The 57,671-nt window shown below is 44.7% G+C and carries 42 protein-coding genes and 3 pseudogenes; 22 read left to right on the top strand and 23 right to left on the bottom strand.

Features of this window, described 5'->3' with window-relative positions:
- A partial coding sequence (locus ACM0OZ_RS11920; RefSeq protein ID WP_414583049.1) for a PAS domain S-box protein occupies positions 1–1,782 on the top strand: 1,782 nt, incomplete at its 5' end.
- Positions 1,783–2,035: 253 nt separating this feature from the next.
- On the opposite strand, the gene ACM0OZ_RS11925 is transcribed toward ACM0OZ_RS11920, so the two are convergent.
- The 6 genes from ACM0OZ_RS11925 to ACM0OZ_RS11950 form a co-directional block, all read right to left on the bottom strand.
- A complete protein-coding gene (locus ACM0OZ_RS11925; RefSeq protein ID WP_414583050.1) occupies positions 2,036–2,782 on the bottom strand; it encodes an alpha/beta fold hydrolase in 747 nt (248 codons plus the stop codon).
- Entirely contained in the window at positions 2,779–3,810 is a 1,032-nt protein-coding gene (locus tag ACM0OZ_RS11930; RefSeq protein WP_414583051.1) for an NAD-dependent epimerase/dehydratase family protein, read from the bottom strand. The genes ACM0OZ_RS11925 and ACM0OZ_RS11930 overlap by 4 nt, the downstream gene beginning before the upstream one ends.
- A 133-nt stretch (positions 3,811–3,943) precedes the next feature.
- Positions 3,944–4,597 (bottom strand): ATP-dependent Clp endopeptidase proteolytic subunit ClpP, encoded by a 654-nt coding sequence (clpP, locus tag ACM0OZ_RS11935; protein WP_414583052.1) that lies wholly within the window; start codon positions 4,595–4,597, stop codon positions 3,944–3,946.
- Positions 4,598–4,699: 102 nt separating this feature from the next.
- Entirely contained in the window at positions 4,700–5,032 is a 333-nt protein-coding gene (locus tag ACM0OZ_RS11940) for a cupin domain-containing protein (protein ID WP_414583053.1), read from the bottom strand.
- 158 nt (positions 5,033–5,190) lie between these two features.
- Positions 5,191–5,790, bottom strand: coding sequence for an SRPBCC family protein (locus ACM0OZ_RS11945; protein ID WP_414583054.1), 600 nt, complete (start codon positions 5,788–5,790; stop codon positions 5,191–5,193).
- A complete protein-coding gene (locus ACM0OZ_RS11950) occupies positions 5,775–6,110 on the bottom strand; it encodes an ArsR/SmtB family transcription factor (protein ID WP_041033416.1) in 336 nt (111 codons plus the stop codon). The genes ACM0OZ_RS11945 and ACM0OZ_RS11950 overlap by 16 nt, the downstream gene beginning before the upstream one ends.
- 523 nt (positions 6,111–6,633) lie before the next feature.
- Here ACM0OZ_RS11950 and ACM0OZ_RS11955 point away from each other — a divergent pair.
- Positions 6,634–7,452 (top strand): helix-turn-helix domain-containing protein, encoded by an 819-nt coding sequence (locus ACM0OZ_RS11955; RefSeq protein ID WP_414583135.1) that lies wholly within the window; start codon positions 6,634–6,636, stop codon positions 7,450–7,452.
- 978 nt (positions 7,453–8,430) lie between these two features.
- On the opposite strand, the gene ACM0OZ_RS11960 is transcribed toward ACM0OZ_RS11955, so the two are convergent.
- The 3 genes from ACM0OZ_RS11960 to ACM0OZ_RS11970 all read right to left on the bottom strand — a co-directional run bounded on the left by ACM0OZ_RS11960 (position 8,431) and on the right by ACM0OZ_RS11970 (position 16,476).
- Positions 8,431–13,410 carry an eIF2A-related protein gene (locus ACM0OZ_RS11960; protein WP_414583055.1) on the bottom strand — a complete coding sequence of 1,660 codons (4,980 nt, stop codon included), beginning with the start codon at positions 13,408–13,410 and terminating at the stop codon, positions 8,431–8,433.
- Positions 13,411–13,582: 172 nt separating this feature from the next.
- Positions 13,583–14,812 carry a DUF1822 family protein gene (locus ACM0OZ_RS11965; RefSeq protein ID WP_414583056.1) on the bottom strand — a complete coding sequence of 410 codons (1,230 nt, stop codon included), beginning with the start codon at positions 14,810–14,812 and terminating at the stop codon, positions 13,583–13,585.
- A gap of 23 nt (positions 14,813–14,835) precedes the next feature.
- Entirely contained in the window at positions 14,836–16,476 is a 1,641-nt protein-coding gene (locus tag ACM0OZ_RS11970; protein ID WP_414583057.1) for a sigma-70 family RNA polymerase sigma factor, read from the bottom strand.
- A 1,091-nt stretch (positions 16,477–17,567) separates the two neighbouring features.
- On the opposite strand from ACM0OZ_RS11970, the gene ACM0OZ_RS11975 reads away from it, so the two are divergent.
- The 7 genes from ACM0OZ_RS11975 (at position 17,568) to ACM0OZ_RS12005 (ending at position 25,104) form a co-directional block, all read left to right on the top strand.
- Positions 17,568–17,657, top strand: a complete 90-nt coding sequence (locus ACM0OZ_RS11975) for a hypothetical protein (protein ID WP_414583058.1) — start codon at positions 17,568–17,570, stop codon at positions 17,655–17,657.
- A 17-nt stretch (positions 17,658–17,674) separates the two neighbouring features.
- Entirely contained in the window at positions 17,675–17,974 is a 300-nt protein-coding gene (locus ACM0OZ_RS11980) for a hypothetical protein (RefSeq protein ID WP_414583059.1), read from the top strand.
- Between the two features lie 431 nt (positions 17,975–18,405).
- The gene (locus ACM0OZ_RS11985) at positions 18,406–19,293 is read left to right on the top strand and encodes a helix-turn-helix domain-containing protein (RefSeq protein WP_414583060.1); all 888 of its coding nucleotides are present in this window, start codon (positions 18,406–18,408) and stop codon (positions 19,291–19,293) included.
- 160 nt (positions 19,294–19,453) lie between these two features.
- The gene (aroF, locus tag ACM0OZ_RS11990) at positions 19,454–20,554 is read left to right on the top strand and encodes a 3-deoxy-7-phosphoheptulonate synthase (protein WP_414583061.1); all 1,101 of its coding nucleotides are present in this window, start codon (positions 19,454–19,456) and stop codon (positions 20,552–20,554) included.
- A gap of 251 nt (positions 20,555–20,805) precedes the next feature.
- On the top strand, positions 20,806–22,518 hold the full coding sequence (locus ACM0OZ_RS11995; protein WP_414583136.1) for a ScyA-related TPP-binding enzyme: 1,713 nt from the start codon (positions 20,806–20,808) through the stop codon (positions 22,516–22,518).
- Between the two features lie 76 nt (positions 22,519–22,594).
- Positions 22,595–23,650 (top strand): tryptophan dehydrogenase ScyB, encoded by a 1,056-nt coding sequence (scyB, locus tag ACM0OZ_RS12000; RefSeq protein ID WP_414583062.1) that lies wholly within the window; start codon positions 22,595–22,597, stop codon positions 23,648–23,650.
- 224 nt (positions 23,651–23,874) lie between these two features.
- Positions 23,875–25,104 (top strand): cytochrome P450, encoded by a 1,230-nt coding sequence (locus ACM0OZ_RS12005; protein ID WP_414583063.1) that lies wholly within the window; start codon positions 23,875–23,877, stop codon positions 25,102–25,104.
- An 8-nt stretch (positions 25,105–25,112) separates the two neighbouring features.
- Here the strand turns inward: ACM0OZ_RS12005 and ACM0OZ_RS12010 are convergent.
- Positions 25,113–25,205, bottom strand: a pseudogene (locus ACM0OZ_RS12010) (IS1 family transposase); the annotation flags it as partial.
- A 15-nt stretch (positions 25,206–25,220) separates the two neighbouring features.
- On the opposite strand from ACM0OZ_RS12010, the gene ACM0OZ_RS12015 reads away from it, so the two are divergent.
- The 5 genes and pseudogenes from ACM0OZ_RS12015 to ACM0OZ_RS12035 all read left to right on the top strand — a co-directional run bounded on the left by ACM0OZ_RS12015 (position 25,221) and on the right by ACM0OZ_RS12035 (position 31,552).
- On the top strand, positions 25,221–26,270 hold the full coding sequence (locus ACM0OZ_RS12015) for a methyltransferase (protein ID WP_414583064.1): 1,050 nt from the start codon (positions 25,221–25,223) through the stop codon (positions 26,268–26,270).
- A gap of 91 nt (positions 26,271–26,361) precedes the next feature.
- Entirely contained in the window at positions 26,362–27,309 is a 948-nt protein-coding gene (scyC, locus tag ACM0OZ_RS12020; RefSeq protein WP_414583065.1) for a scytonemin biosynthesis cyclase/decarboxylase ScyC, read from the top strand.
- A gap of 639 nt (positions 27,310–27,948) precedes the next feature.
- On the top strand, positions 27,949–28,800 hold the full coding sequence (locus ACM0OZ_RS12025) for a PEP-CTERM sorting domain-containing protein (RefSeq protein ID WP_414583066.1): 852 nt from the start codon (positions 27,949–27,951) through the stop codon (positions 28,798–28,800).
- Positions 28,801–29,051: 251 nt separating this feature from the next.
- A pseudogene (locus tag ACM0OZ_RS12030) lies at positions 29,052–30,143 on the top strand (glycosyltransferase family 4 protein); the annotation flags it as partial.
- Positions 30,144–30,403: 260 nt separating this feature from the next.
- Complete coding sequence (locus ACM0OZ_RS12035; protein WP_414583067.1) at positions 30,404–31,552, top strand: FAD-dependent oxidoreductase; 1,149 nt, start codon at positions 30,404–30,406, stop codon at positions 31,550–31,552.
- Positions 31,553–31,639: 87 nt separating this feature from the next.
- On the opposite strand, the gene ACM0OZ_RS12040 is transcribed toward ACM0OZ_RS12035, so the two are convergent.
- On the bottom strand, positions 31,640–31,813 hold the full coding sequence (locus tag ACM0OZ_RS12040) for a hypothetical protein (RefSeq protein WP_414583068.1): 174 nt from the start codon (positions 31,811–31,813) through the stop codon (positions 31,640–31,642).
- Between the two features lie 68 nt (positions 31,814–31,881).
- Between ACM0OZ_RS12040 and ACM0OZ_RS12045 the strand changes: the two genes are divergently transcribed.
- The 4 genes from ACM0OZ_RS12045 to ACM0OZ_RS12060 all read left to right on the top strand — a co-directional run bounded on the left by ACM0OZ_RS12045 (position 31,882) and on the right by ACM0OZ_RS12060 (position 36,402).
- Positions 31,882–33,276, top strand: coding sequence for an RNA-guided endonuclease InsQ/TnpB family protein (locus tag ACM0OZ_RS12045; RefSeq protein WP_414583069.1), 1,395 nt, complete (start codon positions 31,882–31,884; stop codon positions 33,274–33,276).
- Positions 33,258–33,821 carry a flavin monoamine oxidase family protein gene (locus ACM0OZ_RS12050; RefSeq protein WP_414583137.1) on the top strand — a complete coding sequence of 188 codons (564 nt, stop codon included), beginning with the start codon at positions 33,258–33,260 and terminating at the stop codon, positions 33,819–33,821. Before ACM0OZ_RS12045 ends, ACM0OZ_RS12050 begins: the two co-directional genes overlap by 19 nt.
- A 1,063-nt stretch (positions 33,822–34,884) precedes the next feature.
- Positions 34,885–35,370: a hypothetical protein gene (locus tag ACM0OZ_RS12055; protein ID WP_414583070.1), complete on the top strand. Its 486-nt coding sequence runs from the start codon at positions 34,885–34,887 to the stop codon at positions 35,368–35,370.
- Positions 35,371–36,402 (top strand): lipase/acyltransferase domain-containing protein, encoded by a 1,032-nt coding sequence (locus ACM0OZ_RS12060; RefSeq protein ID WP_414583138.1) that lies wholly within the window; start codon positions 35,371–35,373, stop codon positions 36,400–36,402.
- A gap of 587 nt (positions 36,403–36,989) precedes the next feature.
- On the opposite strand, the gene ACM0OZ_RS12065 is transcribed toward ACM0OZ_RS12060, so the two are convergent.
- The gene (locus ACM0OZ_RS12065; protein ID WP_414583071.1) at positions 36,990–37,574 is read right to left on the bottom strand and encodes a CIA30 family protein; all 585 of its coding nucleotides are present in this window, start codon (positions 37,572–37,574) and stop codon (positions 36,990–36,992) included.
- 459 nt (positions 37,575–38,033) lie between these two features.
- Between ACM0OZ_RS12065 and ACM0OZ_RS12070 the strand changes: the two genes are divergently transcribed.
- The gene (locus ACM0OZ_RS12070; RefSeq protein WP_414583072.1) at positions 38,034–39,353 is read left to right on the top strand and encodes a tyrosinase family protein; all 1,320 of its coding nucleotides are present in this window, start codon (positions 38,034–38,036) and stop codon (positions 39,351–39,353) included.
- A gap of 140 nt (positions 39,354–39,493) precedes the next feature.
- Here the strand turns inward: ACM0OZ_RS12070 and ACM0OZ_RS12075 are convergent, their stop codons facing one another.
- Positions 39,494–40,423 carry a glycerol acyltransferase gene (locus ACM0OZ_RS12075; RefSeq protein ID WP_414583073.1) on the bottom strand — a complete coding sequence of 310 codons (930 nt, stop codon included), beginning with the start codon at positions 40,421–40,423 and terminating at the stop codon, positions 39,494–39,496.
- 295 nt (positions 40,424–40,718) lie between these two features.
- Positions 40,719–40,901, bottom strand: coding sequence for a hypothetical protein (locus ACM0OZ_RS12080; RefSeq protein WP_414583074.1), 183 nt, complete (start codon positions 40,899–40,901; stop codon positions 40,719–40,721).
- Positions 40,902–40,959: 58 nt separating this feature from the next.
- Here ACM0OZ_RS12080 and ACM0OZ_RS12085 point away from each other — a divergent pair.
- Positions 40,960–42,349, top strand: a pseudogene (locus ACM0OZ_RS12085) (RNA-guided endonuclease InsQ/TnpB family protein).
- Positions 42,350–42,437: 88 nt separating this feature from the next.
- Entirely contained in the window at positions 42,438–44,945 is a 2,508-nt protein-coding gene (locus ACM0OZ_RS12090; protein WP_414583075.1) for a molybdopterin-containing oxidoreductase family protein, read from the top strand.
- 565 nt (positions 44,946–45,510) lie between these two features.
- On the opposite strand, the gene ACM0OZ_RS12095 is transcribed toward ACM0OZ_RS12090, so the two are convergent.
- Entirely contained in the window at positions 45,511–46,737 is a 1,227-nt protein-coding gene (locus tag ACM0OZ_RS12095; protein ID WP_414583076.1) for a hypothetical protein, read from the bottom strand.
- A 332-nt stretch (positions 46,738–47,069) separates the two neighbouring features.
- Here ACM0OZ_RS12095 and ACM0OZ_RS12100 point away from each other — a divergent pair, with 332 nt between their 5' ends.
- On the top strand, positions 47,070–47,219 hold the full coding sequence (locus ACM0OZ_RS12100; protein ID WP_414583077.1) for a hypothetical protein: 150 nt from the start codon (positions 47,070–47,072) through the stop codon (positions 47,217–47,219).
- 698 nt (positions 47,220–47,917) lie between these two features.
- Here ACM0OZ_RS12100 and ACM0OZ_RS12105 read toward each other — a convergent pair.
- The 8 genes from ACM0OZ_RS12105 to ACM0OZ_RS12140 form a co-directional block, all read right to left on the bottom strand.
- Positions 47,918–48,634 carry an SDR family oxidoreductase gene (locus ACM0OZ_RS12105; protein WP_414583078.1) on the bottom strand — a complete coding sequence of 239 codons (717 nt, stop codon included), beginning with the start codon at positions 48,632–48,634 and terminating at the stop codon, positions 47,918–47,920.
- 16 nt (positions 48,635–48,650) lie between these two features.
- On the bottom strand, positions 48,651–49,832 hold the full coding sequence (locus ACM0OZ_RS12110) for an ABC transporter permease (RefSeq protein ID WP_414583079.1): 1,182 nt from the start codon (positions 49,830–49,832) through the stop codon (positions 48,651–48,653).
- Positions 49,833–50,079: 247 nt separating this feature from the next.
- Positions 50,080–51,339, bottom strand: coding sequence for an efflux RND transporter periplasmic adaptor subunit (locus ACM0OZ_RS12115; RefSeq protein WP_414583080.1), 1,260 nt, complete (start codon positions 51,337–51,339; stop codon positions 50,080–50,082).
- Positions 51,340–51,421: 82 nt separating this feature from the next.
- Positions 51,422–52,636 (bottom strand): glycosyltransferase family 2 protein, encoded by a 1,215-nt coding sequence (locus tag ACM0OZ_RS12120; protein ID WP_414583081.1) that lies wholly within the window; start codon positions 52,634–52,636, stop codon positions 51,422–51,424.
- A 43-nt stretch (positions 52,637–52,679) separates the two neighbouring features.
- On the bottom strand, positions 52,680–53,810 hold the full coding sequence (locus ACM0OZ_RS12125; protein WP_414583082.1) for a glycosyltransferase family 2 protein: 1,131 nt from the start codon (positions 53,808–53,810) through the stop codon (positions 52,680–52,682).
- Positions 53,810–54,979, bottom strand: coding sequence for a glycosyltransferase (locus tag ACM0OZ_RS12130; RefSeq protein ID WP_414583083.1), 1,170 nt, complete (start codon positions 54,977–54,979; stop codon positions 53,810–53,812). The genes ACM0OZ_RS12125 and ACM0OZ_RS12130 overlap by 1 nt, the downstream gene beginning before the upstream one ends.
- A 31-nt stretch (positions 54,980–55,010) precedes the next feature.
- The gene (locus ACM0OZ_RS12135; protein ID WP_414583084.1) at positions 55,011–56,183 is read right to left on the bottom strand and encodes a glycosyltransferase; all 1,173 of its coding nucleotides are present in this window, start codon (positions 56,181–56,183) and stop codon (positions 55,011–55,013) included.
- A gap of 69 nt (positions 56,184–56,252) precedes the next feature.
- Positions 56,253–57,605 (bottom strand): glycosyltransferase family 2 protein, encoded by a 1,353-nt coding sequence (locus ACM0OZ_RS12140; RefSeq protein WP_414583085.1) that lies wholly within the window; start codon positions 57,603–57,605, stop codon positions 56,253–56,255.
- Positions 57,606–57,671: the final 66 nt, after the last annotated feature.

Here is a 57,671-nt window from a genome sequence, read left to right on the forward strand (position 1 = left end):
GCCCAAAGCGCAGTGCCAGAGGCGATCGCCCAAAGCGCAGTGCCAGAGGCGATTGCCCAAAGCGCAGTGCCAGAGGCGATTGCCCAAAGCGCAGTGCCAGAGGCGATCGCACAACTCATCAATTCTGGAGTGTGTACTCCCTTCGAGAAGGAATACATTCGCAAAGATAGTCGTCGTGTTCCTGTACTTATTGGTATTGCCCTTCTAGAAAAATCTCAACAAAGCATAGTTGGTTTTGTCTTGAACCTTACACAACGCAAGCAAGCAGAACAGAAAATCCGCGAACAAGCTGCTTTGCTCGATATTACGACAGATGCGATTCTTGTACGAGACTTAGATAACCAAATCCAATTTTGGAACAAAGGAGCTGAAGATCTCTACGGATGGAAGACAGAAGAAGTAATTGGTAAAAATGCCAATGAACTTCTCTATCGACAGGAAACTTTATCTCAACTTCAAGATATCCAAACAAGCTTGATTGAACATGGTTCATGGCAGGGTGAATTGAGCCAGGTACACAAAGACGGCAAGGAAATTATCGTTGCCAGCCGGTGGACACTCATGCAAGATAATCAGGGACAACCTAAATCTATCCTGACAGTCAACACCGACATTACAGAGAAAAAACAACTCGAAGCGCAATTTCTCCAAGCACAGCGCATGGAAAGCCTTGGCACCTTGGCAAGCGGTATTGCTCACGACTTAAATAACGCGTTGACACCGATGATGATGACGGTTCAACTTTTACAGACACAACTGTTCGATAAGCAGGGTAAGCAGTGGCTTTCTATACTGGAAAATAACGTTAGACGTGCCGCAGATTTGGTAAAACAAGTGCTGTGGTTTTCACGAGGTCATGAAGTTAACTTCACGACTTTGCAGGTGAGAGACTTAATTTTAGAAGTTGAACAGATTGTTAGACAGACATTTCCTAAAGCAATTGATATCTGCGTAGATATTCCCACGCCAAACCTCTGGACAATCTCTGGTGATGCTACCCAGCTACACCAAGCGCTCATGAATCTCTGCATTAATGCTCGTGATGCCATGCCAGAAGGTGGTGTTTTGCGGATTTTCGCTAAAAATATTTGGGTTGATACACAATTTTTACGTAAAAATATTGATGCTCAGGTTGGTCCTTATGTTGCTATTACCATATCTGATACCGGAACAGGGATTCCCAAGGAAATAATAGATAGAATCTTTGAACCATTTTTTACAACAAAAGAATTGGGTCAAGGTACAGGTCTTGGTCTTTCTACAGTCATGGGTATCGTTAAAAGCCACGGCGGTTTTGTGAACGTAGTCAGTGAAATCAGAAAGGGAACAGAGTTTCAGGTGTGTTTACCAGTTAAGCACACAGTAGAAACAGATGAGATATTAACAGGACACAACGAGTTACTGGTAGGACATGGAGAATTAGTTCTCCTTGTTGACGATGACGACTCAATTCGTGAAATTACTAAAAACTTGTTGGAAAGAAATGCCTACAAAGTTGTCGTTGCTCGTGACGGCATCGAGGCTGTGGCATTGTATACACAACATCAGCATGAAATTAGTGTCGTGTTGCTTGATATGATGATGCCCTCTATGGATGGTTCAACGACTATCCGCATCTTGAAAAGAATGAACCCAAAAGTCAAAATTATTGGCGTTAGCGGGTTAGTATCAAACCATGAAATAATTAAAATTGTTGGTGATAGCATCACAACCTTTTTGTCAAAGCCTTTTACCTCAGATGAATTGTTAAAAAATTTACAGCTAACTCTCAACACAAACTAGTACAAAAAGGCAGAAGGCTTTCAAAAGCATAAACTACAAACTACATGGTAGGGGCACAGCATTGCTGTGCCCTCCAGAGCCAACCTGTATCCTAATTACAGCGCTTCTTCTATGATTAGACCACAATATCGTAGGGTGGGCATTGCTCCGAAAAGCTTATGTGATACACATTTGAGATATTGGTGAGCAATGCCCACAAAGAAAGAAAACCGCTGTAATAGAAAACTGCTGTAAAAAAACCAGATTTCTAAATTTACTCAGCACTCAGTACCGAAGCAAGGTGGGTAGGGCGAGACAGATAGGGGCAGTGTCCTCCAGGCAGTTCTATAGCATCAACTCCCAGGCGTTTACGTGCAGCATACCGCGACCATACAGGAGAAATTGTCCGGTCATCAGTGCAGGCAATATACGTGTACTCTACATCCGGGAAAGCTTGCAGGGGAGTAACCTCGAAAATGTGTGCCATTGATTGTTGATTCCGCTGTTTGGAGATTGCCCAACGCGCCACATCAGGTTCACAGTCGTGAAACAAAAGTTCCATTGCTAGTGCTTCGCTCCCTGAAGGGTCTTTGCTAAGCGCAGCCGGGTTGTACATATCAGGCTCATCACGGAACTGCTCGAACTGACTCGCCTCTGGTGGTTTGTAGCCTGCTGCTTTGAGGGTATCAGGATCTACCTCGTCATAGAACTGGTCAAGCACACTCGTTCCTACATGCGGGATGAGGGCTGCAAGAAACACCAGCCGACGAACTGGGCGCTGGCTAGCAACAAGGGGAATGACAGTACCAGCCATCGAGTGACCGACCAGCACCACATCGTCGTCTGCGCCTGCAAGCGCTTGAAGCACCACATCTGCAAAGCGGGACAAACTGGCGGAGGGGTCATCAATTGGCAGATCCATTGCCACTGCTTTGTGACCTCGTGCTTCTAGTTCGGGAATCAACAAATCCCAACACCACGCACCTTGCCAAGCGCCGTGAACTAAACAGAAAAGACTCATAAAACCTCCTTCGCCAAAATTGCATCTTCAGTTACGTAGTCCAGCAACCAAGGTTCCCCCAACTTCTCAGGTTCCTTTGGTGGATGAGTCCGCTCCCAGTCTATAGTTTGTTGCAGTGCTTCCTCTGGGGGTACAACTTCCTTGTATCCCAACTCTTGGCGGATGCGAGTTGAGTCTACAAACCAGTGTTGCTCTGTGTTCACCGGCAGTTTCCACTCTGTTGGCAACTTTTCTTTAGGTACAGAAACTACCTTTCCCTGCCATCGTGCGACCTTGCCAACTCTAGTTATCCGTTCAGCCTCGGAAAACACCTCTGCGTCGGCGACATGATAAATGCGACCCTTTGCCTGTTCATGACACACTGCTAGAGCGATCGCATACCCCACATTCTCCACATATCCATACGAGCCTCGCCATCGAGCAAGGCTTTCTTCCAACACAATAGCAGGGCGGTTATCATCTATGCGTTGTAAGTAGGGAAACAAGCGGTGTCGAATATCTCCTGGACCATAAACCATTGGCAAGCGTACAATTGTTCCTGGTAAGTCAGGGTCTGACATAACCACCCGTTCAACTAGAATTTTCTCGTAATCAACTGGCGCGTCTAGAGGTCTATTAGGCATCTCCCGAAAAGGATAAAGTGAAGAGCGCAGAGGCGAATCTTCAGTCAGGGGTACTGGAACAGCTTCAGATTCCCTACCCAAAATCACGCCATAGGCACGATACACATCCATACTACTGATAGCGACAACACGCTTGGCAATACCTCTAAACGTGTTCATCAGTATGTGTGCATCCTGTTCAGTGTAGGCAAACATATCCAGGACGACTTCGGGCGAAATCTCCTCAAACTTGTTTTTGAACTCGTCTAGGTGAATGCGTTCACCCAAAATGCGATGCACACCTGATGGTAATTCAGCTATGCTTTTTCCTCGATGGAACACAGTCACCTCATGACCCATAACACAGAGGTGACGAACGACAGGAGAACCAATAAAGTTAGTGCCACCAATGACTAGAATTTTCATGTTTGAATCCTGTTCATCAATCAGTTTTTGATCAAACCGCCAAGCCTGTCCTCGAGCGAAGCGAAGGGACGCCAAGGACACCAAGAACTTTTGTGTCTTTACATCTTTGCATCAGGTAAATTCAAAACAAATATCAGTTTCCATTCAACTGATGTTTGTCAATGTGCGAGTTAGTTGAAGATTGAACAGACGTAGGCGTTCTCAGAATAACACCGTCAATTAAGCCGTAAGCTTTTGCCTCTTCAGCACTCATGAAAAAGTCTCGGTCTGAATCACGTTGAATTTTCTCTAATGGTTGACCTGTATTAGCAGCTAATATCTTGTTGATAGTTTCTTTGGTACGCAAAAGTTCTCTAGCTGCAACCTCAATATCACTAGCCACTCCCTGAGCGCCTCCTGAAGGTTGATGAATCATAATCCGAGCATTTGGCAAAGCATATCTTTTGCCTTGAGTACCTGAAGAAAGCAAGAATGCTCCCATTGAAGCGGCAAAACCGACACAGACAGTACAAACATCACAACGAATTTGATTCATGGCATCGTAAACAGCCATTCCTGCTGTTACTGAACCTCCAGGGCTGTTAATGTATAATGTAATGTCTCGTTCTGAGTCATCAGCATCCAGAAACAACAATTGCGCAACTATCAAATTAGCCGTTTCATCTGTGACTTCACTCTTCAAAAATACAATTCGCTCTGCAAGTAAACGCGAATAGATATCAAAGGCTTTGTCTCCTTTCTCTGATGGTTGAATAACCATTGGAATGCTGACTTGAGGATTGTTCATAGCATGTTTCTCCAAATAGTAGACAAGTTGAAATTAACCTAACTGCCCAAATAGCTAGGATATTTACAAAATAATTTTGCTGACAAAATCTCAAGTAGGAAGCTACTGAAAAACTCCCATTTTACCAAGACGAATCGTCAAGATTTCGACAGATGTGATGGCTCTATGAGGACCATTTTTAGTGTTAGCAGGTGTAAACCAAAATGTTCCTGGTGTGCATTTACATCCCCCTGTTTCAATAGTTCCATTAAGAACATAAATATACTCGTCACAAGGATGAAAATGAACTGGAATTACAGTGCCAGCAGCCATTTGTAATTTATGGATTGAACCTTGTGGTACTGGTTCAGCCAATGACAGTATTTTTGTTCCTGGAAGTTGCTCAATTTCCTGCCACTGTCCAGTGTGAGTGTCAACAAAATTTTGTTCAGCCATATTTGATGGATTGCTCAAGTTTAAAACTTATCTCACCAAAGTTTGTAATGCTAGAAGCATCGACTTTTACAGAGATAATTTATCTGTGTTCCATAAGTGTGCAGATGTGGTTCTAAATATTCATTAATCATGCTTTTGTAAGAAGACTATTATTTTCCTCACGAGAGAACTTGTGGCAATGTATGTTCAAGTTTGTACTCCCACCTACCACAGAAATAGGAAGTAAGAATCACGCTCGTCGATGCCTGAAATTCTATACCTCTTGACCAATAATTGGACAATTGATGTTCGCCACTCGTTCTTATAAAAGTTCTTGTTTGCAAGGCAGATGCTGATTTTATCTGTGCAAGTGACTTTTTATATAGAGCAGTTGTTGTCGTTTGCTCATGCATAGACTCACCTTGCCACGGTTCTCGCGATCCAGTCACGGCGGTTTCTAGAATTCTATGTTGCAAGCGCACCTGAGTACCGCCTTCTTGTGGTTCCAAAATCCAGGTGACAATGGAAGGCTGAGGCATGAATTTATCCTGCCAAGTGTAGGAAAGCCGTTTTGGCTCTTCTAGTTCAATGACTTCGCAATCAATACTTTCATCGAGCCCTGGCAGTGTAGACTCCTGAAATCGGAATTTGTGTCCTACACGCGGCTCAAAGTCATTTTCCATCAACCATGCAGCTAAGGCGCGACGGTTGGTGAGTACCTGCCAAACTCGTTGTGGCGGATATGGGTAGAAAACTTCCTTGTTCAAGTTTCGGAGCATGAATCTTCCTCCAGATAGTTGCTTAGGGCATCCAGTTTTTCTTGCCAGAACTGTTCGTAATGTGCAATCCAGTCAGAAATCTGCTTGAGAGGCTCCGGGTTCAGGCGATATAACCGCTGTCGCCCTGCTTTTCGCATTTGTACTAATCCTACTTCACAAAGCACTTGTAAGTGCTGAGAAATCGCTGGCAAGCTCATGGCGAAAGGCTCAGCCAACTGTTTGACTGGTTGCTCTCCAGTACGTAACTGATCCAATATCGCCCGTCGTGTTGGATCTGCGATCGCTGCAAAGACATCCGCACTGGCAGCTAGTCTACTCATAGCGATTTTGGATTGTGGATGTTGCATTTTGGAGCGGGTAAAGCTGGCTAATAGGCATTGTCAGCCTATCGCTCCATCGCTTGAAAAAGCAAAAATCTGATCATTGGCGTCATCCCAATACTTAAGCGAATACTTAACTATTTTCATGATAGATAAGCAATTGCTTAAATGTCAACTGCTAATTTTAAGAAATGTTACAAAAACACGTTATTTAGCGTAATACTAACCTACTGGAACTGAGTAATTACTGAGATGTGGGAGTAAAAGCCCAGAATACCTAACTTTTGTTTGCTGCATAAGTGCCATGAGTAGTTAGCTATAAAGTTATCTTGCTTATGTCAATAAAAGCCACCGCTCGTAATTAACTGCACTATTTCCGGAGGAATTAATAATTGTGATTATAAAATCTGGCACTCACGGGGACGGGAATTGCGCGGTTGAGTCTGCAATGCCGTTGACACATAACACCGCAGAAAAGTATGTGCCAACAGGACGTGGAGATTGTTCCTATACCAGTGTTTGGATGGCACAGAAGACAGTGAAAAAAATTCTGGTGATTGAAAATAGAGCAGAAACCCGAAACCTTTTTCTAAAATGGCTGGAAGCGGAAGGTTTCTACACTATGGGTGCTGAAAACGGTCTTATCGGTGTCCAGCGAGCACAGGAAGAGTTACCCGATTTGGTAATCAGCGAAATCATGCTCCCAAAACTCGATGGTTACGGCGTCCTGACTACGCTGCGCCAAAACCCAGCCACAGCGATTATCCCCTTTATTTTTGTCACTGGCGAAGTGACTCAGGCTGACATTCGCAAAGGTATGGAACTGGGGGCAGATGACTATCTCACTAAACCCTGTACACCAGAGGAATTACTGAGGACGATAAGAACCCGCTTGGAAAGACAAGCCACCCTGCGGCAATGGTACGCTGCAAACTCACAACCAGTCCAAGAACCACCATGTGCTGGCATTATAAGACCGACTGCCCCTCAGTGCATCTTTCCCTCCGACCCTCAGTTGAGTAAGGTCTTCGACTTTATTGAGGCAAATTATCATCAATCGCTTACCCTTAGCGACGTGGCTGTTGCTGTTGGTTACTCTCCAAGTTACCTCACTAACCTGGTGCGACGCCAAACGGGACAAACTGTACAAAACTGGATTATCGAGCGTCGGATGGCAGCAGCACGTTCTTTGCTTTTGGAAACCGATGAGAGAGTGGAGGAGATTGCTGCTAAGGTGGGCTATCAATGTATGGTTCATTTCTTCCGCCAATTTAGAAGACATCACGGGACAACTCCCCAAGCTTGGAGAAAGTTACAGCTAACTCAGCACAAACAACAGTGACAAAAGAGTTAGTTCCATCAACAGATTGTCTATTGTTACCTCATATTACATTTTATATATTTATGTAGAAAAATGCTGCGTTATATTTGTACTCACCATTCACTTTTGCGCTGAAAACTCAGTAATAAGCTTATTTGGATACCTTTTTTTCAACTAAATTACCTCACATCTTGCACCTCACCGAACAAACCCGTAAAAGGCAAATAAAGAGTACAAAAATGTGACGGGAGATTAAGGGTAAATATTAAGTACAAAATAGTAACAAAACAATTAAAATAAGCAGTGATATTACATAGACAGATTCCAAAAATAAAACAAACACATTTTTCTTGTTTGGCTAAAAACCCTGCTCTATAAAGGTTTTAAAATGTGTTAGTTAGGAGATAACTCAATATTGCAATGCATTTGAGGTTCTGTTTTCCATTTAATCGTTGAGTAACCCTTATTATTCTCCACAGTCATATACATAGAAAATTTCTCAATCGAATTTTGACGGCTGGGCAGTTTGGGTATGCTGGTAAACATCCTGGGAAACATCCTGACCTCTTGTTTCAAAGCCAAAGGGCTGTATTTCTACAGAAGATACAAGTGTAAAAACTTTGTTTCCGTATAGTAGCGGTCAAGATGGATTTGTTCTAGAGCGAGAAATCTTGATAATTGTGTAATATTTATGACAAAGTAGTCAAGTCACTTCAGGGAGATATGTCTGGTGTGGGGGTATTACTTTGTAAAGACAGGACATTAATTATACTGCTATTGGGTTAGGGATGGCATGTAACTTGTTGGGCATAGTGACCATGAAGTAATTTGTATCAAGTGTGCTACTTACTTATTGGTACTGCTTGAGGCGTTTTATGAGGGGTTATCTGTAGCGATCCCAGGGCAAATGCATTTTGTCAATAAGAATACTTTAATCTCAATAAAGGCGGAATGAATTGCATTAGTGAAGTACCACCGCATGGCGGATAAAGCATAGTTTCAATTTATGTCATCACAAATCCGCCGCTGGGGGTCATCTTTACTCATACCGTTGTTAGGGTTTTTCAGGTACTCACGCGCCCAATTGCAACCGCGCCTTAACAAATCATCAAGATTGAAATTCCACAGAATCACTTTTCCATCAACACCTGCAGAAGCAAGCATCTGACCATCGGGACTGAAACTGACGCCAACAACTGGAGCATTGTGCCCAGTGAGGGTGGTCATCAAGCTTCCATCTCGCCTCCAGAGTTTGATGGTATTGTCAAGACTTGCAGAAGCGATGGTTTGTCCATCACGGCTGAAACTGACGTCAATCACCTGAGCGTTATGCCCAGTGAGGGTGTTAATTAAGCTGCCATCTCGCCTCCAGAGTTTGACAGTTGTGTCATTACTTGCAGAAGCGATGGTTTGCCCATCCGGGCTGAAACTCACGCTATTAACCCAATTGCTATGCCCAGTGAGGGTGTTAATTAAACTGCCATCTCGCTTCCAGAGTTTGATGGTTTTGTCATTACTTGCAGAAGCAATGGTTTGCCCATCCGGGCTGAAACTCACGCTATTAACCCAATCGCTATGCCCAGTGAGGGTGTTAATTAAGCTGCCATCTCGCCTCCAGAGTTTGAGGGTTTTGTCATAGCTTGCAGAAGCAATGGTTTGCCCATCGGGACTGAAACTGACGCCAATCACCGGAGCTTTCTGTCCAGTGAGGGTGGTAATTAATGTGCCATCTCGCCTCCAGAGTTTCACAGTTTTGTCAAAACTTGTAGAAGCGATGGTCTGCCCATCAGGACCGAAACTAACGCCAATCACCGGAGCTTTATGCCCAGTGAGGGTGGTGATTAATGTGCCATCTCGCCTCCAGAGTTTCACGGTATTGTTAACACTTGCAGAAGCGATGGTCTGCCCATCTGGGCTGAAACTGACGCCAATCACTCGAGCTTTATCCACAGTGAAGGTGGTTATAAAGCGGCCATCCCACCTCCAGGGTTTGACGGTATTGTCAACACTTGCAGAATTGATGATCCGTCCATCTTGGCTGATACTAACGCCAATCATCGGACTTTTCTGACCCGTGAGGGTGGTCATCAAGCTGCTATCTCGTCTCCAGAGTTTCACGGTGTGGTCCATACTTCCAGAAGCGATGGTTTGCCCATCCGGGCTGAAACTAACTCCAGTCACTGTAGATTTATGTCCAGTGAGGGTAGTTATCAAGCGACCATCTCGCCTCCAGAGTTTCACGGTTTGGTCTACACTTGTAGAAGCGATGGTTTGCCCATCTGGGCTGAAACTGGCGAAATTAACCGGAGCTTTATGCCCAGTGAAGGTGGTGAGCAAGCTGCCATCTCGCCTCCAGAGTTTCACGGTATTGTCAACACTTGTAGAAGCGATGGTTTGCCCATCTGGACTGAAACTAACGCCAGTCATCGAACTTTTCTGTCCAATGAGAGTGGTGATTAATGTGCCATCTCGCCTCCAAAGTTTCACAGTTTTGTCAAAACTTGCAGAAGCGATGGTTTGCCCATCTGGACTGAAACTAACGCCAGTCACTGGAGCTTGATGCCCAGTCAGGGTGGCAATCAAGTTGCCATCCTGCTTCCAGAGTTTGACCGTTTTGTCATAGCTTGCAGAAGCGATGGTTTGCCTATCTGGGCTGAAACTGACGCCAGTCACTGGAGCTTGATGCCCAGTCAGGGTGGTGAGCAAGCTGCCATCCCGCTTCCAGAGTTTCACGGTATGGTCTGAACTTGCAGAAGCAATGGTCTGCCTATCTGGACTGAAACTAACGTTAATCACCCAAGCTTTATGCCCAGTGAGAGTGGTGAGCAAGCTGCCATTCCGCTTCCAGAGTTTCACGGTATGCTCAAAACCTGCAGAAGCGATGGTTTGTCCATCTGGACTGAAACTGACGCCAATCACCTGAGCTTTATGCCCAATAAGGCGGTTTTGCTCTCTCACATCGTAAACGGCTTTAAGCAACCCCGTCACGATTTGTATTCGGGTGTAGGGTTCTGCTTCACCTGAGTGTATCAATTGTCGCAGTTTTTTCCCTACCTTGATGTTTTCTATCAACCCGTCAAGTTGTAAAATTCCACTAGCAGTCTTGCTTTCTGCTTGGAGTGCCGCATTTTTGTACTGCTTTTGCACTTGATTCCACTGGTTAATGGCAAAAATAGCTGCTGCACTCACAAGTATAGTAGAAGCAATGGCTACACCAGTTCTGGTCTGAGCTGCTTTTCGCGCTTTCCTTTCCTGCTCTAGCTCTCTTTGTCTACGTTCTTGCTCTTCTCGCCGCAGACGATCGCGTAACCCCAAACTCAACTCGATAAACACCCGCTCAGATGGACTGACTTCCTCTCGTCGCTGTTGCAACCAATCCTCAGCTTCCGCCAAAGATGCACCATGTAACAGAGCTCCCTCATCATTATTGGTAACTTCCCATTGACGCATTGCTCCCCGTAAGCGCTCTTGCCAAGTGCGAAAAGTGCGATCGCTCTTCATCCACTCTCTCAAGCGTCCCCAACCCAGAATCAAAGCTTCATGCACCACCTCCACTGTTTCTTCAGAGGTTGCTTCCTCATAACCAATCACTACCAGACGCATATCCTCACTGTTGAGGCGCGTCACCAACTCCCAGTTTTCTTCTCCTATCTCTTGGCGCGTGGCTAGACGACGGGTATCTTCCGTCCCCGTTGTTTCCCCTGGACGCACCAGTTGTGTGAACACTCGCCGTATCTGTTTTGGATGATACTCTTGAGCTATCTTGTCGTATACTTCCTTTGCGTATTTTCCTAGTGCCTCTTGGATACCGCCAATTTCATCGTAAGCTTGATTCGTCAGTTGGCGAGTTCTGTGTTTTATTGCTTCTGTCCAAAGCTGTTTCAGGGCAAACTCCAGTAAAGGCAGTTTGTCTGGTGGCGATTTATGTTGCGAGTTTTCCGCTTGCTTGCGTGTTTTTTTGCCAACATCATTGAGAATCCGCTCTATCAGTCCTGTCTCTAGTGTGACACCCAAAGAGTATGCAGGATGTGCGATCGCCTCCCCTAATTCCTGCTCATTCATCGGTCCCAGGTTCAAACAGTTATTTTCCAAGGCATCGTTAAAAGCGCGGTAAGATTGAGCATAGCCATAAAAGTCAGACCGCAGCGTCAACACCAGTTTGAAACAAGGCGCATTATATACCGCCCCCAACACACAATCAAGAAAACTCTCGCGTTCCTCAAAATCTGGGCAGAGGGTGTAGAGTTCCTCAAATTGGTCAGCCACCAACACAATCGATTTGGGATTGGTTGATGATATCCTGGCTATGAATTGGGTTAAGGTATCCTTGTTTGAGCGTAGTTCCGTTGCCAGTTGGTGAATTTCAAAGAGACGATGCTCCAGCTCAGAGCTGCCCAAAGGGCGTTCGCGTAGCGTGCCCTTTGGGCATTGGCGCAGAGCGCCCGCTGAGTCCTGAGCCTGCGGCTCTGCTACGCAGTACGGACACGCTGCGCGTATAGCCCGAAGGGCATCGCTTGCGCTTACGCGCTCAGCTTGGTTTATCTGAGGTTCACCCTCATTACCAGCAACGGCTTGAGTTGATTGCAAAGTTAAAAGTGCCGCAGCTAGGGCATCCAACGGACGCTTTCCAGGACGGAAATGGGCAATTTGCCAGTTATCCGGTTCCTTAAGCAGATAGGGAATAAGTCCAGCAAACACCACCGAAGACTTACCCCTACCGCTTGGTCCAATCACCGCCACTAGTGGCTTTTTTTTCACCGCCTCTAATAGCCGCTGTGTAAAAGCTTCCCGCCCAAAAAACACCGACTTATCTTCTTGTCGGAAAGCGGATAATCCTTTGTACGGGCAACGAGGAGTACCCCCCAAATCTATCCATCTTGGTGGTAATTCTGCGGGATTCTGGCAAATCACAGGTAACCAGCTAGCACCAGGAAATTCATTTTCCAAACCCTGCAACTGTTCTCGCGCTTCCCGCACTGCTAAATAAAACGACTTACCATCAGCAAACCCCCTAAGAAAGCGCTTCAAAAACTCTTGTGCCACTTTATCTGGCACTGGTTCTCGCATGACAATCATTTGGGGAATATGCAAATCATCCAGCTGCTGTGCTAACCCCAACCCATCACAAGAGTTAAAAATTGCCAACTGCAACCCGCATTCTATGGCTTTTTTCAGGGCATTTTTAAACTGGGGAATTGTTAAACTTTCGGTAGGATTTATATATATGTGACCTGTTTCTCCATCATTTCTGCTATGACTATGTCCAGCAAAAAACAAAATATCCCATCCCCGCTTATCCCAAAGTTGTTCGTCTAATTCATGACGTTTTGGCTCTACCAAAAATACTGTCTCTACGTCGTCTGATAAGCTTGACAATAACTTTTTGTCAGCATCAGTGTCAATTCCCGTGCTGTCCCCCAAGATTGCCAGAATTCTCACTCTTAAAGCAGAACTTTTTGTTTGACTTTCAGGCTCAAATTCTATAGGACTTAAAGCTACTTCCGCCAAACGGTAATCCCTAAAAAAACGCCAAATATGCCAGGGCAGTTTTCGGAGTAAATTATCCTCAGTTTGAATAATGACTCGGATTTCATCATCATGAGATAATCGCATCCGCAGTTGGCGGTCGATGTTACGAAATGCCTCGGTATCCAACCAATTATCTATTTGATTTTGTAATTCTTCACATACGTTAGAAAAATCAGCATCAGAAACGTGAGTCACGTCAGCTTCATCAATTTTGATATCTTCATCGGTTAACTGAGAGAGACGCAAACCTATATTTATAGAGCGAGCCGAATAGATTAAATCATAAAGCAATTGCCAACGGCGGTAGAGGTCGATAATATTTGGAGCCGCAGGTAAACTACCCTGAAATTGACTTGTTTTGGAATTGCCTTCTAACTGTAACTGAACAGTCACAAAGTGAAAACCCTCTTGTAGAGTACCCCTTCCCAAGTTTAAGATAACTAATACCATTTTGGATTTTAGATTTTAGATAATGGAATTGTGTTAGCGCAGAGCGTGCCGTAGGCATACGCGAGTGCGTCTGGTGGAGAAAGAGTTACTGGTAATAGCTTAATGCGTTCCATCTGTCGCAATCATTTTTCCAATGGGTATAACTTACTCATTTTTCTAATCGCGCAAGTCGTTAAACCACAAAATCTTCCGTAATACTAAAATTATCGATAGTCACTTGGATTTTGAATGTTTTTCTTTTTGGGCATGTAAATCGTTTCAGTTGAATCAAGTTATCTTGAGTTCGTGAGCGAAATTCCTGGAGAGTTGCTCCTGAAGAAGAAAGTAAAGCAAGTTTGATATTAGGTGGTAGGTAAGTTTGTCCATTATATGGATGTAACTGGACGCGGATACCCACTTTCTGCTCATCTTCTTGTGTTAAACCAATCAGCAGTGCAACAGAATGATTGCCTAGTTGTATTCCCAAATCAATCAACTTGACTCCATTAACAGACACTCCTCCAACAGTAAGTTCACGTTGTCTAAAAGCAAAAGCTAAATTTTCTGATTCTGTATTTAGAATTGTATTAAGAGACTGCCAATCGGTATCAAAAATATTTTGAAACCAATTGCTCAAGTTGTTAACTGATGCCGTGTTTTTAGCAATAGCCAAGCCACCTATTCGTCGATGATACAACTGAGTACGCCATTCATCATTATCCAGTAGTGCTGCCCATCGCTCAAACGGTACATCAACTCGTAAACGGGGAAAATAAATAGATGAATCGCCTAACAGTTGCAATAATTTTTGCGCCTCAGCTTCAGATAAACTTGGTAATTCTGAGATTTCCTCTTGTACAGGGAGTCCCAATGTCATCAACACCACAGAGAGATTTTCTGTTAAATTTTCTGCTGCTAACACGTAGGTGCGCTCATTTGAGTTATAGGAGCCAAAATTCTTAAGTAGGCGATGAGTGGTAAAACCGAGGACTCCCAAAAAACACTCATCATTATCCGCCTCTAGATTTACTTGCACTGCTAAGTAATAATCACCTGCAAAAGAAGGAATGTCTACCCATTCTTGGGGTACGCACAACTCTTCTAAATCTATTGTTTCACTGGGAATTAGCACTATTCGCTTCTCACCCAGTGTAATTGCTGCACCATTTACCACTTCCCAAATACTGGGTAAGCTATCCTCACTTGGAAAAATTTCGGGTTTAGACACGGATTCGGATGCCAGCCATTCTGTAAGCCAGTTAAAGAAAATATACAATGAAAGGTGATTTCGATAAGCGTTGTATCGTGCAAGCGTATTAGAATGGCTCTGAGCTTGCTCCCAGGCTTTCTTTTTGTCTGCCGATGAAATATTTAACCACAACAGATTACTAACAGATCTTTCTAACTCATTAAAAGGAAACATCACTGAAACCTCATTATTTTTCCTCATGACTTTTCTGAATGCCAAATTGTTAACGATTCTTTTAAGACAGTATTAATGGTTGATAACTCTGTTTGTTGAATTCGTAAAATATCCAATTTGTCACAAGCTAATTTAACTACGGCTTTAGCTACCTTTGTCAACCAAACTTGTAAATATTTATTAATCATAGTATCGATACTATTGATTAAAGCAGCCTCTAATTTAGCTTTTGTTTTCCGCAGTATGTCTATAATTTCTGACAAGGCTATGCCAAGCTGCTTAGCAATTTCTTGTTCATCCAGTTTTTGTCCGTAGGCAAGTCGCAATAGCTCTTGCTCTTGTGGTTCAAGTTTCTTTCCCGCCTCAACCAAAGCAACGTGAATCAAATCTGAATAGACAGGAGCTTGGTAATTACGATTTAACCATACTGCAACATACTGAGAAACCCAATCAGTCGGTTTACTTAATCCATATAAAGTTTTCAGCAGTTTGATTTCAATCGTCTTCAGGCGATGAGCAATTGCTCCCTGAGTGACTTGAAATCTATCTGCTATCTGTTTTTGATTTAGCTCAAAACCATAGTAAAGCAATAGTATTTCCTTTTGTTCTACTTTCAAAGAAAGCAACTGCTCTTGTAAAGCTGGCTCAGTTCGCTTTACTATTATTCCTTGGTTTTCTCGTGAATCTTCGACTTCATCAGAAGTCAGTAAATCTTGTGAGAAAATTTCTAGAGATTCATTCTTTTTAACTTGACGACCAGTTTCTGTTAGTGCTTCCAGAGAAAAGCGTGGTGTGATTGATTTGGGGTAATTTTGTAATGCAGCAATGCAAATTTCCATACTTGTTTTAAGTTGCTCGCCTGTGATATTTCCACCTACAGCCACTTCATGAGGTGCACAAGGGAGTAACATCTGTGCATTGTAGTAATTAGCTGCTTCTGCAAAATCTGCACTATCAGGTTCTTGCCACTTCTGTCCTGTTATTTTAGCAGGATTTTGAATTTTGTTCATCTGATAAACTTGTTTAAAATATTTCCGAGCTAAGAGAAACCGAGAAATTTCTGGTTCATACCTTCCGGCTCGCGAGAGTGCTTCTTTCAGTTCTTTATCACTCTTTTTATGCAACAGCCGCCACTTAGAGAACTTAGCAACAGCAGCTGAATCTTTAATGTTTTTTATCAAGACGCCTGTCACATAAGTATCGAGAGAAGAATCGTTTGAGTTATATTTAGCTAATATTTGTCTAAACTTGGTAGCTTCATAAATAAAACATCTAGAAAGAAATATATATTCTTCCCAAGATTTAGATGTGTCATCTTTCCATACCTGAACAGCAGCTCTGTAGCAACTTTCTTCACAGTAAGCTGTTAGGTGTTCCCAAGCCTTTTGTACTCGTATTTCTGGCTCCCAATCTTCCTTTGGCGGTAGGTTATTAAAAGCCATATCTATCCAGAACTGCACTAACCCCTTGCCGTTATCATCCTGGTTAACTAACGATGCAAACTTATGGTGTCTGCTTTTGTATAACTCAATATTGCAATGCATTTGAGGTTCTGTTTTCCATTTAATCGTTGAGTAACCCTTATTATTCTCCACAGTCATATACATAGAAAATTTCTCAATCGAATTTTGACGGCTGGGCAGTTTGGGTATGCTGGTAAACATCCTGGGAAACATCCTGACCTCTTGTTTCAAAGCCAAAGGGCTGTATTTCTACAGAAGATACAAGTGTAAAAACTTTGTTTCCGTATAGTAGCGGTCAAGATGGATTTGTTCTAGAGCGAGAAATCTTGATAATTGTGTAATATTTATGACAAAGTAGTCAAGTCACTTCAGGGAGATATGTCTGGTGTGGGGGTATTACTTTGTAAAGACAGGACATTAATTATACTGCTATTGGGTTAGGGATGGCATGTAACTTGTTGGGCATAGTGACCATGAAGTAGTTTGTATCAAATGTGCTACTTACTTATTGGTACTGCTTGAGGCGTTTTATGAGGGGTTACGGTTGGCGAAAATTTAGTCGTAAATAGCTGTCGCATTGAATCCAACAAAACGGACAAGTTTTTCATTTACGCTGTGCAAGATGGACTGAGTAAAATTACTCAGGAATGACCGTCTCTTATGTCTGGCTTGGGTTCCGCCGTTTTGTACACGTGTAACTTTGCCCCGTAGGGTAGGAATATTTTGACGAGTGCTGCAACACGCAGTAAGAGCGATTGGTGCAAGCCGCAACAGATACTCCCAAAGGGCATTGGCGCAAAGCACCCGCCCCTATGGGGCATCGCAATCTAAAATTTCTGAGAAATCGAAGTAAATCTAGTGCTTAAGGGATTCTTGCAGAACACCTGAGTTTAATATAGAGAGCCTGTTTGGCAGTTGAAAGCAAAAAATTTTTCAAAAAAATACCAAAAAAAAAATACAGACATCCTCATATTTCCTCAAAGCTGCTCCCAATGTAATTAACAGCAAAGTGATTCTTTAAATACCATGAGGAAATTCTGCTGACACTATAAGACCAGCTGCCTCTAAGTCAATATTTCCGTCCGATCCCGTCATTGAAACCAATTATCACTGACTGCTTACCCGAACTTAACGTGGTTGTTGTAGTCGGTCACTTCCCGGATTACCTCACTAACCTAGTGCGGCATCAAACGGGACAAACAATGAGCGGACACCTATGACTTTCTATCAGTCATCAACATCATTATTTTCAAGATTTCAGGATTGACAAAATTTCAGGAGGATTGTAGTTAATGATTATCGTCATGAAACCTGGCAGCCCATCAGCAGAAATTGAGCGAATCAGCAAAGAACTCCGTAATTGGGACATAACACCAGATTAACCAAGCATTTCCAGGTGATGGTTCTCGTAGATACAGGCTTTGGTACTGTGCAATTTATACACGGTGTCCGAAAGAAAAAATACCACATAATTGCTGGTATCGCTTGTACTCGTAAGTTGGTTGATGCTCGTTGTGTTGCTCAACTACATAAGCGAGGACAACAGCTTCACCTGAGAGGTTTGAAATTTCCTGTCTACGTATCCTGGTACTATTTTAAACGTGATGATGGTAAATATGTAAAACGATTTGTCATTTCTACTAAAGCTCTCAAAGCCAGTACTATTTCTTGGTGGGGCAAACGACGGTGGCTTTCTTGAGGGTTGGTTTAAAACTGCAAAACAACGTTTCGGGTTGCATCGTTTTGGGCAAGGGACACTTTTAGGCGTTTATCGTTGGTTGATATTGTCCCTTATTTCTTATGTTTTAGCACATTGGGCTTATTTATCCATAGCGATGCCTGCGGCGAGCTGCGCTAACGCACCTACAAATTTACCTGATTGGGCACAAGCCGCAGAAATCGCATTCCAAACGATACTTCCGCACTTGGTAGTGTACCTTATTCTACAACACATTGAACGCCTTAGAGAACTAGCACTTAGTCAAGGAATTGACATTCAAATTTTCAGGTGCAAGATCTGAGTTACAGTCTAATTTCTAATTGACAAAAGCAATTTGATTTTTTCACTAATGATACTCAGTAGAGTCCAGAAGTCATCTTTGAATGATTGAGTTCAATGAGGTTGAAACAATGGAAATTCCAGTTTACAACATCCATGACTTTGCTGCTCACACACCGGGAGTAACGTGTGTTCAAGTAAAGCGTTTAGAGCAACTATTCAGCTCCATGCCGAATATGCGGTCTTCTCATAGAGACAATTTTTACGAGATCATCTGGGTAACAAAAGGACGGGGCACACATTTTATTGATTTCACTCATTACCCTATAAAGCCACATAGCTTGTATTTCGTCTCACCCGGTCAAATTGATGCCTGGGATCTGATAGAAGACGTAACTGGCTACGGAATTATGTTTACGAATGAGTTCTTTTCACTGGAGTTGCACGATAAGGATATAATTTCAGAGCTACCGTTTTTTAACACGGTCAATGCCGCCCCCGTGCTGCATGTCAATAATGAGCAAGCGGCAACATTCAACGAAATTTTTCAGAGGAGCGAGCGCGAGTATCACTCCTCAGCGATTGACAAAGACGATGTGTTACGCGCTTACCTCCGCATTCTGCTGATAAAAGCGAAACGGCTTTACTGCCCAACACAGACAACCAACGCTGCTAAATCATGCGCCCTGATCACCAAGAAGTTTCTGCAGCTGATTGAGGCGCATTTTATCGCCAAAAAATCGGTCAGTGAGTACGCGGAAATGCTCGGCATCACTGCCAACCATCTGAACGAAACTGTCAAAAGAACAACTGGGAAAACAGCCGGGGAGTTGATTCGTAATCGCCTGCTGATTGAAGCAAAACGCTTGCTTATTCATTCCGAACTGACCATCTCCGAAATTGCCTACCATTTAAATTTTGAAGACGTATCCTACTTTGGGAGGTTCTTTAAAAAGCATAACAACTGCTCGCCTGGAGACTTTAGGTGTCAATCCTTGAAAAGTGCCAAACTTGCCTGAAATTCTCCTATATCCTACTTTAAACCAGAGTTTATCGTTAAGAGAGATGGCGGAAAATTGAATTTTGTTGAACATAATTTGTCCACAAGTGTCTCAATTATGTGAACGAGAGAGCTGACACTTCCACATAAACCGTTCCATTTAGGAGAGTTTCAATCCAATGATTGTAGTCATGAAATCCGGCACTCCATTAGCAGAGATTGAGCGAGTCAGCCAAGAAATCCGCAGTTGGGATATAACACCAGAAAAATTGGAAGGTACGCACAAAGTGGTCATTGGTTTGGTGGGTGATACGGCGGAGATTGACCCGAGACAAATCCAAAATTTGAGCCACTGTATTGAGCAGGTTCTACGGGTGAAAAAGCCCTTTAAACGGGCTTCAAAAGAATTTCGCTATGGCGAACCTAGTGAGGTCGTTGTACCAACACCCAATGGACCTGTAACCTTTGGACAAAACCATCCTTTAGTTGTAGTTGCTGGACCTTGTTCGGTAGAAAACGAAGAGATGATCGTAAAAACAGCGCTAGCAGTAAAAGCAGCAGGAGCGCAGTTTCTCCGAGGTGGGGCATACAAACCCCGCACTTCACCTTACGCTTTCCAAGGGCACGGTGAGAGTGCCTTAGAGTTGTTAGCTAAGGCTCGGGTTGTCACCGGACTGGGGATCATCACAGAAGTCATGGATACAGCTGACATCGATAAGGTTGCATCTGTCGCAGATGTGGTGCAAATCGGTGCGCGCAATATGCAGAATTTCTCGCTGTTGCGGAAGGTGGGGGCAACTCTTAAGCCAATTCTCCTGAAGCGCGGACCCTCAGCCACGATTGAAGAATGGTTGATGGCAGCTGAGTATATTCTGGCAGCAGGCAACCCGAATGTGATTCTATGCGAGCGGGGAATTCGCACCTTTGACCAACAATACACCCGCAATACCCTTGATATATCTGCGATTCCAGTATTGCGTACGCTGACTCACTTGCCCATCATGATTGATCCCAGCCACGCCACTGGTTTTTCAGAGTTTGTGTCAACGATGGCAATGGCATCAATTGCAGCGGGTACAGATTCCCTCATGATTGAGGTTCACCCCAACCCTGCAAAAGCACTCTCAGATGGACCTCAATCTCTCACAATTGAAGCCTTTGAGCAATTAATGCAGGAAATGGCTCCCTTGAGCAAATTCTTTGGTCGTTGGGCGAAAAACGATAGCGCAACTGTCATGCCGAAATTTGCTGCAAAAGTTGCCACCATGGCAGGAGTCTGAACAAATCAATCATGGGGTACAACTAACTGCCACATGGCAGGTCAACGCTCAAGCCTCTATTGTCTACACCCGACTCAAAAATAACTGAAAACTTCACTCAACCGACCTTTCTTATGAACACTAAGTCCCACACTGTATTCAAACCAGATACCCATGTGCAGTTCGCGGCTGCCGATGCTACATACAATGACTACCGACGCGGCAACCAGGCCAAAAATGCGGTCGTCCAGCTAAATACCGACTCCGATATCATGCCTCTGTTAGGCAGCCAGCCATCAGCATCGCTCTCACTGGGTGAGGCAATGGTCAAGATGTTGGAAGATATGGGAGTAAGCTACGCGTTTGGCATATCGGGGGGTGCGATCGGGCCGCTTTGGGCCAACCTGCAGCATAGCCACATTCAGTTGCTTCACTTTCGCCACGAAGCAGGAGCAGCTTTTGCCGCCGTCGAGTCATACTTTGCCAATGGTCGCCCCGTCGTGGTCTTCGCTACCAGTGGCCCAGGCATTACTAACGCGCTGACAGGACTCTTCGCTGCACGTTGGGAAGATGCAAAGGTGATCTTCCTGTCGCCTTCCACCTCAGCACCGCAACGTGGACGCTGGGCTTTTCAGGAAACCAGCGCCTACGCCATGCCCAGCTCAGGTCTTTTCACCTCGGGTCCGCTGTTCCATTACGCGACTACTCTCGAGACTGCTGCTGAACTGCCAGAGGTCGCTCGCCGGGTCGCTCTCGGTCTGGCACGCCCGGGCGGCTTTGTCGCCCATATCAGTATTCCCACAGCCGTCCAGACCAGCCCTATAGAGACAGCGTTGCCCCAAGTAGCTTTCACTCAGGCTCTGGTTACCGCTAGTGAGGCAACGATCGCAGAATGTGCCCGGTTGTTGTCCGAAGGGCCGTTTGCCCTTTGGGTTGGCTTCGGTGCGCGTAGTGCCGCAAAGGCTATCCAGGATCTCGCTGAGCGAACAGGAGCTGCGGTGATGTGCTCCCCACGTGGCAAAGGTATTTTTCCAGAGAATCATCCTCAGTTTGTCGGTGTCACTGGCTTCGGCGGGCATGAGTCTGTTCTGACCTACATGCGGGAACAACCTCCTTTGCGCACCCTAGTGCTGGGAACGCGCCTGGGTGAGTTCACCTCGTTCTGGAATCCCACTCTAGTACCTGCACAAGGGTTCATTCATGTCGATATTGACCCGGAAGTGCCTGGAGTAGCCTACCCCTGTGCCGAGACGTTCGCCATCCAGTCTGACGTTGGTGTGTTTGTGAAGGCGTTGCTGAAACACTTCAAAGAGCATGAATTGCCCTCAACAGCAATCACACTGCCACATCCCGAGCGCCTAAAAATCGTCACACGGGCAGATAGACTAGTACGACCAGAGGTGCTAATGGAGGCGATTCAGCAGGTGATTGTCGAGGGGAGCTCTGCGGTGGTGATGACTGAAGCTGGTAACTCGTTTGCCTGGGGAACCCACATGCTGCGCTTTAGCGAACCAGGTCGTTACCGGGTCAGCACCGGATTCGGAGCTATGGGTCATGCGGTCACTGGTGTGTTGGGTTCGGCACTGGCGCATAAGGGCAAGTCGGTGGCGATTGTCGGGGATGGTGCCATGCTCATGAACAGTGAGGTCAGCACAGCAGTGAGATACGAGATTCCAGCCGTTTGGATTGTACTCAATGATGCTCGCTACAACATGGTTGACCAGGGAGCAACGTCGCTGGGAATCAAAAACATAGATGTAGAGATCCCAGAGGCAGATTTCGTCCAGATCGCTCGCGCAATGGGAGCCGACGGTATCCGTGTCGAAACAGAGTCCGACGTGAAGGCGGCGCTGGAGAAAGCGATGAACTCGACCTTGCCATTCGTGGTTGACGTGGCGATCGACCCCACCCGTAAAGCACCGACCGGGACTCGTAATCAGAGTCTGTTTGAACAAGGAATCACACAATTCAAAGCTGGTATGTGAGCGTCGATAGTTGAGTAAGTATTCGCGCTAGTCGTGAGTTTTTCGGTGCATACAAACAATTGTAAAGGAGAAGTACATGAAACTTTTTGAGACAATTAAACAAATGGGTCATGAGCAAGTTCTCTTCTGCCATGACTTTGAGTCAGATCTCAAAGCAATTATCGCCATACATGACACCAGTTTGGGTCCTGCTATGGGTGCAACACGTCTACGACCTTACGCCAGTGAGGAAGATGCTTTACAAGACGTTCTTCGCCTGAGTCGCGGGATGACCTACAAGGCGGCGTGTGCAAACATTCCTGTTGGTGGTGGAAAAGCAGTAATTATTGCTAATCCCGAAAATAAATCAGATAAACTGCTCAGAGCATATGGACGTTTTGTCGAAAGTCTCAAGGGACGTTTTATTACAGGTCAAGATATGAATATATCTCCTGAAGATGTTCGCAAAATTAGCTGTGAAACCAATTATGTTGTTGGTGTATCAGAAAAGTCTGGAGGACCCGCTCCTGTAACAGCTATAGGAGTTCTTCTCGGAATTAAGGCTGCTGTAGAGTTTCGCTATTCAAGAGAAAGTCTTGATGGGCTTAAAATTGCAGTTCAAGGACTCGGAAATGTCGGAAAAAATCTTTGTCAGCACTTACATCAACTAGGAGTAAAACTTTTTGTCAGCGATGTACTTCCGCAAAAGACAGAGGAGATAAAACGCCTATACGGTGCAACTGTTGTAGACGAGAAAGAAATTTACTCTCTTGATGTTGATGTTTTTGCTCCCTGTGCTTTAGGAGGAATTCTTAATAGCTCAACAATTCCTACTATTAAAGCTCCAATCATTGCTGGCTGTGCAAATAACCAGCTGGAAAACGAGCAGGTACATAGTATGCTTCTTGATTCAAAGGGCATCCTTTATTGCCCAGATTATGTCATAAACGCTGGAGGCTTGATCAATGTCTACAACGAAATGATTGGATATGAAGAAGAAAAGGCTTTGCTACAACTTAATAACATTTACAACAGTCTACTTGATATTTTTAGCAGGGCTAAAGAGCAGGGAGTAACTACACATGAAGCTGCTAAAATTTTGGCAGAGGAGCGCATTAGGAGAGCCAAAAGCATAAAAATTGTGAATAGTTAGAACGAAATACCCAAAGTTTTCCTCGCTCAATGTCACTGATAAGTGTCTTAAAGTCTAGAACACCAATTCAGTATTCAGAACAATGACGAAAAAACCGGGTTTATTTGGGTTGCAACAAGTAAATCCTGGTTTGAAAAGACGTAAAAACAGGGTTTATCTGTCTCGCATTTTATTACTGAATCGGTGTTATAGTAACGTTTCATACCAAATTAGGAAATGAGAATATGACATTTTCACAGCAGAAAAGAGTTTATGACTTGTTTACAGAAGAAGCTTTGTTAAACCCCTACCCACTTTACAATCAAATACGCTCATTAGACCCGGTTTATTTTTCCGAAGATGGTGGTTTTTGGTTTTTAACTCGTTATAAAGATGTAGAAGCTGCGCTAAATGACCCACGTTTAAGTTCACATCTCAAGGTACTACATGCAAGGCAATTACAAAATTTAGACATTAGTATTATCACTAATTTTATTAAATTAATGGAACATATGTTAATTGATAAAGACCCACCAGAACATACGCGAATGCGAAAAATAGCTCTTCAAGGATTTACAATCAATGCTTTGGAGAGTTGGCGCTCAATCATACAGGAAACGACCGATAGTTTATTAGATAGAGTCCAAGATAAACATAGCATGGATATTGTTGCTGACCTGTCCACAAAATTGCCATCAGTAATCATCTCTAAAATATTTGATGTACCAGAGATGGACAGACAAAACTTCCTTCAATGGGGGGCAGATATAGCGACTTTTTGGGGAGCACCAAGCGGCCAAGATATTGAGGAACTAGCGCGTAAAGCAGATATAGGTGCAATATCGTTTACTAACTTGATGAAACAAATTATTGCAGAAAGAAAACGCCTACTTGGAAATGACATGATTAGTTTGCTGATTGCTGCTTTTGAACAAAATGAAATGAATCTTGAACAACTTCCATCTTTATGTGTCAATATATTAAATGCAGGGCACGTAACAACTACTGACTCAATTCCAAATGGCTTAAATCTACTGCTAAATCATCCTGAACAATTACAGAAACTTAAAGAAACCCCTGGACTGATCAATTCTGCTGTAGAAGAAATGTTTCGTCTTGACCCTCCTGTTCCAGTTACCTTTCGGGTTGCCAAAGAAGATTTAACTATTGGCGGCAAAGAAATAAGCTCTGGTAGTGTTATTGCTCTAGGAATTGGGGCTGCTAATCATGACCCAGAAAAGTTTGAATTACCAGAAGTGTTTGACATCACACGCTCAGCCAATGAACATCTTAGCTTTGGTAAGGGTCTTCATTTTTGTTTAGGTGCTGTTTTAGCTCGAATGCAATTAACTATTTGTTTTAATACATTGCTGCGAAGAATGCCAAACATAAGTTTTCATCCTAATAAAGTTGCTGTACCAAAACGCACAAGTTTGGCATTTAAAGGTTTTGAGTCATTTCCTGTAAAGTTTTAAAAAAATAAGGTATCCCACTCTCGGCATGGCGTTTTACCTTCTGTACTGACGACCAACGCTTCGATAAGTTCATCTGTGTGCTTGCCTACTCGACTACTTAATCCTATTTAAGAGCAATGATGACATCTCAACTAGAAAATCTCAACCAAACCAACCAAATACCACTAACCGAACAACTGCTACAAATGATTTTTGGTGCTTGGGTAACGCAATCAATCTATGTAGCAGCCAAGCTAGGCATTGCCGACTTACTCAAAGACAGTGCCAAAAGCTGTGAGGAATTAGCAAAGTCTACAAAAGTGGACGCCCCATCTCTGTATCGAGTCCTGCGTGCCTTATCCAGTATCGGCATATTCGTCGAAGTCGAAAATTGCCATTTTCAGCTAACACCACTTGCAGGATATCTCCGCAGTGACGTACCAGGTTCATTGAGGGCGCTAGCTATCATGTGCGGCAGTGAAGACTGGCATTGGAAACCGTGGGGGAACATTCTTTACAGTATCAAGACAGGCAAAGCCGCCTTTGACAATGTTTTTGGAATGCCTTTATTCCCCTACCTTAGTCAAAACCCAGAAGCTGCTGCCATCTTCGATGCCTGCATGACCAGTTCTTCATCCAGATACAACGCCGCCGTAGCATCTGGTTACGACTTTTCATCGATCAAAACCTTAGTTGATGTTGGGGGTGGACAGGGCAGTTTGCTTGCTACCATTCTCAAAGCATTTCCCTCACTCAAGGGTATGATTTACGATCAACCTCATGTGGTAGTGGGTGCCAAGCAGTATCTGGAAACATCTGGATTAGATGGGCGATGTCAAGTAATTGGGGGAAACTTTTTTGAATCCATACCCAGTGGTGGTGATGCCTACATTATGCAACACATTATCCACGACTGGGACGATAAAAGCTGCATCATGATTCTCAAAAACTGCCATCGTGCTCTGCCTGAAAACGGCAAGATTCTGATACTAGAAGATGTGATTCCAGGTGCCAACGAACCCGCTTTTAGTAAATTTCTAGACATCGAAATGCTAGTAATGTGTTCTGGTGGACGCGAACGCACCGCAAATGAATTTAAAAAACTCTTTGACGCTGCTGGCTTCCAACTCACTAACATTATCCCAACCCAATTCCCAATCAGTATCATCGAAGGCGTGAAAGTATAAAATTTAAGATTTTGTTGCAAAAAGAAGATGTCTCAGAGGCGATGCTATGAATCTGATCCCACAATGTTCAAGCAATTGAAGGAGCTTACCAATGGAAAGAAATACGTTTGCAACATCTGCCTATATCGCGACTTCCCTAGAAACAGCCTTTGACTACCTCTCTAGTTTAGAAAACCTAAACGAGTGGACTCTCTTCAGCCGCATGGAAGAAAAGATTGACGAAAACACCTGGCTAGGAACTGCGTCTTGCTATCAGAACAAACTCTACTATCATGTGAGAAAGATCGAGAACCAGTTCTTCCGTGGCATCGAGTGGCACTGTGGGGTTGAGTACAAGAAATACTTCCAAGTCTACCCTGTCCTCCTTTTTCCTCCAAGCTACATAGAACCAGGATCAAACGAGGAGGGAGTCTACTTCCACTGGGTTAGCTTTGTCGATCCTGCCCGACGGACTGGGATGATGGAGCAGGCGATGGGGCTTGTGCATACTTCGGAATGTCGTTCTCTCAAAGGGATTTTGGAACGCAACGCCGGTCACACCTCCTCGGCGCAGGGACGCTACACAATTGACTCTGACACGATCTACATTGATGCCCCAATTGAATTGGGAGTCGAATACTTGGGAGATCTCCGGAACATGGGTGATTGGGCACACCTTCTTAGACCATGTGGCGAGATTGATCCTCACTCGGGTACGTTTATCGACGAATATGGTCAGACGGTAAAAGTCACTCTCCGAACCCATGATCTGGGCAACTACTACCTGATCGAACAGGAATACTTTTATCCAGACTACGGATTTCTCCAGCGCTGCCCCGTCATTCTTATCCCATGCTCATATGCTTTTGCAAATGAGTCTGCCCGTGGGTTCATCCAGCACCGGATCACATTCTGGAAAGCAGGCGAGGCTCCCCGCCACGGCAAACTACAGATTGAGGACTATTCTGCCGAGAGCGTCAACGTCAAGCGTTTGCTTGAGGCAAAGGCTGGTAATTTGGAAACTTTTGCGCGTGGGCTGAGCTATCTTCCACGTTTGTAGCTTCAGTAGCGTCTGGGCTAGAAGTTTTCGAGCCAAGCGATTGGTTAGATGCCACAAATCTCTGACCCAGACTTTCTCAATATGGGGCCTGATCGCACAGCTGTCCGATGTAGTTTACTCGCTATAAGCGTCAATGTTTTGTACCTGATATCTTGCACCAAGAATAATTGATGGAATTCCGTCACTCAGTATTAAACCAAAAGTCCTTTATTTAGGGAGAAAAGCCAATAAAAATTATGTAGCTTACCCTTGCATCTTTTTAGCTTATACGCTTTTCTACGGATAGGTGCAAGATATGAGTCCGATGTAGTTTACTCGTCATAAGCGTCAATGTTTTGTACTGTAAAAGGAATGAAAATCATGCTCCGCTCACATTGTGTATGGCTTGTTCCGGTAGTTCTTACGTCAATCGGTTTCGGGCTGGGTGCCGGAGCGGCAACAGCGCAGACAACTTACACAGTTAGCGCTAACTACGACGGAAAAATGAACATTGACCAAAAATCAGCTACTAATCCTAGCTACAAATTGTTGGTCAATAGCCAGGGTACCAACAGTGTCAAAGAGTACGACGCAATTACGGGGGAGTTCGTCAAAGACTTCGTGCCTTTCAACAGCGGCGGGCTGAGCGAACCTTCAGGCTTGACCGTCGGTCCTAACGGCAACCTCTTCGTCATCTCCTTTACTGACAATAGTGTCAAACAGTACAACGGAATTACGGGGGAGTTCATCGCTGACTTTGTACCTTCCGGCAGTGGCGGGCTGAATCAACCCTATAACTTGACCTTTGGCCCTAATGGCGACCTCTTCGTTGGCTCTTCTGGTAACAATAGTGTCAAACAGTACAACGGAATTACGGGGGAGTTCGTCAAAGACTTTGTACCTTCCGGCAGTGGCGATCTGAATGTAACCGATGATGTGACTTTCGGCCCCAATGGTAACTTCTTCGCCACTTCCTTTGGTAACAGCAGTGTCAAAGAGTACGACGGAATTACGGGGGAGTTCGTCAAAGACTTCGTGCCTTCCGGCGGTGGCGGGTTAAATTCGCCCATAGGCTTCGCCTTCCGCAACGGTAGCCTCTTCGTCGCTTCAGGAGGTACCGACAGTGTCAAACAGTACAACGGAATTACGGGGGAGTTCGTCGCTGACTTTGTGCCTTCTGGCAGTGGTGGGTTAAATTTGCCCCTAGGTTTGACTTTCAGTCCCAACGGTAACCTCTTCGTCAGCGGCTTTGGAGAGGAAAAGGGTATCAAACAGTACAACGGAATTACGGGAGAGTTCGTCTCTGACTTTGTGCCTCCTGGCAGCGGTGGGCTGAAGTCACCCGGCTACCTAATTTTTGCTCCTATCAGAAAGATTGATCCCAGAGTGACGAAAGTTCCAGAACCCATTTCTGTCATTGGCTTGTTAGGGGTTGCTGCTTTCGCATCTAAGATGCTGAAGCGCAAGCGCCAAGAAGATCTCTTAGCTAGTGTGTCATTGCAGTATAAATAACAGCTTCAAATATTTCACGGAAAACTCCATAATTTTTGTTCAAGCAATGATATAGGACTCCTCCAAAGATTTTTGAAAACATACTGAGACTGAAAAGCCCGTTTTACCAGGGTTTTATCTGAAATCCTTTTCAGAAATCAGACAGGATTCCTATATCAATTAAATCAATCAAAAGTACGCTTTACCATTTAGCGTTTGGGTAAGATATCAGATTTGCTGATTCGGTCTTTGCAAAAGTGATCTTGGAATAGACTGAATACAAAAACGGCGTGAAGATTCAACGCAGTTATGTTTGGATTCGCCCGAAACCGAGTCTGCTGGATCGGATATTGTTGGAGCTTAGCTTTGTTATTACCAGTTTTCTGCAAGCCCTCAACGGTCCCAGACCGGACGTAATTCTTTTAACCGTGCCGTCGTTGCCGGTTTGCGTTCCAGCAGCCCTCTTGGGATGGTTGTATGCTTGTCCTGTGGTCTTGAATGTCCAAGATATTTTGCCGGAAGCCGCTGTCCACACTGGTTTGCTTAAGAACAAATGGCTAATCCGCATCTTTGCCACCTTGGAAAAATTTGCCTACCACACAGCAACAAAAATTACCGTCATCGCCGATAGTTTCGTTGGAAATCTACTCAGTAAGGGCGTTCCCAAGAGCAAAATCGAGCTTTTTCCCAACTGGGCTGATGTCACTTTCATCCGCCCCTTGCCGAAAGAAAACAACCGCTTCCGCGCCGCCCATCAACTGAGTAGCAAATTCGTGGTGCTATATTCCGGTAACATTGCCCTTACCCAAGGCTTAGAAACGGTTGTCGAAGCCGCCAAGAAATTGCAGCACATACCAGACATAGCCATAGTCATACTGGGAGATTCTCTTGGATTGCAACGATTGCAGCAACATGTGTTGCGGTGTGGGGTGTCTAACGTTCTGCTACTGCCCTTTGCAAAGCGCGAACATTTGCCAGAAATGCTTGCAGCCGCAGATGTGGGGTTGGTGGTGCAAAAGCGGAATGTGATTTCCTTTAACATGCCTTCAAAAATTCAAGTGCTACTTGCCAGTGGTCGCGCTATTATAGCGTCCGTACCACTAGGCGGTACGGCAGCGTGTTCGGTGCAAAAAAGTGGCGGCGGAATTATAGTTCCTCCAGAAGACCCCGATGCATTAGCTAAGACTATTTTAAATTTATATAAAAATCCGCATCAAGTAGAAACACTAGGTCGCAAAAGTCGGCAGTATGCTGTTGAGCAGTTTGCCTTGGAGCAAGCTTTAAATCGTTACGAAGCGCTGTTCCACTCGATTACGGCTCATCCAGTTAATGAGGCAGATGTGTTGCCTAAATGTGAGATTTGACCTTCGTTGCTGTTAACAAAACTAACACTAAAAAGAACGAAGGACAAAGGACGACCTTCACGAGTCAGATATGGCGATCGCCTTAATATTTCAAGTGCAAACACAAGTCCTGCTAACAACTAATCAGCATCGTTGGCTTCTCTATTTTTTGATAGTAGAACTGTCAACTTATCTAAACAAATGTAACAAGAACTGCACATTTATCTAGTATTTTCTAAGATATATTTTTTATCACAAGATAAAAGATTAAGGCAACCCCAATGGCGAGATCGGCGTTGATGGCATCATTACGGCGAGCTTACAAAATCACCAAGGCATCTGTTTCAACAGGAATTCCTGCGGACGAAATCGTTGATATTCTCCAACAAAAGACCACTCGTCGTCGCCTGATCTATGGGGGTTTGGGATTAGCAAGTGCCATGAGTGCGGTGACGTGGCATGGTGGAGCTGACTCTGCTGCATTTGCGACAATTCCCAAAGTATTGGTAGTCGGTGCGGGAATTGCTGGACTCGTCGCGGCTTATCGTCTTTCTCAAGCTGGAGTGCCAGTAGATATTATCGAGGCAAGAAATCGCGTTGGCGGTCGGATATATACAGTACAAAATTTTGCTGGTACTTCTATACCTGTAGACTTGGGTGGAGAATTTATCGACACAAGCCATACCAGGTTACGTTCTTTGGCACAGGAATTAGGTTTACAAATTGCAGATTTGTATACTGCTGACAAGGATTTGATACAAGGGACATCGTATTTTCAAGGACGTAAAATATCAGAAAAAGAAATCACACAGTGGTTCCCGACCCTGGTGCAGAAGATAAAGCAGGATTTAGCTGCTCTTGGCAAGACTCCCGTAACTTATCGCACACGCAATCAAGTTGCGATTAAGTTGGATAATACCTCTATCACTCAGTACTTGAGGGACGCGCAAATTCACCCACTTCTGAGTGAGATAATACAAGTCGCTTACACTGGTTTATACGGTCGAGAAGCGAGGGAGCAGTCTAGTCTTTCTATGCTGCTTTTTATTGGCACAGATCCAAGCAGCTTCGAGATTACTGGGGAAAGTGATGAGCGTTATCAGATTGTTGGGGGGAATGACCAAGTCCCGAGTTTATTAGCGCGATTTTTGACAAATTCTATTGAAACAGGGACCGAATTAGAAGCGATCACGAGTCGAAGCGATTGCCCTTTAGGGCACTGCGCTCCGCGCAATCGCACTTACCGCGTCAGTTTACGTTCTGGTAATCGCTCGTTTGAACGCACATATGAGCGAATTTTGCTGGCGCTACCATTTACTACTTTGCGTCAAGTCTCGTTAAATGTCGATTTGCCAGCAGTGAAAAAAAATGCGATCGCTTCCTTAGCTAACTCCGCAATTCATCTCATCACTCACCCGTTACGGGAGTGATGAGATGAATTGCGGGATAAAAACGAGGTACACCCTCCACCGTCGGTTGGTACAGTCAACCCAGGTGAGAGGGTGCCCGAGTTTTTGTCAATCCATCGCCCAACGCTCAACGAGTTCACTAACACTTATTTCTTGCTCTTTTGCGCGTTGCTGTAATCTTTGCCATGCGGTAGGCGTTAACAAAATATGATGCCTTGTTTTTACCTCATCATGAAATAGAGGTACATTCTTTACAGCTTTTTTACCTTTTCTGGTTGACATAATAATGCTAGTGGGACTAAGCTAATTTTAGACAACACAAGAAAGAAAGACAAGGAGGTGATTCGTTGATGTTGCTCAACTATCAGTACCGCGCTTACCCGGATACCAATCAAAAGCTAGAACTTAATACTTGGCTACGAGTCTGCCGATACTGGTACAACAAGCAGCTAGGAGACAGGTTTGACTGGTGGGAAAATAATCGTAATAGTATTAACGCTTGTCCGCTTATTTGTTCATTGCCAGAATTGCGGAATAATCCAGACTTTTACTCCCAGAAAAAGCAACTTCCTGTTATCAAAGAAGACTTGCTGAAAGTTTATTATTCTGGTGAGCTACTAGACTTTACTCGTGTACCATCGCAGACACTTCAAGATGTGTCCAAGCGAGTAGACTTAGCCTTTTCTCGTTTTCTCAAAGGAGATAGCAACGGCAATCGTAGTGGGAAGCCACGCTTTAAAAACGCTGCTCGTTACCGTACTCTGAGAGTGGAAGGTCAAGCCATTACCATTGAACGCATTGAAAGAGACTGGTTATTTTTGTCAATTTCAAAGCTAAAGGGTTGGGTAAAAGTGCGCTTACATCGTTCTTTGCCTAATGGATTTACGCTTAAAAATGTTCTCTTGACGAGATCGGCAGATGGATGGTACATCACGATTTGTCTGGAAGACCCCAATGTCCCAACTTTTATACCTGACACTGTTGTTCCAACTTGGGATAATGCTGTGGGTTTGGATGCGGTGCTTCACGAAGATAATTACTTGGCGACATCTGAAAACACCAAGTTGCCAGCATTAAAGTCTTTCAGGAAGTCTGAAAAGTGTCTGTCTAAAGTTTCTAATCGTAAATCAGCCAACAAAAAAGGTAGTCGGTCACGCAGAAAACTTGCCAAGCGGGAAGCACGAGGGCATCAACGTATTGCTCGTTCCCGTCGTGACCATGCATTCAAGGCTGCCCATGCACTGGTTAGAACAGGTAAAAAAGTTTTTGTTTATGAGGATTTAAACCTGAAGGCTTTGTCAAAGCGTAACAAAGCCAAACAGGATGATGACGGTAAGTATTTGCCGAATGGTCAATCAGCTAAGTCTGGGTTGAATAAATCCTGGAACGATGCTTCATTTGGACAGTTTTTCACAATCCTAGAATACATAGCGTCAATTGCTGGGGCTAGGACAATGGCTGTAAATCCAGCATATACATCTCAATTACTCGCATACCGTGACGAGTTTGTCTTCACTGACTGCAATATTCGTGAGTATTGGGACGAATTTGAATCGCTTTGGGTTGACAGGGATGTTAACGCATCCATCAACATAAAGCGCGTTGGGCTGGGACTGTTCCCAACGATAAAACGCCGTAAAGGGAATCCGGTAGTAATGTCATCAACTACTAATAGTACCTTGAAGGAAGTTCTGGTAGTATTAAAACGCCAGAAGCCTACACCGACCTGTCAAAAGGCGGTGTAGGTAGTTCACGTTATGGTAACAATGCCAAGTTAATTACTGCTTATCAAGAACGCATATGGCGCACGCGCCATAACTCAACTGCATTTGTCTCTACTGACTTAGACTTTGCAAGCATCTGGGAAGCTTCTCGTTATCAACCAGGACCAAGTGGTGTACTCACCAATTTTACTGGCGGTCAAAAAAGTTTACCACTAGGGCTACGTTCGGCTGAATCTCAAGCTCAAAAACTGCTATCACAATTAGAAAATATTTTCCCAGGAATGAGTAGTGTACGCCAAAGTCAACCCATCTGTGCTTATTGGCGCAGAGAACCGTATACACAAGGCTCCTATGCTTGCTATCTTGTTGGACAGTGGACAACAATTGCAGGAGCTGAACAAGAACAGGTGGGGAATCTGTTTTTTGCTGGCGAACATTGCTCCCAAAAGTTCCAAGGTTATATGGAAGGTGGTTGTAGAACGGGTGAAATGGCTGCTGTCCAAATTCTACGTTCTTTGGGTTTGAAAAAGAGCGCTGCTCAACTAGAAGCGCGAATCACTGCTTAGCAAAAATTTCTCTAGTCTCCTTATAATTTTACTTGACAGACGTCACTCCAGTTTTCTGTCAATGGGTAAGTTCTAGTATTTTGGGTAGCTTTTGAGTTGTCGTTCTGGAAGACAATAACTCTACTACATCAGCAGGGCAAACGCATCTAAATATTGAATCCCGAAACCATTCGATATGTATAGCGATGTTTAATCACTCTCACCAGATTAAAATCTAAAACCCTTTCCTAGTCAGGGTTTTGTCTATGGGCGAATGTGCTTGGTGCGATGGTGCTCCGCATCCGCAGCCATTGCGATTGCGCAAAGCGCAGTGGCAAAGCCAATCGCACGGGTGAAGGAGGCAGTGAGTGCAAGAGGGATGGTGTGAAAACCCCACTGGCTTGTTTGTTCAACATCTACTTCTTAAGTATGAAGTTTTAATAAATATTTTCTTAACTGTCTTAACTGTCTTAACTGTCCTTGCAAACTTAACTATGGTCGTACTAGTATACAAACGACCGCATAAAACAGGATTATTTGCTACCAAAAAGAGTCTTATGGGTAAATTAGCGTTTAAAAGGATGTTTTAAAAGGGGTTTTTGCTCGAATGGTAAACACAGCGAAGTATCTGGTTTACATAGCTGTAACCTTGATTCTGAGTCCCAAGGGGACACGCTGCTTTGTTGGCGGAGCCTGCGCTTTGCGCTTACGTTGCACTTGACCCAAGTCAGAGCGGCAATTATACCTTACAGGACTTTTAAAACAACCTCTATGAGCAATTCTAGATAAAGATTGCATAGCGCTTGGTTGAGCCATAGAAGATAAACACATATGGACAGCTGATGGTGAATCAGTTGACAGATTTTCATATGGTTTTGAACAAAGACTTACGGATGGTGTGTCTACACCATTTAGTTTTGGAGCATCATTCCTGGCAGACGTAAGTTTAAGTATGAATGTGGAAACTTCTTTTACACTTAATAATCAAGTTGTTTCTAGCATTTTTTATACACGATTACGTTTTATAGGCAGGTCAAAAAGTTAGTTTCGTTACTTAAAACTCCAACAATAAAAGGAAAAACAAATGAGCAATAGTACAAAACGTCATCCTGTAATTCTATTTCCAGGCATAACAGGATCGCAACTAAAAACGAAAAATTTTCTGAAAGCGAAGTCACCACTTTGGTTTAACAGGAGCCAAATGTGGAAATTGACTTGTAATCTGTCTTCAGATAAAAACAGCACTCAAGAAGAGGATTCTATTGTTTCGGAATCAATAGTTGAATCTTACAAAACTGAAGCTGATATATCGAAAGTGACCCCTTTTACTCCTGATGAGGACTGGCAAAACCATATGAAATTGGTATTTGATGGCATAACTCCAAAGGTTGAATATGAAGAAGAAGAAGATAACGAAGACGATAAATTTAATAGAGAAGTGGAAGGATTAGAAGGAATTAAAAATGTAAGTTATCCTCGACTTGGTTTCCCAGCACTCAAAAGCAATGAATATTTTCAAGCATTAGTGGATAAACTAGTAGAAACTGGTTACCAGGAAAATGTTGATTGAATAGGTCATCCCTATGATTGGCGAGTAGCTCCAGCAGGTTTGGAACGGCGATATGAAACTTTTACGAACCTCAAAACCAAAATAGAAGAATTATACAATAGAGAGAAATTACCTGTAGTGCTAATAGCACACAGTATGGGGAATAGACTAATACAATATTTACTGACTTGGATGTACACCTATAACCCAGATTGGGTAAGTAAATATATAGAACGATATATAGCAATTAGCCCACCTTGGATAGGTGCCCCACAAGCAATTTATAGGCTGTCGGATAGTGACATACTTCTACCTGCGGGTAAATTGCAAGTAGCTTTAAAAGGGATGAAAGACGTACTCCAATCTTTTTCAAGCATGCCTTGGCTATTGCCATTACAAAATGAAGTTGGGAGATACGAATACTTTAATACAGAATTTTTTGGGTATTATGCTGAGGTTGACAGTCCAAATTTAGATGATTATCTACCCATAACAGTCGAAGAGACGTTAGAGAAAGCACAAGCTGAAGATACGACACTAGTTTACCAAACTATTTATTATCGGGATGATTTGTATATAACTCGTCGAAATTCTTACATCGGGAGTGCATTAATAAAATGCCCGCCTGTTAACAAACTAGATGTCATCTATTCAACTGGTTTTGATACACCAGTAGGAGCATATTATCATTTTACTGATGATAAGAAATTGCAAATAGCGACTAAGTGGGGCAGCCCAGAAGTTCCCGAACCATTTCCACATAACACTGATTTAGTGATAAAACAGGGAATAATACTAGAAACACCCAAAACAGAGCAAAAGATACAGGCAGAGTTCCCAGATCATGATCCAATATCTAACTCAGGGGATTCAGTAGTTCCATATGGGAGCTTAGCTTATTTTAAGAAATGGAAGAACCTAGAGCCATATAGATACATAGAAGGACATCAATTTTCAGGAGACCAAAATCTAAACCATAATGCAATTGTGAGTCACCCAGATGTAATCACAAAAATCATTGAGTTGTTATCTAAAGAGGACGCAGAGGATTGATGTAGCTAAGGGACCTCCACTCTAAAAAATATCCCAAATTTTCTTGTGGGATGGGTGTCCCCACCCGTCCTTTGTATTGAAGGCGGGCAGGATGCTATTGGTGTCAATTTAAGCCAAAACCCTTTTAAAATCTCGTTCCCAGCCTGAGGCTGGGAACGAGGCAAAAAATATCCCAAATTTTCTTGTGGGATGGGTGTCCTTACCCGTCCTTTGTATTTAGGGGGGACCGGATGCCCACCCCACAAGATGGATAGCACCCCACAATTGAGGATAATTTATTTCTTGGAAATCCCTAAGTTCACTGTGCTATGAGACTATGAGGACGCATTTATCTACTCAAAACGAAGGATGAAAAAGGCATTATTGTGCTGTTTTGGAATAATTCTAGCAATGTGGGTTGCGATAAACCCTGCGATCGCCTTAGAGGGTCCTGAGCTTTACCCAATCGCATTTGACCCCCCGAAGACAAGGATCAGAGCCCCTACCTTAATTGTGGAAAAAGAAACGGTAAAAGCTCAAGAAACAAGAGCGGTCAGCACTTTTTTGTTTACTTTTTCAATAACTAGAGGGAATATTCTGAGTTCTTCTTAATCTTGATTTGTTACGTATACCTCTGAGCCTATATCTAAAGCAAATTGCAGTGGAATTGGTGAATCTGCTTCTTGATTGCTGCGATTAATTTGAAAAGAGAGCGATCGCACTCTTTCCAAATCCAATTGGAAGCCATCAACAAGTCTCCCACGAATCTTTGCTCTAAAGTGGCTCAAAGGAAGCTTTACCTTTGTCCACTCTATCCCAACAATAAACTCTTGCTCAAATGTGAGAGTACCAGTGTCCTGTTGAGCTTGCTCATCTTTAAGTGTGAGGGTATAAACAACTCCAGGATCTTTGGACTTAGCGTAAAATTCAATGTATTTGTATGCGCTTAAATCTAGCGACAAAGGCGCTTCTACAAACGCAAACCCAACAAGTCCCCCATTACCCGCTATAGCAGCCAGTTCACCCTGAAATTGTAGTTCATTTTCTGCTTTAAGCAATGTTGCAGAACTACTACCAACTTGGGGTCTTTCAGTTTTATCAGTCTTGATTAACCAATCCGCCTCAACAGTTGAGAGCGTCAGTCTGGGGTCTTCAAAATTACTGATTTGTGCGCTTGCAAAAGAAGAGTTCATCAAACAAAGAAAAATAGAGGCTACAACTAACTTTTTTTTCATGTCAAGAATTTTACAAGTAATTGAGTCACATATCGCAATCTTCTCACAATTCACTTTTATACCACCTAAGTTCGACAGAATGATTAGACCGTAGTAGTTGTAGCCAAGAGCAAACAACAGGATTTTCGACCTAGACTTGCGCGATAGGGTTGCTGCGTCCTGCGATCGCACAATCCATGATCATGTCTAATTCGCTGGTAAGTATAATATTTTTCTCTTTTGAAAGGTAACAAAAAAGGCATAATTTTTGATTCGACAAGCGGCTTTTTAGCTATTTGCAAAAGAATAGAGGGATTTTCCGAAAAATTTTATATTGTGAGTCAATATATTATATGTAATTTTATATACTAATAAGCCATTGATATTACCCGAATGCCCAGCAAATCTTATCTTGAGAACACAATAAGAGTGTAAATTATGAAAATTTTCCCCAAAACTATCAAAACAGTCATCATTGCTAGTATAGTTGCTGCTCTAGTCGTGTTTGGAAGTCCCGCACTTTCCCATAATGCTCAGCATCAACAGGCATCAAATGCGATCGTCAACGGCAGTTCTAATACCAAGCTGCCAGTATTTTATAACGCTGATTCTGCTCTTGCTCCTGCAAACAGCAAGGGTCTTATTAGTAAAAGGATTCCTCCTTATAAAGCACGTGTTAGAAGGAACGTTGTTGACCTGACCTCATCCGAGAAACAAGCATTCGTTCATGCTGTGCAGACATTAAAGCATACATTCCCAGAAGGTAGCAATGTCAGTATCTATGACCAGTTTGTTGCAGTGCATCTGGGAGCAATGGGTTTAATGTACGATAGTGCCCAAGGTCCAGCAGCGGGGCATGATGGTGCTCATGAAAGCGCTCTATTACTACCGTGGCATCGTGAATTGGTATACCGATTTGAAAAAGCCTTACAATCAGTAGACCCGAATGTGACGATTCCCTACTGGGATTGGACAGATCCTAAGGCGTTGAAAGTGATCTTTCAAGATGACTTTTTGGGACCAAATGGTCAAGGAGTCAATCTCAACATCCCGCAATTAGGTAATGTTCAAGGAGGACCTGTTGTGTCTGGTCCTTTTACAAAAGCCAATGGATGGGTTATCAACCCAGACTTACATACTAAGCCCTCGGGAAAATCATTGGGCGACACACTCTTACGCTTTATGCAATCGCCTCCTACAAATAGTTACCCTCTTCCTAAAGAAGATGTGGATCAAGTCCTTGCTATTGACGACTATGGAACTTTTCGTCTAGCTTTAGAAGGATTTATCAAACTGGATGGTTCTAGTCAGCAACCAACGCCTGGAGTGTTTCAACATAACTATTTTCATAGCTTCGTTGGTGGGGCTACTTTTGACCCTGCGGTAGGTCGTCCCGAAGCTCTTGGCACGATGGCTGACCTTGCTTGTTCTATCAACGATCCAGTATTTTGGCTGATTCATTCTAATGTAGATCGCCTTTGGGCTGAATGGCAGGCAAACGGGCATGAAGGTAGCAATTATTATCCTGCCTCAGGTGGACATTATGGAGAAAATCTCAATGACCGATTGTGGCCTTGGGATGGTGGTGAGTCCACTCCAGCGAATTGGACTCCAGGGGATTTGTTATCCATGCTACCTGCTTTTTCACAAGATGATATTGTCACACCAAAAGACACTTTGGATTTGAGAAAGTATGGCTACAGCTATGACACCGTTATTAGAGCAAATGTCATGAAGCTGATACCAGGAGCAAAGTAAGTTTTAAGAAGTTCCACATCTTGCATCTTGTCTGCCACAGGAACCAAAACCTGTGGCTAAGCAAACAACGCCTGCCGGAGCCTATCGGCGAGCGATGCTCCCGACACCCACAGGGCGGCTTCTGGTAGATTTCATTTGCGCTACTGGCAGTCATACTTTTGTACTAGGTCATCGAGTTCCGCTTGCATCATGGCACGAACCCTTTCGTAACAAGCATCTATGTAACCACGGTCACGAACTGCGGCACAACCGTAACGCTCAAACACAATCGGTGCACAGACACGAGTATGAATCTGCATGGGAAGCGGGAAATTTGGTACAGGTCCAATTCCCACCCCCCAAGGTAGCCCAAGGTAAACTGGGAAGACACCCGTGTTGCCATCAAGTAACCAAGGAAAGCCCCATTCATGCAATTGTTTCACCTGTTGGTAAAGGTCAGCTAGCACAATCAGAGTTGAGTGTGCACCATGAGAAATAATCGGCACAATTGGCACCTCCTCCCGCAAAGCCAGCTTGATGAACGCCTTATTGTTTGCCAGATGAATTCGGTTTCGCCAAGTGTAGGGACGAAACAAATCCTGGGCACCTCCTGGGTAAACGAGTAGCGCTGCATCTCTTCGTAGAGCAGCGATCGCCATTTTGGGATGCGCTATAATTGCCCCCACCTGGGCACCCGGCAAAGCGAAGATGGGAGTTTGCCAGGCTGACGGGTGCATCAAAGCGTAGACTAATCGTTCATAGCCAAAGGTACGGAACCAGTCATACATAAACATCGATGTATCTGGTGAAGCTAACCCGCCATTATGGGAACCGACAATCAACACTTTCCCAACCGATGGCATATGATGCCAACCAGAGGTTTGAACCTGAAAATAGTAGCGGTAGAACCATTCCCATATCGGCATCCAAGCTTTTATCGCCTCAGGGTTTCGCTCCGACAAAGACCAACCATCGAACCTACGACGCGAGGCTTTATCGTCAGCACCCGAGTTGTGTGTGAAAATACTTAACTTATCTAATAGTTCCTCAAACGGGTTAGAGATTTTGTCGCCTTCGCCGTGGCTGCCCATAAAAATATTCAAGTACCTTAACAATTATTATTACCTCTTCTAACCACAGCATTTTTTAGAATAAGCTAGGAATTCTCAACAATCATAAATTTCTTGCAAAAGTCATCTATCGAGGAGATACCCGAAGGGTCAAATTGCCCCCCTCCAGAGATGTCGGGGTAACGACAGTTTAATTTGTGGGGCCGGCTCCCAAATAATTTGTTATTCGACATCTGGGTTACTGCCTATCAAAACATAGCGGGAGCGTGAGAACCCCTGCCTTTTAAGGAGGGGATGAAACGCGACACGCAGGACTTTAGTCCGCAGTGTCTCTTAACCATTGCTCTACATACTCGCTAGCACTTATTCCCTTTTTCTTAGCTAAACTTTTTAGTTTATTCCACGAATAATCTGTAAGGGAAATTTCATGTCCTTTCTTTAACTCTGGGTAAAAAACAGGATTATTTTTTATTCTTTTTATTCCTTTTCCTGTTGACATAATTAGAATAACCGGATTAACTAATTGTATGCTAAAAAAGCAACAGGGGGTGAGTCAACTGTACCGGACAATTCTAGTAAGGGCAAAGTTTAACGACGAAGAAAAAGCATTTTGGGTTGACCAATGTCAACACGCTAACAGCTTAATTAACTGTGCCATTTATCATACACGCCAAACTCCGGACTGCGCGTCTCCAAGAGATGGACAATGCATACACCATTTACTGGTGCGCAGATGAGTTACGCAGTGGATGGAAGACATATCAATGCAATGGTTCTTATCCAGAGCTAGACAAAGTTCTCAAAGAAAATCCGCATTACAAAGGACTAGCAGCACAAGCAGCCCAACAAACTTTAAAATCCGTGGGCGAGTCGATTACCAGTTATAACACGAAGGTAAGAGCTTATTACAAGGGAGAGGTTGACCGACCATCTTTGCCTAAGTATCGCAAAAAAGGAGGATTGGCAGCAGTAACGTTTCCGCGTCAAGCCCTCAGTTATTGTGATGGGTACTTCAAACCATCAATCAGCAAGGAAACCAAGCCAGAACTCATTACTGAGGTTAAGTTAAAGCCGCCTGATTTCATTGACTCCCTGTGGGTAAGAGAAGTGACGGTGCGTCCTTATCTTGGAGAGTTTGTCATTGACTGGGTTATTGATGACGGGAAAGAACCAATCAAAGTTAATCCCAATCTTGATTACAGTCATGCCTGGTCGTTTGACCACGGCGGGTCGAATTGGTTAACAGGTGTTTCAACTTGCGGTAGAAGCTTCATTATTGATGGTCGCAAGCTTAAAGCAATGAATCAGGGTTACTGCCGTCTTATTGCGAAGTACAAGCACGGGAAGTCTGATTTGTACTGGGACAGTAACTTAGACCGTATTCAACGCAAACGGAACAACCAAATGCGCGACGCTATTAACAAAGCTGCGCGATTCATTGTGAACCGATGCCTGAATGACAGGATTGGCAACATCATAATTGGATGGAACGAGGGGCACAAGGTTGGATCTGAGATGGGTAAGATTAACAATCAGAATTTTGTACCCATCCCAACAGGACGGTTGATTGCGCGGTTAAAACAGTTAGCCAGCGAATATGGAATCGTAGTAACAGTTACCGAGGAAGCTTATACAAGCAAAGCCTCGTTCTTAGATGGTGATAGTCTCCACAAATTTGGTGAGAAACCCAAGGATTGGAAGCCATCAGGTAGAAGAATAGAGCGCGGATTATATAAAACTGCATCGGGTTTGTTGATAAACGCGGATGCAAATGGCGCAGCAAATATTGTACGAAAAGTAGCTACACAGCTAGGTATTAACCTGGTCGAGGTAGGTAGGGCGGTCTTGACAACGCCACAACGGTATGACTTGTTTACAAGGATTAATAAATCATATCGTGGACGTTGCCCAGATGGGCTTTTAGCTCTCGGAGCAACAACAGTCTAGAATCCCTCGTGCTTCTAGCCGAGGGAGATGTCAAAGTTATATGAGGATATCAACACTCTCTTACTAACTTACAGGGAGCATCTCAATCATGTCACGCAAGATAAAGACTTCACGGCGGGGTTTTCTCAAAGGGGTAGCAGTCAGTACAGCCACTGTCACCGCAGCAGAGTTACTCAGAAAACAACAGGCAGATGCTGCCGAGGAAAACCGCAATAGTGCAGCCATCGAATCAACTAAATTTGATTTTACCCAGAAATCAGGTGCGTTGCAACCAGACAAGATTGTAGATAGTGCCTGCCAATTCTGCAACTCTCTGTGCCGTTTAAAGGTTCATGTGAAAGACGGACGCATTATAGATGTCTTAGGCGAACCGGATGACCCAGTACAGGCAGGAGGCTTTTGTGTCAAGGGTCCGATGATGACCCAATTGGTGTATAATCGCTTCCGCCTCACTCACCCGATGAAACGGGTTGCAGGTGAGAAGGGTTCACCCGATTCTCAATTTGAGCAGATTTCTTGGGACGAAGCGTTAGAGACGATCGCCGCCAAGTTTCTGGCGTTGAGAGATGCAGGGGAAGCCAGGGCGATCGCCAACAAAACTTCTGGTAGATTACCACGCGGCACTGGTTCTCTAGTCGCACGCTACTTCACTCTGCTGGGTAGTCCCAACGACACGGATGTAGGTCCTGTCTGCAATGATGCTGGTGGAAATGCCTTGGCATGGACTTTTGGTTTAGGTAATTTTACTAATGGCTACGGTATCGATGGCGCTACTGGCAAACAAGATCTAGGGTCTGCCAGATTTTTTCTCTTCTTAGGCACCAACCAAGCGGAAACTCATCCAGTAACCTTTGCTTATCTTCTTAGAAGCCGCGCTCAGACTAAAGCGAAGCTAGTCGTCATCGACCCTCGCTTAACTGCTACAGGAGCGCAAGCAGATGAATGGATTGCACCTAAGCCGCATACCGACCTGGCTCTGGTGTTGGCAATGCTTTACCACATTGTCACCAACAACTTGTATGATACTGCCTTTGTGCAAAAGTGGGTACTGGGCTTTGACGAACTGAAAAAGCACCTTATCAGTAACAAGTATACGCTGCAATGGGCTGCGGGAATCACGGACATTCCAGCAAATAAAATCAAACTTCTTGCTGAGGCTTACGCAACAACAAAGCCTGCTGCTATTTTCTGCAATGCTGGTATTTCTCATCAGGTGGGAGCTTTCGACACTTACCGCACTCTGGCATTCCTTGCCGCGATAACAGGTAACATTGGCATCAATGGTGGAGGCTGCAACTTTATGCATAACACCTGGCCCGGTGGTTTAAATCTGCCACCCATCAAAGGCAACACACCAAAGAAAGATGTTGCCCTGCCTGTTGGACCAGAATATTTTCCTGAATCTATCCTCACAGGCAAACCTTACCAGCTAAAAGCTATTGTTACCCAAGGCAATCCCCTTCTCGCCTCCTCGCACACAGCTAAAGTACAGGAAGCGTACCGCAAATTAGACTTTTACGTCTACACTGGATTGTTCATGGAGGAGTCTGCCTACTACGCCGACATCATTTTACCTGTCACCAGTGGCTTTGAAATGGAAACCGTTTATATGCGACGAGATGACCGGGCAATCCGTTGGCAAAAGCAAGTGGTTCCCCCAGTGGGAGAGTCCAAACCAGACTGGCACATCTGGATTGATCTGGCACACGCCACAGCAAAGTTAGACAAACGCAATCCACCGCAATACTGGACAGAGAACTTTTCCCAGGCATGGAAAGACTACCGCAATCTTTGGGCAACTTTCGTGGCAAACACTCCCGCTATGGGCGGTATGACAACGGAACGAATGTCCAAGCGTTCAGAACCCTTGCGCTGGCCCTGCCCATCAGTGGATCATCCCGGTGTCAGTACTCTTTACCTGGATCATCCTTCTTGGTATAGTGCAGCACAGGCTCTCAATCCTCAAAATAAAGGCAAGCGATTCCTCACCCCCAGTGGCAAGGTAGAGATTTATACGCCCGAGATGCAAAAGCAGCTAGCGATCGCTGGACACGCCGCTTTACCGATCTTCTACACTCATCCGGAAGTTACTGGTCAGCATCCCACCATCGAGTATACAGAGCAACTAGTAAAAAATCCGGTGAACCCGCAGGCATTCACCCAAAAGGTTAAATTAGGGAAAGTCTCTTCTGGAGAGGTTCATAGGGAGTATCCGCTTATGGGCATGACTGGCAGATCGAGTGTGGTTCATTTTCACTCCGTCACACACTGGACTTACACGGGTAAACAAATGAACGGTGTTCGCCTAGTTCAAATTCACCCGAAAGCAGCGCAAGCAGCAGGCATTAATCACGGCGATGAGATAATTGTCGAAAGCCCCAGAGGATCTATCACTGGTACAGCTTTAATTTGGGAGGGAATACGAGAGGACACAATTTTTGTGCCAAATTGGTTTGGTCAACAGCAAAAAATGGCAGAAGAACTCCGCACCCCCTACTACGAAGCCGCTAACCAATTGATAGACAACCAGTACTACGACAATCTTTCAGGACAGCTTGCCTTTAAGTGCTTTGCCTGCCGTGTGAAAAAGGCTTGACCGAAGAGGCAGGGGAGAAGGGGGAAGGGAGCGTTCTTGAGCAAGCCCTTCTCCCCTGCCGTGGAGCGGAGCGGAACATGGGTATCAAGCCCCTTCTTCGGTGGACGTTTGTCCTTTGGCGGAGTGCAAGCTCTGTCAAGCGTCTCCCCCCTGCTCGGGTGCTCCCTGCCCCCTGCCAGAGGCAGTGACATCCTCGCCGCCTTAGTTTTTCCTTACTTTTTAAGGGGGGGAATAAAGCCCCCTTTTTAAGCTACGGTGTACACACCAGATCGCTCAAAACCTCACCCTCGCTTTTAGCGTAGCTAAAATCTTTCCCTCTCCGAACTCGCCCAGAGGGATGCCCGACAGGGCAGGGTAATACCAATTCAAAATTCATAAGGTACGGCATTAAGAAAGCCTAAGATAACTAGGGTTTGGGAGTGGGTATCTGTCGCATTCTTTTTTCAAATTGGTATAAGGTTCCGTGCGCGTACAAAAGGAATTTTGAGTCATTCGATGACTTGTGTGTATACCGTAGCCTTTTTAGGGGAAGGGAGATCAACTCTTATCTAAACCTTATTGGCTTTTAATTTCCAATTGGTGGTGCTAAAGGTTGGCGTGGTGTACCGCCCCCACCAACGCTCTTCGGTCCGTTGTTGTCCACAACCTTGACCGCACCAATGATTTTGGCGAAGTCAGCTTGGAGGGCTGCATCTCCATGAAGTTGATGCCCGGTGACTTGCTCGTACTCTTGCTCGGCACTCCGCTCAAGGCAGAGGTAATTGTAGTCCCACCCGGAATCGTCAACAACGTAGGCACCGTAATTTTGCATTGCTTCAAAGATTTTCTTGCCTGCTTTACTAGTCAGTCCGAGGCTTTCTGCTGTGACATTAGGCGGAATTGCTAGCAACGAACCCATGACCAGCGCCGGATTGGAGCCATGGTATTGGTTTGGTGCACCACCATCAGCCAGACGGGCAGGCCAGCGGCGACCGGGGGTTGACGATGAAGCATTGTAGTGCAACCATTTGCCCCAGATAACAATCTTGAGTGCATGACGAATAGGCTCGTCGTTGAACAACTCACCTTTGCGAATGCTACCGCCAATGCTCGACATTCCTGAGCCACCATGCCCACCGTCAATGCCATCACCGTAAATATCTTGCTCTCCAAACCAAACGCCGTAAAGCGGGGCACCCTCCTGACAACGCGTGGTGACGTTATAAGACACCAAAGTTCTACCATCCGGCATTAGGAACGCTGAGGAGTTGTTTGGAGTAAATCCTGGCTTTGCATCCTCAATGACAAGATCATAAGGAACTTTCAAGGGTTGACCCGCTTCCGGATGCCATTGTGCTTGCTGCTGTGGCGTAGAGCCGATGCAGCGACCTTCACCCCAGGCACCAGGCATATAGGTGGACACAGCCGGATCGCTTTCCTTGGTTATGATGAACCAGTCGGTGTCAACTCCAACGCCCTTTGAGCCGATATAGGCATCAACGTATTTGGCGTTTGATCCAATCGGCATATTCCAAATGCTGTCGCAGGCGAACGGCTGTGTGTACTTATCACGTGCTTGACCAGAACCGCATTTGCTAGTATCTGAACTGAATGTTGGAGTGCTAGCTTCAGCTATGAAAGTGGGAGTAGTAGGAGTTTGATGTGAAAGCCTTTTTGAGCTATTTGCTAGCTGCGAATCTGTTTCTTTACTCAGACTCAAGCTTGATTGATTTTTAATGCTAACGCCGATTACAGAAGCAGCATTGAGGGCATGGCTAATAGAACTCAAGGTAATAGGTTCAGAAATTATCATTTGCCTCTTCTCTCCTTATCAAGGTTGGCTAAAGCTCACATTTGGTGAGTCTTCTTGCTCCAAGTTGGTAGAGGCAAAACCCTGAGAAACTGAAATTTTATTCCTAGGGATTTGACGCCCTGATCGGATTTGAGCTTATATAAACCCGGAGTGGAATTTAGCTTGCTTAGGCAAGTAAGGGTTGCTCAAACTTTTCTAATGGTCATCGAAAATTATCGGTCTCTTGCCCCGTGCTTCTAGCACGGCTTTACATTTAAATACTGGTTTTTAAATGGATATAATCCCAGGAACCAGTAAACCCGTAGTTAGTCCCCTCGCCCACCTAATCCAAGATGACTTGGCATTACCCAACGCTTGACCAATCAAGCTTAGAGATAAGTCCGGGCTGGGGAAGCACCCGGAAGTCTGTACCAGGATTAGGCTCCCAGGGGCTATTCACCACTTACGTTGCCCGAATTGGTTCGGTCAATCCTCGTCCATGACGGGCGAGGTTGGTGAACTAATCAACGCAAACTTGTTAACAATATGTCAAAACCTATAAATATGTCAATCCGTAAGTTCTAGCTCCAGCCCTTTCAAGGTGACTCGTAAAATCTCTTTCTTTTCTCTGTGCCACGCCAGTCGCCTAGGTCGGGAAACCCTCCTGCAGCGCTGGCTCCTCTGCGTCTCGGCGGTTTATTAAGTTATTAATTTAACCACAGAGGCACTCCAGAACACAGAGTAAAGAGGTTAAAGAGGAATTTCTTGACCAAAATTTTTACCCACCTTGAAAGGGCTAGTTCTAGCTCTGCCACTAATAAAGTTGCCAAGTAAGTCTGCAATTGTAGCAGTAAATTTACCAATTCAAAAAATCAACGGGAAACGAGTCTAAAAGATATACCGTACAATTACTAGTCTCTTTGAGTATCATCCTTGTTTGATGAAATAAATTGTTGATTAGCATCGAGACATTATGTAAGTAGGTCGGTACAAATAAAGTTAACGAGTTTCGGCAGTCCGACGTCATTAGTCATTGGTCATTAGTAAGGGTTTTAGAGGCTTTTACATTTCTTAACATAGTTCTGTTTATTTCTACCTATCTACTTAATCGCCGTTTTAATAGTAATTTTTATAAGGCGAAAACTCTTTTTCCCCCAGCAAAGCTGCCTTATCCCAACGATAATTATTTACGCCGACCTACTTACTTCACCAAGGGTCTGACTTGGATGTCAGTCACTTCGGCGGTGCGGGGCAAACTGAGGGCGTTAATCACACAAGCAGCCACATCCTCTGGTTGCAGAAGACGCTCAGGGTTATATGCTTTACCCTCCATCTTATAAATAGCCGCCTGCATGGGACTAGCGGTGCGTCCGGGATATACGCTGAGGACGCGCAGTCCTAAAGCGTTTACTTCGGCTCTCAAACTGTCAGCGATCGCCTTAAGTGCATATTTGGTAGCAGCATACTGCCCAGCACCTGCTTTAGCAGTTAGCCCCGCACTCGAGTTGATAAAGACAATTTGCCCTTGACGGGGTATGAGCATGGGAAGCAAAGCTTGTGTCAAGGCGTAGGGGGCGCGAACGTTCGTGCGGTACTGCAAGTCTAAGTCTTCAACTGGTGCTGTTTTCATTTCTCCTAGAGAAATGATGCCAGCGCTGTGAATCAGCAAGTCAATCTGCCCAAAATCTTCCACCAGATGGCTCTTGAGCTTCTGAATGTCTTCGTCTAAAGTTAAGTCTACTTGATAGCTCACAACTTGAGGTGAATCAACGCTCTTGGCAATGGCTAACAGCGCATCCAAGTTGCGACCTAAAAGGCAAAGTTTTGCTCCCTGCGCCGCCAGTCCCAAGGCGATCGCTTTGCCAATACCACTGGAGGCTCCTGTAACAACTGCTACTTGTTCCTTAAACACTGTCATCCTATTCCCATTTCTATCACTGTGAGCGTAAGGCTTGGACTGGGTCGATCTTGCTGGCTCGCAGGGCGGGAGGCAAACCAGCACCCACCCCCACCAGTAGCGCTGATCCCAACGCTAGCGTTGCGATAGAGGTGTCAAACTCGTAGGGCAATTTAAACGTATCAGCGACTACAACCGTCAATCCATGCACCACCCCAAGACCAACTGTTCCTCCTAGTAAACTTAAAAGCGCAGCTTCCAGAATAAACTGCAGCATGATTTCCTGCTTTGTTGCTCCCACTGCCCGTCTCAAACCAATTTCAGCAGTTCGTTCCGTCACTGAGGCAATCATAATATTCGCAATTCCGACACCGCCAACCAAAAGGGCGATCACTCCCACCACCGTCAGTCCCTGCGATGCCATCTCAAAAGTTTTCTGCTGCTGTAGGATGTCTGAGACATTGTTCCATAACTTAAATTTTTGACCTGGGAATCGCTGCTGCAGCAGTTGTTCCGCTTGCTGGCTCAAGTCTTCCACGTCTTCGAGTTTGTCGGGACGCATTTGGATGCTACCAATGTCGCGGCTACCAGTCATGGCATTGTAAACAGACATTGGTACATATAGTTGACCCTCTGGAGGTGCATTTTCATTTAGACTCGTCGCTACCACCCCCACAACGACATAAGGTCTGTTCCCGGTATAAATCATCTTACCCAGAGCGTTTTGCCCACCGAAAAGTTGTTCTGCCAGTAGTTGATCGATGACCACTACTGGTCGGTAGCTTGCAAAATCTTCAGCCGTAAAGAACCGTCCCGACACTAATGCTTTTCCTGAAGTCAGCAAAAAATCTTGGGAAACAGGTGACATGGGTGGAGTAAACTCCTTGTCCTGAAATACAGTTGGCGTAGCACCAGCCCAATTAAAAGAACTGATTGCCCGCAAACCCACCACCCGTTCTCGTAAGAATTCCATGTCTTCCAACTTGAGTTGGGTGGTCTGACCACCAGAATCCCAGTTTGGGTATACTGAGACCTGAGGTGCGCCTCGCTTTGCCAGCTGCTGAGCAATCATAGCTCGGCTGATGTTACCGACTTGAAGTGTGGCGCTGACAGCAGCCACACCCATAAACACTCCTAAAGTTGTCAGTCCAGAACGCAAAGGATTCTTACTCAAGGAGCGAAAGGTGATATCCAGTAAATCTAAAGGTGAAAGACCCATAGTGCAAATTCAAAATTCAAAATTCAAAATTCAAAATTCAAAAAATTAATTAGTTTGGAATTCAAAAATTTTAAATTACAATTCAAAAAACGGCGTTGCCGAATCAAGATATGAATTTCAACATTCTCATTGATGTACAACTTTCGGATGCAACGTCTCTACAAAGATGACAGGAAATGGAACATCGTGCTACAAGCATAATTCATTACCAAATTCAGCAACGCCCAAAAAACTAATTTTGAATTTATCATTTTGAATTTTGAATTCCCCCTTGGGGGATGACTGGTATCCCTGGTTTGAGTTGCGACTGGGTTGGCGGCACGATAACCTGTTCGCCAGCACGCAAACCAGAGGTCACTTCTGCGGTCACTAACCCCTCCAATCCTAAGTTGATGCTTCGTTTCTGAGCCTTATTTTGACTATCCCGAACCCAAACAAAGGGATGCGGTCCAGAACGTTGAATAGCTTCTGTGGTTAAAACAACTACGTTTTGCCGTTGTTGTAAAACAATCTCAACATTCACCCGGCTACCAGGGAGCAACTTGGTAGTAGGGGTATCAAGCAGCACTGTTGCAGGTACGGTTGCTTGAGTCGATTTGTTTTGACTGCCGCCTTCCTGTTTCTGAGTTTCTTCAGGTGTCAGTGCTTGAGGATACAAACTTTGCACATATCCAGTGAACGTCTGTGCTGATGGTCCGATCGCATTGACGCGGGCAACTTGGTTAACCCGGACTCGGGCTGCATTGAGGGTAGAAAGCTGGAGTTTAACTAGTACTTGCTTGGGATCGCCTAAAGTGAGCAAGTTAGTGCGTAACTCAACCCCCTCACCGTCTTTAACATAAATACCCAAAACTGCGCCATTAAACGGTGCACTCACCGTGGTGTCTTGGAGTTGCTGCTCAATGCCTTGGCGCTCCAACTGTAGGCTTTGCAGTTCGAGGACTGATTCACGAGCTTCTTTTTGAGCTTCTCGCTGGTCAGCCCTCGCTAGGCGGACTTCGTCCTCTTGCTGCTGGAATAGTTGTCTTGTAATAGCTCCTTCTTTCATCAAGGGAGTAAGCTTCTGGAGTTCCCGTTCCTCGGCTATGAGCTTCTCCTGAGCCTCGGTAATTTTCTGCTGACTGCGTGCCAGCTTGAGTTCCTCTTGCTCAATCTTCAACTGCTGCCTGGCAAGAGCAATTTTTCGCTCAGGGTAACGCAGGGTGAGTAGCACTTGACCAGCCCTGACTTTCTCCCCTGGCTTGACCAGTACCCGATCCACTGCACCCTCTGTTGGAGACTTGAGAACCCGCTGTTCGCGCAGTTCAACAGTTCCGCCCTCTGTGATTGTGGTTTCAACATTGCCTCGCTCTACAGTAAGCAAGCGTACTGCCACTGGCTCGGGAGGTTGATTCTTAACGAGGAAGTAGGTCAGCCAGCCGCCGACGCCGACAACAGCCACGGCTGCTGGCATGGCTAGCCATTTGACTCCGGTTTTGAATTTATTTTTTTCCTTATGCCAGATCATGAACACTTCACCCGGTCAGTTTGCAGTCCACTAAAAGCGAGTGCAGCCCAAGGCTCTCACCCCATATAAATGTCGCAGAACCTCATGGTCGCAGATCGAACACAACAAGGCGACTGTTGTGCAAAATGCAGCGGAAATTTGAACTGAGATAATTTCTTAGTTTAGAGTAGTAATCAAGGCACCAGAAGGCTGGCCAGCCAATGACCATGAAGCTTGCTCCGCAGTCGCGCATTCGTTCAAGTTCTCGAATGGCGGTTTGGTCATCAGGTGGGGCTCCCCAGTACTGTCCTTCATGTTCGAGGAAAGGAAGGGCATCGAATTCGGGCGAAATCTCTGAACCCCACTGATTGTCATCGACCAAAATAAAAGACTTTCCTGCTGGAATCACAGCTGCAATTTCCTGAATGGCAATCTGCAGTCTTTCTGACCAACTCAAATTGATTTCGGGTATAAGCTGAGACGTAAACTCACTGCGGCGCATACTCATATGCAACAGCCGCTCTGCCAGCCATTGACGATACGACGCATCCTCTGCACGCGGCGACTGTAGCAAATAAGCGATCGCATCAGTACGTTCCGCCATCACAGCAAGCGAACCTGTTCCCCCTGGGGAATGGAAAGTCACCTGGGAATCCTGTTCAACATGAAACCGGACTTGGGCAAGTTCTTTAGCAATAAAGAAAATGTCGAATTGCGCTGCTATGCGTAAATATAAGTTCAAGTCTATCATATACTTGGAGTGCGGTATGTCGAATCCCCCAACCGCTGCCAGTGCTGAAGTACGAAACATGACAGATGAGGTGCGTAAAATCCATTTCCGCCCATCAACAATTTGATGGATGAAGTCTAGACCGTTGATAACTCCTTCTGGCAAGTTATCTGAAAGTTCTGCGCCGGTTACACGCAATAAAGCTCCATTCATGTCGATAAATTCAGCCTGGGCACTCGATAAAGCTGCGTGCGGATGCTTGTCCAATGCCAAGACAGACTCGTAGATGAAGTTGGGCAGCAGTATGTCATCATCTGACAAGATGCTCAGATAAGGGCTAGAATTTATCTCAACGGCTCGCTGCCAATTGCGGAACGCCCCAATATTACTCTCGTTGCGTACATAAGTTATTCGCGAATCCGCAAATGAGCGTACAACTGCCTCTGTATCATCAAAAGAAGCATTATCTAATACCAGTACTTGGAAATCTGGATAGTCCTGTGCCAGTACGCTCTGAAGGCTAACTTTTAGTAACTCCGAGCGATTATAGGTTGGGATAGCGATAGTAACTTTGGTATCAGGTGTCATCGTCTCTGCTCACCTCTTCTTTCGTAATAACGCCCAGACAGTATCAAGCTGACATACGCAAATCAAAGACAACTAAGCACTCCGAATCTAAAACACAGCGAAACTTGGTACGTAGATAGCGAGCGAATTCAGTATAGTAATCAAGCCACCAGAAGGCAGGCCATCCAAACACGATGAAAGTTGCCCCTTGACGGCGCAGCCGCTCAAATTCTTCAATTGCTGTGGCATCATCACTGGGTGGTCCCCAATAGAGACCATTTTTTTCTAGGAAGGGGATTGATTGACGATTTTCAAGTAGCTGATGTTGCCCGAATTCATTCATGTCAACTAAAATATAATTCTGTCCTAGTGGAATGAACGGTTCTAGTTTTTGCCCCAACTCGACCATGCGCTGAAGAGATTGATGATAAGAACCTTTCCAGCGTTCAAAAGCATCTCCAATTTCAATACCCTGTTCCTGTAAACACTCGCGTAGGACTGTCAGTTCATTGTCATAGTGGCTAAGTCGCCAGCTGTAAGTACGCTTGCTAGTGCCGTTATAGGCATGAATGCGATACAAAGCCTGATGCTCAGCAATGCGCTTGATGCTGCCAAAGAAGGGAGCAAGAATTGCTAGGTAGGAATCGGCATTGAATCGATAGTGGCTCTCAGGCAGGGGCAAGATTTTTTCTAAGTAGCTGCGTGACCAGGCATTACCGCTGGTAGGGGAGAAAATATGACCTTCTATACCACCTTTAAGCTGTGCATCACGCAAATCTCCCTCTGGCAGAGGTTCTTCGGGGATCAACTTTCCTAGCAGCTTGCCATGAGTATCAACGGCAGACAGAGGCCAGTGTACCTTAACCGCATCGGAATCACACAGCAGTTCAACTGCTCTGCCAATGGCACTGGGTAGTAAAATATCATCCGCATCCAAGAAGCAGATAACTTGACCCTTGCTAATCTGAAACCCCGAATTGAATGCGGAGCCTTGTCCGCCATTCTCCTTTAACAGGGGGATAATCCGTTCTCCATAATCAGCGACGATCTGCTGTGAGTTATCCGTTGAACCATCATCAACCACAATGACTTCTGTAGGCTGATAATCTTGATTCAAAGCACTTTCAATCGCCTCAGGCAGAAAATGGCCGTAGTTGTAGTTGTTGATAATAATACTTGCTCTTAGTTTTTCCATTACCGTAGGTCGAATGCAATCAGGTAGTCATTTTGCAATACACAGGAGAATTTTTGACGTAAATAGTCAGAAAATCCAACGTAATGGTCCAGCCACCAAAAAGTGTGCCAGAGGAAAACAATAGCGCTGGCACCTGTTTGGTGCAGGCGATTAAATTCTCGGATAGCCGTATGGTCGTCTGCTGGTTGACCCCAATACTGCCCATTGTGTTCAGTAAAGGGGATAGTCCGGAAACCCTCGATGATTTCGTTACCGTTGAGCATGTCCTCATCGACTAAGATAAAGGATTCCTGCGGCGATATCAGAGCTTTGAGTTTCTCCCTGACTTCATACAGGTGACCAATGCGATTCCGTTCTATGACAAAATCCACATCCGCTGTGCTAGGAACCAGATTCCACTTTTTTTGAATGCGATCAAGCTCGTTGGTAGCTTGTTTGAGATCCCATCTTCTGAAGAAATAGTCGAGGTCATCTACACGGGGAGGATAAGGATGCGAGAAATGAACAACAGACTTCGGCTCAAACACAACTGAAATCTTGGCATTATATAAAGCCAAACTAGAATCGATCCAGTCTAAATAGGTGACTTGGTCATCAAAAGGAATAACTTTGTCGAAAACACTCCGGCGGTAAAGCTGACAGTGAGCCTCTCCAGACAACTCTATTGTCCGGCGATGGGAACCTTGATCGAGTTGTAGATCGCCTGTAGGTGGAAGAATTTCCCATTTGACTCCGTTGGTTGTTTGCACTGACCGAACCTGACCCAGACCTGGGTCCCAGTGAACTTTTGTCTCTCCCACGGGACCTTCGATAATGCGTGGTATTGCGACATCAGCCGGATGCTCTTCACATGCTGCGATGAGGTGGGATAACCAGCCCTCCTCAACAAGAACATCATTCTCTATGAAGCACAGAAAATCATCTTTAGCTTCCTGAATCACCAGGTTTTTTGACTGGTTAGGCATGAGGTAATCATTCGCGTGAATGATCTTGACATTGCTACGACCTTTTAGCACCTGTTCGATCTGCTGCCAATATACCTTTGGGGTGTTGCAGTCCACCACGATCAGGTTAAAGGGGATACAGGTGTAATCGAAAATCCGTTGCAAAGATTCAGCAGCTAGGGAGAACTGTTCGCGAGGAGAAAAGCCGATGGTTACTGTTGACATAATGAATGATAGCTCCTAAACTGACTGACCGTTAGCTCATTGCCGCCTCTAGAAGAGACGAAAGAACTTTATTTGAGTCAAAATATTCTGCTGCCAAACTCCTTGCGGCTTGTCGATGTCGTTTGTAGTCAGCGTTGATTGCTTCTATACCGTTTACTGCCTCCTTTTGGTCACGAAAGGTTAAAATTCCTTCTCCTATGGGCAGCCAATCGCTTAAGCCTGTGTCTTGAACTAGAACAGGTCTGCCGGAAGCCAGATAACATACGCTGCGATCGCTAAACCAGCCACCCTTTGTAGCAACATAACCGTGTTTTGCGACTCCAAACTCAGCGCGGGATTCTTGGACGAATGTCTGGTAAGACTCTGGTGTAAAGGACGCAATCCATCCGGGCATCACCTCCCAGCCGTTCTGGGAGAGCTCATCAGGAAAGCCGCCGCTCAATGCAATCCGAAACGGTTGTTTTGTCAGTTGCGGTATATCAATAAACTTTAGGAACTCTTTATCCTTGTTGCCGTAGGTGACTCCTTCGTAAATCACCTCCCGATAACTGTGCCACTGCATGATAGAACTGAAGTGGGTGGCGTCGTCGTCCTCAGTCACGGACCAGTAAGGCAGTGCTACCGGAGGTAATGTCAAGAGCCAATCCCTACCCGTTGTGGGGATGAGACAGTCTTCGGCACCAATGCGCTGCCCGATTGTGAAGAGGCGATCGCAACGTTCAACGGTGTTTACCAATTCTGAATGACCGCAAGCAATGTTAATCTGAGTGAAACCTGGATCTGCATCAATATAAATGCGGCGCTGCGGCCACTTATATTCCTCTCTCCACAGAGAAATTGGTGAGCCACGGACAATCATCAAATCAGCTTCATAACATATTTCTTTAAAATTGTCAATATCCATCCCAACTGAGCGATCGCCAGCTCGGTAAATCCATTGATTTTCAAAGCCAAGCCCTTCCAGGCAGTTTCTCACATAATTGGTGGGATATTCCAAATCCGTCGTGAGTTGCTCAGTTTCCCAGTTGTAAACCCACGACTCTGGTCCACATTCTTCCAAATAGAAAACATTATGCCCGAGTGCACGCAAGCCCAAAAGGTACTGCAGATCAGACCATGCATTACCTCCTATGGGAAAACGACCTATTGCACTAGCGAAAATGACAATCATCCGACCTCGATTCTCCTTAGTACAGCTTTGCATTAATTCGTAGCGTTTTAAAACGCAGAGGGACGCGGAGTCAACGCAGAGTAACGCAGAGCCTTTCTGAAATTAATTCGTTACGAACTTGTGAAATTCTGTACTTAGCTCATCCTGATCAACAACTGCCAACTCGCGTTGCAAATTGAATACGACAAAATGGTCACTCTCCTGAATACAGGGGAATTTTGAACGCAGGTAGTCATTGAATTGAGAATAGTGGTCAAACCACCAAAAAGAAGGCCAAGCGAAAACAATAACATTGACTCCCGATTGCCGCAACCGCTCTAGCTCCTGAATGGCAATGCTGTCATCCGCAGGTAAACCCCAGTATTCTCCTTCGCGTTCCAGAAAAGGTATAGTCCGCCACTTGGCAAAAGTCTCGTTCCCGAGTGTATTCTCATCAACAAGAATAAAAGCTTGTTCTTTTGAGATCATCGATTCTAATTCTTTTACCGATTGCCTAACCTGTTTTGCCCAGTGTGATTCAGAGCGTTTGCTATAGGCTTTGGCAAGGTGTGGACCAATACCGGGTAGGTACTCTGTAGCAACGATCAGATCGCGCACTAAATCTTGTCTATAGCTTTTCAACCATTTGGCTATTTCGCCATAGCAAGGTAAGCGATCGCGCCAATTCAAGGGCGATCGATTGATGGCTGCTATATATTCGGCAAACATCCTCCAGGCTGGAAAAACAAGCTTTCCTGCCATTTTTGGGTCGAACCAAGCGATCGCCTTGTGAGGTTGGCGATAATCATACGCACGCGAGCCTCGCTGACTGTGGTCTCGACTAAAGAACAGAGGCTCAGGAATCTCATAAAATCTACCATAGAGACTTAATTCAGCAAGTAAAGGCAAATCGTGTGCCGGATAATTCCCAAGAAGAGGAGTTTTGTTTAGGACATCTGCCCGGATTAACCCCAATATCGGATTAGATAAGAAAATTTGCTCACTAACAACCTCTCGAAGTCTTCTGTAGGGAATTGCCGAACTGATCTGTGCGTTCGTGGCTTCTGACTCTTTTAGAGATTTTCCTTGAGCGTCAATAATGATTGCTCTAGAATAGCACAGGACTATTGAAGGATCTCGATCAAGGACGTTGACGCATTCGGCTACAAAATTAGGTCCACACAGATCATCGTGAGCTGCCCATTTGAAATATTTGCCGGAAGCCGCTTCAAACACGCGATTGTGATTGCCAGCAGCTCCGATATTTTCTTGATTGCGAAAGTAACGAACTCGTCGATCTTGAGCTGCGTAAGTCTGACAGATTGCTGCAGTTTCATCCGTCGAAGCGTTATCGCAGATAATTAATTCAAAATCCTCGAATGTCTGATTCAGAATAGAATCGATCGCCTCTCTAATAAACTTTTCGCCGTTATAAACAGGAAGTCCAATACTTACCTTCGGTGATTGCGTGTTCATTTTTTATTCATATCTTATGGTTCTTTAAAATGTTGTTAAATTTTGTTATCAAATAATTGGTGATCT

Source organism: Scytonema sp. PCC 10023, assembly GCF_963920835.1.
In the GTDB taxonomy this organism is placed as follows: Bacteria; Cyanobacteriota; Cyanobacteriia; order Cyanobacteriales; family Nostocaceae; genus Kalymmatonema.

Excerpts from the sequence above, each read along its gene's own strand:
- ACM0OZ_RS11925 (WP_414583050.1), bottom strand. The coding sequence starts at position 2,782 with ATGAGTCTTTTCTGTTTAGTTCACGGCGCTTGGCAAGGTGCGTGGTGT.
- ACM0OZ_RS11930 (WP_414583051.1), bottom strand. The coding sequence starts at position 3,810 with ATGAAAATTCTAGTCATTGGTGGCACTAACTTTATTGGTTCTCCTGTC.
- clpP (WP_414583052.1), bottom strand. The coding sequence starts at position 4,597 with ATGAACAATCCTCAAGTCAGCATTCCAATGGTTATTCAACCATCAGAG.
- ACM0OZ_RS11940 (WP_414583053.1), bottom strand. The coding sequence starts at position 5,032 with ATGGCTGAACAAAATTTTGTTGACACTCACACTGGACAGTGGCAGGAA.
- ACM0OZ_RS11945 (WP_414583054.1), bottom strand. The coding sequence starts at position 5,790 with ATGCTCCGAAACTTGAACAAGGAAGTTTTCTACCCATATCCGCCACAA.
- ACM0OZ_RS11950 (WP_041033416.1), bottom strand. The coding sequence starts at position 6,110 with ATGAGTAGACTAGCTGCCAGTGCGGATGTCTTTGCAGCGATCGCAGAT.
- ACM0OZ_RS11955 (WP_414583135.1), top strand. The coding sequence starts at position 6,634 with ATGGCACAGAAGACAGTGAAAAAAATTCTGGTGATTGAAAATAGAGCA.
- ACM0OZ_RS11960 (WP_414583055.1), bottom strand. The coding sequence starts at position 13,410 with ATGGTATTAGTTATCTTAAACTTGGGAAGGGGTACTCTACAAGAGGGT.
- ACM0OZ_RS11965 (WP_414583056.1), bottom strand. The coding sequence starts at position 14,812 with ATGTTTCCTTTTAATGAGTTAGAAAGATCTGTTAGTAATCTGTTGTGG.
- ACM0OZ_RS11970 (WP_414583057.1), bottom strand. The coding sequence starts at position 16,476 with ATGTTTACCAGCATACCCAAACTGCCCAGCCGTCAAAATTCGATTGAG.
- ACM0OZ_RS11975 (WP_414583058.1), top strand. The coding sequence starts at position 17,568 with ATGATTATCGTCATGAAACCTGGCAGCCCATCAGCAGAAATTGAGCGA.
- ACM0OZ_RS11980 (WP_414583059.1), top strand. The coding sequence starts at position 17,675 with ATGGTTCTCGTAGATACAGGCTTTGGTACTGTGCAATTTATACACGGT.
- ACM0OZ_RS11985 (WP_414583060.1), top strand. The coding sequence starts at position 18,406 with ATGGAAATTCCAGTTTACAACATCCATGACTTTGCTGCTCACACACCG.
- aroF (WP_414583061.1), top strand. The coding sequence starts at position 19,454 with ATGATTGTAGTCATGAAATCCGGCACTCCATTAGCAGAGATTGAGCGA.
- ACM0OZ_RS11995 (WP_414583136.1), top strand. The coding sequence starts at position 20,806 with ATGCCTCTGTTAGGCAGCCAGCCATCAGCATCGCTCTCACTGGGTGAG.
- scyB (WP_414583062.1), top strand. The coding sequence starts at position 22,595 with ATGAAACTTTTTGAGACAATTAAACAAATGGGTCATGAGCAAGTTCTC.
- ACM0OZ_RS12005 (WP_414583063.1), top strand. The coding sequence starts at position 23,875 with ATGACATTTTCACAGCAGAAAAGAGTTTATGACTTGTTTACAGAAGAA.
- ACM0OZ_RS12015 (WP_414583064.1), top strand. The coding sequence starts at position 25,221 with ATGATGACATCTCAACTAGAAAATCTCAACCAAACCAACCAAATACCA.
- scyC (WP_414583065.1), top strand. The coding sequence starts at position 26,362 with ATGGAAAGAAATACGTTTGCAACATCTGCCTATATCGCGACTTCCCTA.
- ACM0OZ_RS12035 (WP_414583067.1), top strand. The coding sequence starts at position 30,404 with ATGGCGAGATCGGCGTTGATGGCATCATTACGGCGAGCTTACAAAATC.
- ACM0OZ_RS12040 (WP_414583068.1), bottom strand. The coding sequence starts at position 31,813 with ATGTCAACCAGAAAAGGTAAAAAAGCTGTAAAGAATGTACCTCTATTT.
- ACM0OZ_RS12045 (WP_414583069.1), top strand. The coding sequence starts at position 31,882 with ATGTTGCTCAACTATCAGTACCGCGCTTACCCGGATACCAATCAAAAG.
- ACM0OZ_RS12055 (WP_414583070.1), top strand. The coding sequence starts at position 34,885 with ATGAGCAATAGTACAAAACGTCATCCTGTAATTCTATTTCCAGGCATA.
- ACM0OZ_RS12065 (WP_414583071.1), bottom strand. The coding sequence starts at position 37,574 with ATGAACTCTTCTTTTGCAAGCGCACAAATCAGTAATTTTGAAGACCCC.
- ACM0OZ_RS12070 (WP_414583072.1), top strand. The coding sequence starts at position 38,034 with ATGAAAATTTTCCCCAAAACTATCAAAACAGTCATCATTGCTAGTATA.
- ACM0OZ_RS12075 (WP_414583073.1), bottom strand. The coding sequence starts at position 40,423 with ATGGGCAGCCACGGCGAAGGCGACAAAATCTCTAACCCGTTTGAGGAA.
- ACM0OZ_RS12080 (WP_414583074.1), bottom strand. The coding sequence starts at position 40,901 with ATGTCAACAGGAAAAGGAATAAAAAGAATAAAAAATAATCCTGTTTTT.
- ACM0OZ_RS12090 (WP_414583075.1), top strand. The coding sequence starts at position 42,438 with ATGTCACGCAAGATAAAGACTTCACGGCGGGGTTTTCTCAAAGGGGTA.
- ACM0OZ_RS12095 (WP_414583076.1), bottom strand. The coding sequence starts at position 46,737 with ATGATAATTTCTGAACCTATTACCTTGAGTTCTATTAGCCATGCCCTC.
- ACM0OZ_RS12100 (WP_414583077.1), top strand. The coding sequence starts at position 47,070 with ATGACTTGGCATTACCCAACGCTTGACCAATCAAGCTTAGAGATAAGT.
- ACM0OZ_RS12105 (WP_414583078.1), bottom strand. The coding sequence starts at position 48,634 with ATGACAGTGTTTAAGGAACAAGTAGCAGTTGTTACAGGAGCCTCCAGT.
- ACM0OZ_RS12110 (WP_414583079.1), bottom strand. The coding sequence starts at position 49,832 with ATGGGTCTTTCACCTTTAGATTTACTGGATATCACCTTTCGCTCCTTG.
- ACM0OZ_RS12115 (WP_414583080.1), bottom strand. The coding sequence starts at position 51,339 with ATGATCTGGCATAAGGAAAAAAATAAATTCAAAACCGGAGTCAAATGG.
- ACM0OZ_RS12120 (WP_414583081.1), bottom strand. The coding sequence starts at position 52,636 with ATGACACCTGATACCAAAGTTACTATCGCTATCCCAACCTATAATCGC.
- ACM0OZ_RS12125 (WP_414583082.1), bottom strand. The coding sequence starts at position 53,810 with ATGGAAAAACTAAGAGCAAGTATTATTATCAACAACTACAACTACGGC.
- ACM0OZ_RS12130 (WP_414583083.1), bottom strand. The coding sequence starts at position 54,979 with ATGTCAACAGTAACCATCGGCTTTTCTCCTCGCGAACAGTTCTCCCTA.
- ACM0OZ_RS12135 (WP_414583084.1), bottom strand. The coding sequence starts at position 56,183 with ATGCAAAGCTGTACTAAGGAGAATCGAGGTCGGATGATTGTCATTTTC.
- ACM0OZ_RS12140 (WP_414583085.1), bottom strand. The coding sequence starts at position 57,605 with ATGAACACGCAATCACCGAAGGTAAGTATTGGACTTCCTGTTTATAAC.